The sequence below is a fragment of the Echinicola pacifica DSM 19836 genome (genome assembly GCF_000373245.1).
Classification (GTDB): Bacteria; Bacteroidota; Bacteroidia; order Cytophagales; family Cyclobacteriaceae; genus Echinicola; species Echinicola pacifica.
Genome location: NZ_KB890740.1, coordinates 57,672 through 115,342, shown reverse-complemented (window position 1 = coordinate 115,342; position 57,671 = coordinate 57,672). Strand labels below are relative to the sequence as shown.

At 43.3% G+C, this 57,671-nt stretch carries 37 protein-coding genes (2 of these 37 cut by a window edge); 22 read left to right on the top strand and 15 right to left on the bottom strand.

Annotation, left to right across the window (positions count from 1 at the left end):
• The 6 genes from B050_RS0109190 to B050_RS0109165 form a co-directional block, all read right to left on the bottom strand.
• A protein-coding gene (locus B050_RS0109190; protein ID WP_018473623.1) for a murein hydrolase activator EnvC family protein crosses the window boundary here: on the bottom strand, positions 1-881 show its 5' portion. It extends 370 nt beyond the left edge of the window; only the first 881 of its 1,251 coding nucleotides appear in the window; the start codon lies at positions 879-881; its stop codon lies beyond the left edge, outside the window.
• A 2-nt stretch (positions 882-883) separates the two neighbouring features.
• The gene (locus B050_RS0109185) at positions 884-1,621 is read right to left on the bottom strand and encodes a DUF4292 domain-containing protein (RefSeq protein WP_018473622.1); all 738 of its coding nucleotides are present in this window, start codon (positions 1,619-1,621) and stop codon (positions 884-886) included.
• Positions 1,614-3,344 (bottom strand): tetratricopeptide repeat protein, encoded by a 1,731-nt coding sequence (locus B050_RS0109180; protein WP_018473621.1) that lies wholly within the window; start codon positions 3,342-3,344, stop codon positions 1,614-1,616. Before B050_RS0109180 ends, B050_RS0109185 begins: the two co-directional genes overlap by 8 nt.
• 117 nt (positions 3,345-3,461) lie before the next feature.
• A complete protein-coding gene (gene dut, locus B050_RS0109175; RefSeq protein ID WP_018473620.1) occupies positions 3,462-3,896 on the bottom strand; it encodes a dUTP diphosphatase in 435 nt (144 codons plus the stop codon).
• 118 nt (positions 3,897-4,014) lie between these two features.
• The gene (locus B050_RS0109170; RefSeq protein WP_018473619.1) at positions 4,015-5,529 is read right to left on the bottom strand and encodes an oligosaccharide flippase family protein; all 1,515 of its coding nucleotides are present in this window, start codon (positions 5,527-5,529) and stop codon (positions 4,015-4,017) included.
• Positions 5,530-5,546: 17 nt separating this feature from the next.
• Positions 5,547-6,332, bottom strand: coding sequence for an enoyl-CoA hydratase/isomerase family protein (locus tag B050_RS0109165; protein WP_018473618.1), 786 nt, complete (start codon positions 6,330-6,332; stop codon positions 5,547-5,549).
• 728 nt (positions 6,333-7,060) lie between these two features.
• Between B050_RS0109165 and B050_RS0109160 the strand changes: the two genes are divergently transcribed.
• Positions 7,061-8,524, top strand: coding sequence for an NADP-dependent isocitrate dehydrogenase (locus B050_RS0109160; RefSeq protein WP_018473617.1), 1,464 nt, complete (start codon positions 7,061-7,063; stop codon positions 8,522-8,524).
• A gap of 363 nt (positions 8,525-8,887) precedes the next feature.
• On the opposite strand, the gene typA is transcribed toward B050_RS0109160, so the two are convergent.
• Complete coding sequence (gene typA, locus B050_RS0109155; protein WP_018473616.1) at positions 8,888-10,699, bottom strand: translational GTPase TypA; 1,812 nt, start codon at positions 10,697-10,699, stop codon at positions 8,888-8,890.
• 767 nt (positions 10,700-11,466) lie between these two features.
• On the opposite strand from typA, the gene B050_RS0109150 reads away from it, so the two are divergent.
• From B050_RS0109150 to B050_RS0109135, 4 genes are all read left to right on the top strand, one after another.
• Positions 11,467-11,679 carry a hypothetical protein gene (locus B050_RS0109150; RefSeq protein ID WP_018473615.1) on the top strand — a complete coding sequence of 71 codons (213 nt, stop codon included), beginning with the start codon at positions 11,467-11,469 and terminating at the stop codon, positions 11,677-11,679.
• Between the two features lie 268 nt (positions 11,680-11,947).
• Positions 11,948-13,318: a histidine--tRNA ligase gene (gene hisS, locus B050_RS0109145; protein WP_018473614.1), complete on the top strand. Its 1,371-nt coding sequence runs from the start codon at positions 11,948-11,950 to the stop codon at positions 13,316-13,318.
• Between the two features lie 28 nt (positions 13,319-13,346).
• On the top strand, positions 13,347-13,682 hold the full coding sequence (locus B050_RS0109140; RefSeq protein WP_018473613.1) for a YbaB/EbfC family nucleoid-associated protein: 336 nt from the start codon (positions 13,347-13,349) through the stop codon (positions 13,680-13,682).
• Entirely contained in the window at positions 13,679-14,692 is a 1,014-nt protein-coding gene (locus B050_RS0109135) for a glycosyltransferase family 2 protein (RefSeq protein WP_018473612.1), read from the top strand. The genes B050_RS0109140 and B050_RS0109135 overlap by 4 nt, the downstream gene beginning before the upstream one ends.
• On the opposite strand, the gene B050_RS0109130 is transcribed toward B050_RS0109135, so the two are convergent.
• On the bottom strand, positions 14,689-14,907 hold the full coding sequence (locus tag B050_RS0109130) for a PspC domain-containing protein (protein WP_018473611.1): 219 nt from the start codon (positions 14,905-14,907) through the stop codon (positions 14,689-14,691). The genes B050_RS0109135 and B050_RS0109130 overlap by 4 nt on opposite strands.
• Before the next feature lie 77 nt (positions 14,908-14,984).
• Between B050_RS0109130 and B050_RS0109125 the strand changes: the two genes are divergently transcribed.
• The 4 genes from B050_RS0109125 (at position 14,985) to B050_RS0109105 (ending at position 20,056) form a co-directional block, all read left to right on the top strand.
• The gene (locus B050_RS0109125) at positions 14,985-16,790 is read left to right on the top strand and encodes a TPR end-of-group domain-containing protein (protein WP_229802485.1); all 1,806 of its coding nucleotides are present in this window, start codon (positions 14,985-14,987) and stop codon (positions 16,788-16,790) included.
• 484 nt (positions 16,791-17,274) lie between these two features.
• Positions 17,275-18,255 carry an isoaspartyl peptidase/L-asparaginase family protein gene (locus B050_RS0109115; RefSeq protein WP_018473608.1) on the top strand — a complete coding sequence of 327 codons (981 nt, stop codon included), beginning with the start codon at positions 17,275-17,277 and terminating at the stop codon, positions 18,253-18,255.
• 7 nt (positions 18,256-18,262) lie between these two features.
• Positions 18,263-19,000: a copper homeostasis protein CutC gene (locus B050_RS0109110; RefSeq protein ID WP_018473607.1), complete on the top strand. Its 738-nt coding sequence runs from the start codon at positions 18,263-18,265 to the stop codon at positions 18,998-19,000.
• Between the two features lie 594 nt (positions 19,001-19,594).
• Positions 19,595-20,056 (top strand): CBS domain-containing protein, encoded by a 462-nt coding sequence (locus tag B050_RS0109105; RefSeq protein ID WP_026235759.1) that lies wholly within the window; start codon positions 19,595-19,597, stop codon positions 20,054-20,056.
• A gap of 67 nt (positions 20,057-20,123) precedes the next feature.
• On the opposite strand, the gene B050_RS0109100 is transcribed toward B050_RS0109105, so the two are convergent.
• On the bottom strand, positions 20,124-20,894 hold the full coding sequence (locus B050_RS0109100) for a YdcF family protein (protein ID WP_018473605.1): 771 nt from the start codon (positions 20,892-20,894) through the stop codon (positions 20,124-20,126).
• Positions 20,895-21,168: 274 nt separating this feature from the next.
• Between B050_RS0109100 and B050_RS0109095 the strand changes: the two genes are divergently transcribed.
• The 6 genes from B050_RS0109095 (at position 21,169) to B050_RS0109065 (ending at position 32,232) form a co-directional block, all read left to right on the top strand.
• Positions 21,169-24,375 carry a UvrD-helicase domain-containing protein gene (locus B050_RS0109095; protein ID WP_018473604.1) on the top strand — a complete coding sequence of 1,069 codons (3,207 nt, stop codon included), beginning with the start codon at positions 21,169-21,171 and terminating at the stop codon, positions 24,373-24,375.
• Position 24,376: 1 nt separating this feature from the next.
• A complete protein-coding gene (locus B050_RS0109090; protein ID WP_018473603.1) occupies positions 24,377-27,235 on the top strand; it encodes a PD-(D/E)XK nuclease family protein in 2,859 nt (952 codons plus the stop codon).
• A 1,288-nt stretch (positions 27,236-28,523) separates the two neighbouring features.
• Positions 28,524-29,612 (top strand): response regulator, encoded by a 1,089-nt coding sequence (locus B050_RS23670; protein ID WP_240473667.1) that lies wholly within the window; start codon positions 28,524-28,526, stop codon positions 29,610-29,612.
• Between the two features lie 70 nt (positions 29,613-29,682).
• Positions 29,683-30,480: an MlaE family ABC transporter permease gene (locus tag B050_RS0109075; protein WP_018473600.1), complete on the top strand. Its 798-nt coding sequence runs from the start codon at positions 29,683-29,685 to the stop codon at positions 30,478-30,480.
• A gap of 7 nt (positions 30,481-30,487) precedes the next feature.
• Positions 30,488-31,237 carry an ABC transporter ATP-binding protein gene (locus B050_RS0109070; RefSeq protein WP_018473599.1) on the top strand — a complete coding sequence of 250 codons (750 nt, stop codon included), beginning with the start codon at positions 30,488-30,490 and terminating at the stop codon, positions 31,235-31,237.
• On the top strand, positions 31,237-32,232 hold the full coding sequence (locus tag B050_RS0109065; protein ID WP_018473598.1) for an MlaD family protein: 996 nt from the start codon (positions 31,237-31,239) through the stop codon (positions 32,230-32,232). Before B050_RS0109070 ends, B050_RS0109065 begins: the two co-directional genes overlap by 1 nt.
• Before the next feature lie 434 nt (positions 32,233-32,666).
• Here B050_RS0109065 and B050_RS0109060 read toward each other — a convergent pair whose 3' ends face one another.
• Entirely contained in the window at positions 32,667-33,713 is a 1,047-nt protein-coding gene (locus B050_RS0109060; RefSeq protein WP_026235758.1) for an endonuclease/exonuclease/phosphatase family protein, read from the bottom strand.
• Between the two features lie 165 nt (positions 33,714-33,878).
• Between B050_RS0109060 and acnA the strand changes: the two genes are divergently transcribed.
• Positions 33,879-36,656: an aconitate hydratase AcnA gene (acnA, locus tag B050_RS0109055; protein WP_018473596.1), complete on the top strand. Its 2,778-nt coding sequence runs from the start codon at positions 33,879-33,881 to the stop codon at positions 36,654-36,656.
• 129 nt (positions 36,657-36,785) lie between these two features.
• Here acnA and B050_RS0109050 read toward each other — a convergent pair whose 3' ends face one another.
• Positions 36,786-39,650: a TIM-barrel domain-containing protein gene (locus B050_RS0109050; RefSeq protein ID WP_018473595.1), complete on the bottom strand. Its 2,865-nt coding sequence runs from the start codon at positions 39,648-39,650 to the stop codon at positions 36,786-36,788.
• Between the two features lie 608 nt (positions 39,651-40,258).
• On the opposite strand from B050_RS0109050, the gene pgi reads away from it, so the two are divergent.
• Complete coding sequence (gene pgi / locus B050_RS0109040) at positions 40,259-41,908, top strand: glucose-6-phosphate isomerase (RefSeq protein ID WP_018473593.1); 1,650 nt, start codon at positions 40,259-40,261, stop codon at positions 41,906-41,908.
• A 122-nt stretch (positions 41,909-42,030) separates the two neighbouring features.
• Here the strand turns inward: pgi and proB are convergent, their stop codons facing one another.
• Positions 42,031-43,116, bottom strand: a complete 1,086-nt coding sequence (gene proB, locus B050_RS0109035) for a glutamate 5-kinase (RefSeq protein ID WP_018473592.1) — start codon at positions 43,114-43,116, stop codon at positions 42,031-42,033.
• 359 nt (positions 43,117-43,475) lie between these two features.
• Here proB and B050_RS0109025 point away from each other — a divergent pair, with 359 nt between their 5' ends.
• On the top strand, positions 43,476-44,828 hold the full coding sequence (locus B050_RS0109025) for an alanine/glycine:cation symporter family protein (protein ID WP_018473590.1): 1,353 nt from the start codon (positions 43,476-43,478) through the stop codon (positions 44,826-44,828).
• Positions 44,825-45,925 carry a glycerate kinase family protein gene (locus B050_RS0109020; RefSeq protein ID WP_018473589.1) on the top strand — a complete coding sequence of 367 codons (1,101 nt, stop codon included), beginning with the start codon at positions 44,825-44,827 and terminating at the stop codon, positions 45,923-45,925. Before B050_RS0109025 ends, B050_RS0109020 begins: the two co-directional genes overlap by 4 nt.
• A 41-nt stretch (positions 45,926-45,966) precedes the next feature.
• Here the strand turns inward: B050_RS0109020 and B050_RS0109015 are convergent, their stop codons facing one another.
• The 3 genes from B050_RS0109015 to B050_RS0109000 all read right to left on the bottom strand — a co-directional run bounded on the left by B050_RS0109015 (position 45,967) and on the right by B050_RS0109000 (position 50,022).
• Positions 45,967-46,986 carry a pirin family protein gene (locus B050_RS0109015; RefSeq protein WP_018473588.1) on the bottom strand — a complete coding sequence of 340 codons (1,020 nt, stop codon included), beginning with the start codon at positions 46,984-46,986 and terminating at the stop codon, positions 45,967-45,969.
• 485 nt (positions 46,987-47,471) lie between these two features.
• Complete coding sequence (locus tag B050_RS0109005) at positions 47,472-48,881, bottom strand: amidohydrolase family protein (protein WP_018473586.1); 1,410 nt, start codon at positions 48,879-48,881, stop codon at positions 47,472-47,474.
• Between the two features lie 151 nt (positions 48,882-49,032).
• On the bottom strand, positions 49,033-50,022 hold the full coding sequence (locus B050_RS0109000; RefSeq protein ID WP_018473585.1) for an NAD(P)H-quinone oxidoreductase: 990 nt from the start codon (positions 50,020-50,022) through the stop codon (positions 49,033-49,035).
• Between the two features lie 465 nt (positions 50,023-50,487).
• Between B050_RS0109000 and B050_RS0108995 the strand changes: the two genes are divergently transcribed.
• The 3 genes from B050_RS0108995 to B050_RS0108980 all read left to right on the top strand — a co-directional run.
• Positions 50,488-52,728, top strand: a complete 2,241-nt coding sequence (locus B050_RS0108995) for a sodium-translocating pyrophosphatase (RefSeq protein WP_026235757.1) — start codon at positions 50,488-50,490, stop codon at positions 52,726-52,728.
• Positions 52,729-53,347: 619 nt separating this feature from the next.
• Positions 53,348-56,542 carry a SusC/RagA family TonB-linked outer membrane protein gene (locus tag B050_RS0108985; protein ID WP_018473582.1) on the top strand — a complete coding sequence of 1,065 codons (3,195 nt, stop codon included), beginning with the start codon at positions 53,348-53,350 and terminating at the stop codon, positions 56,540-56,542.
• A 12-nt stretch (positions 56,543-56,554) separates the two neighbouring features.
• A protein-coding gene (locus B050_RS0108980) for a SusD/RagB family nutrient-binding outer membrane lipoprotein (RefSeq protein ID WP_018473581.1) crosses the window boundary here: on the top strand, positions 56,555-57,671 show its 5' portion. The gene runs 281 nt beyond the window's last position; only the first 1,117 of its 1,398 coding nucleotides appear in the window; it begins with the start codon at positions 56,555-56,557; the stop codon falls past the right edge of the window.

Genomic DNA, 57,671 nt, shown 5'->3' with positions numbered 1-57,671 from the left:
ACAGGCCAAGGAAGTTTCCCCTGATTATTAGCAAATGAACTTGATAATGCCGCCGCTTCTGGGGTCATCGGCATTGAGCTGCCCTTGGTTTTGGTGGTCGTGGTATTGGCTTTTTTGGCCTCTGCCTCCGCCCGTTTGATTTCGTCTTCAATTACTTTGCGGATCAATCGGTTCAGCTCTTCCTGCTGTTTTTTAGTCTCGGCAATGTCCTTTTTAAGCTCCTCTTCCTTCTCGGTCAATGAGTTTACTATGGTTTGCTGCTCTCTTTTCAGGAGGTCTAATTCCTTTTTCTGATTTTGCTCCTCCTGAAGGGCACTTTGCTTTTCAGCTTTCTTTTGCTCTTGCTTAGCCTGCTCTGCCTCCAGATCGGCTGTTACCTTTTGGATCTGAGCTACTTGCTTTTCTCTCGCTTCGCTATACTGTTTTAAATACCTAAGACGCATATATAGTTCCCGAAATGTCGAAGAACTGAAAATAAACGTCAGGACATTCACCCCACTGTTGAGCTTTGCAGAGACATAAATCATGTCTGCATATTCCTCCTTGAGGGTGTTGAGATCATTTTCCAGAGAACTTATAAGGTTTCCCGTTTCCTTGATTTCCCGGTTGAGCAGGGCGACTTCATTATTGAGCGTTTGGATATAAGAAACTCGTGTTTGCAGTTGCTTGTTCACCGCATTTAGCTCTCCAATGGTATTCTTCTTACGAGCGGAAGTTTTCTTTAAAATTGCATCAAACTCCTGCAGTCGCTGTAATACCGCCTCCTTTTCCTTCTCCAATTGCGTCCGGGACTTGGCTGTTTGGGCAAGCAATGACTGAGGGACCAGCGTAGTGGTGAAGCCGATCAGCATAAGCAGTAAAACAGCAATGCGGTAGGTCATAATTAGAAATTATAAGGGAAAGTAAGGGGTGTATTCTGCGGCTCTACTTTGTTGAACTCCAGATTAATTAAGGTGTTCTGCAATTCTCCCGCATTCTCCATCGCAAAGGTAATCAGGATTTTGTAGGCGTAAGGCTGTCCCTCCAAATCCTCAAATTCAGGATAGGTGGCAGTCAGCTTTCCCTTATGAAATCGCGAGCCGGTTTCTAGTTTATTTACTTTTCCATGCTGGACCCCCACCACAGATTCATACAGGATCCCATCCCTGCGTTGGGAAAGCTCAAAGGTCTTGCCCACACGGAGCAGGCGATCTCTGTAGCTAACGCCATAGGGAACATTGGCAAATAGAATATTCTGAAATAAGTCTAAGGAGAGCTTCAGACCATAAGTATTCTGAAACTGATCGAAGGTTAAATTTACATCCTGCCCATTGATTCGGTCTTTGATCTTGATCTCTTCACGAGTGATCAGGCCTCTTGCGGCTTCTATGCCCAGGCCTGGACTGATGCTAAACCATATTACACTGTCTTTCTTTGCCCTGAGGGTCATAGAACCCCTGGTGGTCTTACCATTATCTTCCTCCATTACCAGCCGGGCCTTGGCTTGCAGGTAATCGAACTCAAAATAATTTGGGCTAAATTCCTTCATCGCCTCATCGGCTGAATATAAAGTGGGCCTCTTGGCACAGCCCGCCAAGGTGATAGCCACTAAAAATATAAATATGCTAAGACCCTTATTCATAATATTTTTGATCCTTTATTTTTTGGGATAGCTTGTCTGATGTCTCGGATTTGCTGCTGGCTTCTTTCCAGTAATCCATCGCTTTTTGCTTTTGGCCTAGCTTATAGAGTATATCCCCGTAATGCTCGAGCATCACCCCACTAGGCTCCTTCTCCTCCTCCAAAGCCTTCTTCATAAATTTCTCGGCCTTCTGGTATTCCTCTTTTTGGAATAAAACCCAAGCATGGGTGTCCAGGTAGGTAGCATTATTGGGATAGCGCTGGACCAGCTTGCTGGACATTTCCAGCGCTTTGCTCAGATCCTTCTTTTCCAACGATAAAAAGTAGGCATAATTGTTCAAAACATGCTCATCATCTGGAGTGCTTTCTAATACCTTATCATAAGCATCATAGGCTTTTTGCTGCTCATTCATAGCATGATAAGTGTCTCCTAGCTGGCCTAAAACCATGAGGTCAAGCTGTTTGTTCAGGCCATTGTTTAGCTCCAAGCTTTTATTGAGAGAGCTGACAGCAGCCTCATTCTTTTTTAAGGCTAGCTTGGCCGTTCCATCAAAAAACCAGAATTCAGGCTTGTCTCCAAACTCCTCTGTGCCTATGACGGTGTATTTTTCGATCTCTCCAAAGTCTTCTCCTCCCTCAAACATCAGGCTGATCACCACCTGTAAGACCCTTGCGTCTTGTGGATTGATTTGGATGGATTTCTGATAATATCCCAGAGCTTCTGCATTTTGCTGGGCTTGCATGGCCCTGTCGCCGAGTACGGTATAGATTTCTGCGTCTTTTGGATTGGTGCGGACCATGATAGCGCCCAAGCTGTCGAGCATCGATTCTCGCTCCACCGTTTTTAAATCCTTCTGCATGATATCCGTGAAGGTTTCCGCTTTAACGAGACCTTCTAAATCCGGATTATTAAAAGCCTCGAATAAATAAGTATTGGCTTCTTTAAAATTTTCCTTTTTCTTCAAAAGGGTATAAGCTGCCAATTGCAATTTTGGCTGATTGGGATATTCCGCCAGAGAGCTGCTTACGGTCTCCAGGGCCTGGTCCACTCGGTTATTATTATATAGCATCTCCACTAGGGCTAGTACATAGCGGGAATTGCCAGGGTTGGCTTCGGCGAGTTTTTCACCTTCCTCTATAGCTGCATTTAGGTTGTTTTGACGCAGGTATATTCTTTGTTTTTGAACGGAGAGTTGCTCCATCACCCCATAGTATTCCTCCGCCTGATCGAGAGCCACCATGGCCTTGTCAAACTGCTGGGTACCTAGATAAAGGGAGGCCAATTCCAGTATATATTGCTGGTTGTCCTCCGAGCTGTTGATGAGCTCCTGTAGGATCTCGGCTGCTTTCTCGGGCTGATTTTGCTTGGTATAGACCTCTGCTACTAATAAGTGGTAATACTTGTTTTGGGGATCAGATTCTATCGCCTGCTGCCCGTATTTCAGGGCATTATCATTTTGATTGGCTCGCGTGAGGAGCTCTGCAAGTTTAAAATTGATAGCGCCTTCTTCAGGGGCTAGTTCATACGCTTTCGAAAAGTATAAGTAGGCCTTTTTATAGTCCTCCAGCATCATATACTTTTCGCCATCTATAAATAGCCGTGTGGCCTGATCCTTTTTTTCCTTTTCTTTTTTATTTCCATTTAAGATCGACAGCTGTGCCTGGGCAGGGTAGGACAGCATCGTGGCTATGGAGAAAAATAATATGATATGTTTTATTTGCATAATGTACTCGTGAATTTGACCTTATCAGGTATTTATAAATAGTAACCTGACAAAACGTACAAACTTAAGGCCTTTTTCGTTCATTTACCAAAAGGGTGTTTGGTAAAATTATTTTTGTTAAGACTTACCTGTACTCCCAAATCCACCCGCTCCTCTGGCGGTTTCTGAAACCACAGCGGTTTCATCCCATCTGATCTGCTCATGCTTAGCCACGACCATCTGAGCTATCCTCTCTCCATCCTGGATCTCAAAAGCCTCATTGGACAGGTTTACCAGTAATACCTTGATCTCTCCCCTATAATCAGAATCAATGGTACCTGGAGAATTGAGGACGGTAAGGCCATGCTTATAGGCCAAGCCACTTCTAGGTCGTATCTGGGCCTCATAGCCCTCAGGTAACTCCATAAATAGCCCAGTGCCGATCAAGGTCCGCTCCAATGGCTGTAAAACCACTGACTCATCGATATTTGCTCGCAAATCAAGACCTGCAGAAAATGAGGTTTGGTATTCGGGTAAGCTGTGCTTGGACTGGTTTATGACTTTTACCTGCATAGTGTTTTCTTTATTCGAAATAAATTAAGTTTCAAAGATAGGGGGTTAATTTTATATCAGAGAATCTTGCTGCATAAAATATGCCTTTCGGAAGGGGATAAACCGTGGTGCTAAAACCTTATTTTGTAATTCTATTTTTGAGCTGCTTGATTTCGTCTTTTTCCAATAGCATTATTAAGCCTAGGAATACTAGCAATAGAGCATTGCGCAGCATAAAGGTAAGTATCCCTGACTCTAAGAAAATATAAAATCCCAAATAGGAAAAGCCAAAGGCTATGACCAAGTAAAACAGATCTCTAGAAGTCTTATAAGGAATAGGATAATTTTTTTGACCTAAAACATAACATATAACAGACATCACGGAATAAGTAGCTAGTGTGCTCATCGCAGCGCCTCGGAAGCCCCATATTGGTACCAGGCCCAGGATCACTAAAACCGTGATGATGGCGCCGATAAGGGTGATATAAAAGCTGTATTTGGTATTATCGGTGATTTTGAACCAAATGCTAAGATTAAAATACACGCCTAACATCAGGTATCCCATCAGCAGCATGGGGACGATATCGAGGCCTTCCTGATAGCCTTTGTTTCCCAAAATGAAAGTGGAGATGAGGTCAAGGTTTACTGCTACCAGAATCATAAGACTGCAGCAGAAAATGATGAACCAATGCATCACCTTGGCGTAAAGCTGAGGACTGTCTTTACTTTCGCTCTGCGCAAAGAAGAAGGGTTCAGCCGCATATTTGAACGCCTGAATAATCAGGTTCATGAAAATAGCGAGTTTAAAATTGGCGCCGAATATCCCTGCCGCTTCCCTTGCTGATAGTCCCGGGTAGAAGTCCTCTGGAAGGATATACTCGAATAGGAACCTGGAAAAAACCTCATTGGTCACACCCGCAAGTCCCATAAATAATAATGGCAGGGCATAATGCCACATGGGCCCCAGGATGCTTTTGTCAAATTGCCAGGTGAACCTTCCCGATAGAAAAAATAAGATGGGAAGAATAGCCGCATTCGCAATTAGATTGGACAGCAGTATATAATCTACACCCCAATCGGGATGATAAAATGACTGGACAAAGGGCAGGAGGCCAGACAAATAATCGCCTTCGTAAATATGGAAACATACCACGATGAAGAATATATTGAAGCCCACATTGAGTAGTATATTTAGTAATTTCGTTAGGGCAAATTGCAGTGATTTATTTTCCACGCGGAGCTTAGCATAAGGAATCGCCAGGATCGCATCAATGGTGAGGATTAAGGCGGTCCATTGAAAGAGGTGCGCCTTTCCGGGATAGTCCATCCAGACACTCATGCTCTCTGCGCTAAGGAATAATAAGGCTCCTAGCGAAAGTGAGGTGGTGAGGATGAGGGATTGGACGTTATTATATACTTTTTGGGGATCGAGGCCTTTGCCAGTGGCATATCGGAAAAAGGTGGTCTCCATCCCATAGGTGAAAATCACATTAAAAAAGGCAATAAAGGCATAAATAGCCGTAAATGAACCTAGGTCTTCTTTGGTAAGGTAAGTGATATAAAAGGGAAGGAGCAGGAAGTTTATTACTCGACCCAAAATACTGCTGATCCCATAAATGGCGGTTTGCCCCGCAAGCTGCTTGAGTTTACTCATGGATCAGTATAGAGGGCTTATTCGCCCTTAAAATTGGGTTTTCTTTTTTCAAGAAAAGCAGAGGTTCCCTCATTATAATCCTCGGATTTCACGCATCTAGCAAAGCTATTGGCCTCGATAAGGTAACCATTTTCATCATTGCTATAGACCGCATTGACGCAGTCCACGATCATGCCCAGTGCCAAAGGGGCCTTGCTCATGATTTTTTGCAGGATTTCTTCCGCTTTTTGGATGGCTTCTTCTTTATTACTGGTCACATGATTTACCAGGCCGAGTGATTTGGCTTCTTCAGCGCCGATCATATCGCCGGTCATGAGCAGTTCATTGGCCTTACTTCTGCCAATAAGCATGGTGAGCCGCTGCGTGCCCCCATAGCCAGGGATGATCCCGAGGTTTACCTCCGGTTGCCCAAACTTAGCGTTGGCCGAGGCAATGCGCATATGACAGGCCATTGCGAGTTCGCAGCCACCACCCAAAGCAAAGCCATTCACAACTGCTATGACAGGCTTATGGCAGGACTCGATCAAGCCGAAAACTTCCTGACCATTTTCTGAAAACTTCCTGGCATTCAACTCATTGAGCTCTGCGATTTCGGAGATATCCGCCCCCGCAACGAAGGCTTTCTCGCCAGAACCCGTGATGATGACGCCACGAATAGACTTATTATCAGTGACTTCATTGAAGATGTTTTTAAGCTCCTCCAATGTATCAAAGTTCACCGCGTTTAGCTTCGATTCCCTATTGATCGTGAGGTATAAAATACCATTTTTATTTTCAGAAAGAATATTGGTGGATTCAGCCATGCTCTAAAACCTATGTTTGAATTCAAATATACAAGGTGAGGTAGCAAAGACAAAGCATTACCGCTAAAAATGAATATAAGAGGTAGTTTATCCCTGATAGTGACTTGATTAATAATACTGGCAATGTCCATTTTTATGGCTCTAACCTGATACGCTCCGGTTTCCAGGCTATGTCAAAAAGAACCTTCTATTTAGAAGCTTTTAAGGTATAGCAAGGAAAGACCGGGCTAGGGAACCCTATTCTGGGGAGCCAATACTAATACGAGGTAGGAGCAAATAAGAAGCGGCAAGATTAGCTGATTTTATTGAATGGATAATATGAATAGCGGTCTTGCCAATCCCCTCCCGTGAATGCATGTGAAGGGGCTGAATATAAGTGGTTTTAAGAAGTGTTTATTTGGAACGAAGTGTGGAAATATACTAGTCCAGATAAGCAGTATAAGTAAGCCAGGGAGGTATGGGAGCGGGGGGAAGGCCAGGAGGAAATGTGTGAAAGGGAATAGATAGGCCAGTTGTTCTCCCAAAGTATTTGATCTCTATGCTGCCGAAGAGGGGGAGCTAAGGAAAAAAATGCGATCTTTGGGGAGGTTCATTTTTACCCTACAAACCTAAATGTGTCCAGCTGCCAGATAATAATGAAATAGTGTGAACTGAATCGCCCATGTCCCACAAAATTTTATATTTTTGTAGCACATGAAGAAACTGTAAAAACTTTAATAAAATACTTTATGTCATCCAAAAGAAAAATAACCGTAGCCTACGGAGATGGTATAGGTCCTGAAATCATGAAGGCCACCCTCAACATCCTGGAAGCTGCCGGTGCGCAAATCGAGCCAGAAGTGATCGAAATTGGCGAGCAAGTATATCTCAAAGGCATCAGCTCAGGAATTGAGCCTCGAGCATGGGATTCCTTGAGAGAGACTAAAGTCTTTTTGAAATCGCCAATCACCACCCCTCAGGGCGGAGGCTTCAAGAGCTTAAATGTAACCACTCGTAAGACTTTGGGCTTATATGCAAATGTGCGTCCTTGTAAGGCTTACTCTCCATACATACGAACTCACTTTCCGAAAACAGATATGGTCATCATTCGTGAAAACGAGGAAGACCTCTATGCAGGAATTGAGCATCGCCAGACTGATGACGTGTATCAGTGCTTGAAATTGATCTCAAGACCTGGTTCTGAAAAAATCATCCGTTATGCCTTTGAGTATGCAAAGAAGTACAACCGTAAGAAGGTGACTTGCATGACCAAGGACAATATTATGAAATTGGCCGATGGCCTGTTTCACAGTGTCTTCAATGAGGTGGCTAAGGAATATCCGGATATCGAGGCGGATCATAAGATCATCGATATCGGTACAGCCTTGATCGCCGATAAGCCGGAGATGTTTGATGTCATCGTTACTCTAAATCTATATGGAGACATCATCTCAGATGTGGCGGCACAGATTACTGGTTCAGTGGGTCTTGGAGGATCTTCTAATGTGGGTGAGGAAGTGGCCATGTTTGAAGCCATTCATGGCTCTGCCCCGGATATTTCAGGTCAAAATATCGCTAACCCTTCTGGGCTGCTGAATGGCGCCATCATGATGCTGGTGCATATTGGACAGCCTGAAGTAGCAGAAAAAATCTCTAATGCCTGGATGAAAACCCTGGAAGATGGGATCCATACAGGGGATATCTACCAGGAAGGAATCTCCTCTCAGCTGGTAGGTACTCAGGAGTTTGCCCAAGCAGTAATCGATAGGATAGGCTTGAAGCCCGAAAAAATGACCCCTGCCGAGTTCCAAAAAGGCGACGGATCAGATGATAATATGGGTGCAATAAAACTGACCAAGAGAAAGCCTTCTAAGAAAGAGCTTATCGGCCTGGATGTATTTATTGACTGGAAAGAAAGTAATAATGATGCCAATGTGATCGGTGATAGACTACGTGCGGTGGATGCCGGTGGAGTGAATATGCAGCTGATTACTAACCGCGGTGTAAAAGTGTATCCTGATGGAATGAAAGAAACATTCTGCTCAGACCACTGGAGAGTGCGGTTTTTCAATGCCGACCAATCTGTCATTACTCATGCGCAAATCTTGGATGTGATGAAGCAGGTTCAGGATCTTGGTTTTGACTTTATCAAAACAGAAAACCTTTATACTTTCGATGGCGAAAGAGGATTCTCATTGGCCCAGGGTGAATAAGACTTAGTTTAAAGAATATAGAATTAATAAAAAAGGGTGCTCTAGGGCACCTTTTTTTATGGAATTAAATGGGATAAGCAGCTTGCTTTGTGACTGTGGATTTCAGAGAGCTCCTAGCTGAGGAGGGTTTTTCCTAAGAGGAAGATGAGCGGATCAGTGGCAGAGGGGTTCGGCTAGTATCAGTTATTTTAGGAATCTAAAGCTGGATGCTATAAAAAATAGAAGTGTAAGGATTTCATGCTGCCTCGGTATTGGGCTGGAGGAGAGGCTAGGTTGGTTCAGGGCAGAATGTTGATAATTTAAAAAAAAGGCTCCCTTGAAGAAATTCAAGGGAGCCTTTTAAATATAGTCTAGCAATCAGTATTAGTTACTGATGTCCTTTTTTGCCATTCTGTTTCTTTCTCCTTCGTCGAGGAAGATTTTACGCATTCTCATGCTTTTAGGAGTGATTTCAAGATATTCATCCTTTTGGATGTATTCCATACTTTCCTCAAGAGAGAATTTCTTTGCAGGGGCGATTTTAGCGTTATCATCTGAACCAGACGCACGCATGTTGGTAAGTTTTTTACCTTTCTGCACGTTTACCACGATATCATTGTCACGAGAGTGCTCGCCGATTACCTGGCCACCGTATATTTCTTGTCCTGGATCAACGAAGAATACTCCACGATCCTGAAGTTTATCAATAGCGTAACCTGTAGTAGGACCAGACTCCATAGAAATGATGGAACCGTTGATTCTGCCAGGGATAGTTCCTTTGAAGGCTTCGTACTTGATGAAACGGTGATTCATGATCGCCTCTCCTTGAGTGGCAGTCAATACATTATTTCTAAGTCCGATCAATCCTCTGGAAGGAATTTGGAATTCAAGGTGTTGAAGATCGCCTTTAGGCTCCATGATCAAAAGTTCACCTTTACGTTGGGTGGCCAATTCGATTACCTTACCGGCAGTCTCTTCTGGTACATCCACTACCAATGATTCGATAGGCTCTTGCTTCACGCCATCTACTTCCTTATAAATTACCTGAGGCTGACCTACTTGTAATTCATAACCTTCTCTTCTCATGGTTTCGATCAACACAGACAAGTGAAGAATACCACGGCCATAAACCAGGAATTTATCTTCATTATCGGTTGGTTCCACTCGCAAGGCGAGGTTTTTCTCCATTTCTTTGAACAAGCGATCTCTTAGGTGACGGGAAGTCACGAATTTACCTTCTCTACCAAAGAACGGGGAGTTATTGATCGTGAAGAGCATATTCATCGTAGGCTCATCGATCGAAATACGAGGTAGTGGTTCAGGATTGTCAGCATCAGCGACAGTATCGCCAATTTCGAATCCTTCGATACCAGTGATCGCACAGATGTCTCCAGCGATAACCTCTTCTACTTTATTTTTTCCTAATCCTTCAAAGACATGCAGTTCTTTGATCCTCATTTTCTTGATAGATCCATCTGCTTTGCAAAGAGCCACCTGAGTGTTCTCTTTAAGTGTGCCTCTTTTAAGTCTGCCAATAGCAATTCTACCTACGAAATTGGAGAAATCCAATGAGGTGATTTGCATCTGGGCGGTACCTTCTTCGATTTTTGGAGCAGGGATATGTTCCAGGATCGTATCTAATAAAGGAAGGATAGAGTCGGTAGGGTTTTTCCAGTCAGATCCCATCCAGTTGTTTTTGGCGGAACCATACATGGTTACAAAGTCCAATTGCTCTTCTGTAGCATCCAAGTTGAACATCAAGTCAAAAACGGCTTCATGTACCTCGTCAGGACGACAGTTAGGCTTATCTACTTTGTTTACTACTACAATAGGCGTAAGGCCTAAAGCCAGGGCTTTGCCCAATACAAATCGCGTCTGAGGCATCGGACCTTCAAAAGCATCGACCAATAGGATAACCCCATCGGCCATCTTCAATACACGCTCCACTTCACCGCCAAAGTCGGCGTGACCAGGAGTATCAATAATATTGATCTTGGTGTCTTTATATCTTACGGACACGTTTTTGGAAAGAATGGTAATACCTCTCTCTCTTTCCAAGTCGTTATTGTCCAGGATAAGGTCGTCAAATTGCTGGTTTTCACGGAAAATCTTTGAGGCGTGGATGATTTTATCCACCAAAGTGGTCTTGCCGTGGTCAACGTGCGCGATAATCGCGATGTTACGAATATTCTGCATGATAAGGATTAATTAAGTTGCAAAAGTACAAAGAAAATTTGGTTATCTTGTTAAGCCTAAATAAACTTTAAAGCCATCTGCTAAAAAAAAAATTATTTTTTGCTTCATATAAGTTTTTATAGCCTTTTTCAATACAAGCCAAATGGTAAATATTTATGGATAAATAAATAATTTACCAGTACCTAGGCTAAATTTACCTAGGTTTTTAGAATTTTTCAAGCGCAATAAGCTACATTTTATAGGTACTTCCTTTTTTTCTGTTTTTCGCCCCTTTTATCCAAATCCATCATTCTGATCTCCTCCTGCAGCCAGCTAGCTTTTGCGGATTAGCCATTCCTTATAGATAGTAACTCTTCCTGACCCCTACTTTTCCCTATTCAGTAGCTATTAAATGCGCGATAAATACTAATTCTACCGGGGAAATGGAGTGCGGTATCCTGTAATTTCAGGCGTAAAGCCATATTTCTGTCCTCCTGCCTCGGTGGAACCGATAGTTTTGGTATTATTTTTGGTAATATATGAGGTGTAAAGGAGGTGAGTTGAGAAAAGTATTTTTAGTAAATTAACTTATTATTGAGCCTGACTTCATAGTGGAAATTCCATAAAAAATTGGGTTTGATAATAATTCACTATATTTGTGAAATACAATAAAATTATTTCGAAATACATTTTACAAGAGATGAATGTCGTGTATGACGAAAGGTGACACTTTAGTGTAATAAATGCTAAAAAGAAAGTTTTATAGTATTTACCTAAACCAATGTACCATGAAATATTTAATTAAGATCGAGATCAATGATGTGGAGTTTCAGATTCATACTGAAGCGTCAAATGAAAGAGAAGCCAGGGAAAACGTGTGGGAAATCATCCGAACAAAGACCACCATGAAGTCCATCGAAACTATTGCGAGTCCTAAGTCTGAAGGAAATTCCTTAGGTAAGAAACTTGCTGAGGGGATCAGAAGTGCTTTGATGTTATAATTTTCACCCCCAAGCCAAGGATAATTTGGAGAAAACCTACTATAAAAGAATACTCCTTTCAAAGAAAAGAGAGCAAATGAAAACCGTCCTATGGCGGTTTTTTTCATTTTTAGGAGCCTTGCTTTTCGCCCCCGGCGCGAAAAAAATATAAAACCGCTAGTCAAAATACCAGTTAATACGCCTGGGAGATATTTCTGATAGGGCTATCCTCAACAAACCCTTCGCTAATTCATGCATATTTTATACCTTTGGGCAAAAATTTTGATTAATGAGCATCCAAAAACCATCGCTACCAAAAGGAACTCGTGACTTTGGCCCCAGCCAAATGGCGCGCAGGAATTATATTTTAGATACTATTAAAGATACTTTTAGGCTTTTTGGCTATCAGCAGCTGGAGACTCCATCGATGGAGAACCTCTCAGTACTTACAGGCAAGTATGGAGATGAGGGGGATCAATTATTGTATAAGATCCTCAATAGTGGGGATTACCTAAAGAAGGTAAATGCCACTGATCTGGATGCGGGGACAGCAGCGATGCTCCCAAAAATCGCCGAGAAAGGCCTTCGATATGACCTTACTGTGCCTTTTGCTAGGTATGTGGTGATGAATAGGAATGAGATTACTTATCCCTTTAAGCGATTTCAGATTCAGCCAGTATGGCGGGCAGACCGCCCTCAGAAGGGCCGTTATCGGGAGTTTTATCAGTGTGATGCCGATGTGGTGGGCACGGACAGCCTGATCTGTGAGGTGGAGATCCTCCTTATGATCAGAAGGGTATTTGCCCATCTGAAGCTCACTGATTATGATATCAAGATCAATAACAGAAAAATACTAACAGGACTATCCGAAGTGATCGGGGAGCCGGGTAAAGAAGGACAACTCTGTGTGGCCATCGATAAGCTGGATAAGATCGGCTGGGAAAAGGTCCAGGAAGAACTGCTACAGCGGGGATTTGCTCAGCCTTCTATCGACAAACTGGAGCCTGTAATTTCTCAAAAAGGCTCCAATGCTGATAAATTGGAGTTTCTTAAGGGATTTCTAGCTTCTAGCGAAGAAGGAACCAAGGGCGTAAGAGAATTGGAGGAGGTATTTGCATTATTGGCTGAATACGGTGAAGATGAGGCTCATGTGGAGCTGGATTTGGTCCTGGCCCGAGGGCTTTCTTATTATACAGGCGCCATCTTTGAGGTGAAAGTAAACAAGGTGTCCATAGGATCCGTAAGTGGGGGAGGTCGTTATGATAATCTGACAGGCGTATTTGGCCTGGAAGGGGTGTCGGGTGTAGGATTTTCTTTTGGGGTGGATCGAATCTATGATGTGCTGGAAGAATTATCACTATTCCCGGCGGATCAGGAGCGATCCACAGAAGTGATGATTGGATATTTTGATGAGAAAGGTAAAAAATACGGGCTGAAAGTGCTCAATGCGCTGCGACAGGCTGGTCTTTCCTCGGAGATCTATCCTGATGAGGTCAAGGTGAAGAAGCAATTCCACTACGCTGATAAGAAAAACATCCCTTTTGTAATAATGATTGGGGATGAGGAAATAGATCAAAATAAAGTAACCTTAAAAAACCTGCATACTGGCGATCAGTCTATGTATGATCTGGCGGAAGCCATCACATTAATAAAGGCGTAATCTAGTTTGGACACTAAAAGAAGAAAGTATGTTTGATTTTATGAATATGATGAATAAGGTGAAGGAAGCCCAGGCCAAGGTGAAAGAAAAGCAGGCTGAGCTCGTTCATCTTACTGCCGAAGGGGAATCAGGAGCAGGAATGGTGAAGGTAATCGTCAATGGACATCGTAAGATGCTGGACATCCAGATCGATGAAAGTCTGCTGAAACCTGAAGATAGAGATATGGTCAAAGACCTGATCGTGGCAGCAGCCAATAAGGCCTATGAAAATGTGGAGCAGCAGATCCAGGAAGAAATGAAAAAAGCCACTGAGGGGATGATGCCTAATATTCCAGGTATGGATCTCGGCAAAATGTTTGGATGAGAAAGGCCGCAATAGTCATTTTGAATTATAATGGGAAGGAAATGCTCAGGCAGTTCCTTCCTACTTTATTGACTGAGAGTTTTTTTGAAATTATCATTGCTGATAATCACAGCTCGGATGATTCTATTGATTTTTTGGCCAGGCATTACCCTGATTTACAGGTCCTGGCACTTTCCCAAAACTATGGGTATAGCAAGGGCTATAACGAGGCTTTGGCGAGGCTCCAAGGTGCTTACGAGTATTTTGTATTGCTCAATTCTGATGTAAAAGTCAGTCCATTATGGGATAGATCCCTTGTGGATTTTCTGGATGCTCATCCAGACCATGTGGCCGTACAGCCAAAAATCCTTTCTTTTCAAAACCCGAACCAGTATGATTATGCTGGAGCTGGAGGAGGTTTTATTGACCAGTTGGGCTATCCTTATTGCCGTGGGAGGATCCTCGATGAGATAGAGGAGGACCGGGGCCAGTATGATGATACGCTGGAAGTATCCTGGACTTCGGGAGCATGTTTTGCTCTTAGAGCAGAGGCTTTCTTTGAGGAGCAGGGCTTTGACGATGAGTTTTTTGCACATATGGAGGAGATCGATCTCTGCTGGCGATGGACGATGGCCGGCTGGAAGCTTGGCTACCTCGGAAAGGTCAGCGTGTACCATCTGGGTGGGGGGACCTTGTCCCGCACGAGTTCATTCAAGACTTACCTCAATATGCGAAATAACCTGCTGATGCTATATAAAAACCTGCATAGCTCCCGTTTTCTGCTGTTATTTGTGCTAAGAATGGGTATGGACAGCTTTGCCGGACTGTACCTGGCGCTGACCGGCAAAGGAGATCAGACCAAAGCAGTGCTGAAAGGGTACAGGGATTTCTTCAAAATGAAATCGAAGATAAAAAAGTCAAAGTATTTGGCATCAAAATTGCCTTCCCAAGCCGAAAATAGACGGTCTTATATCAATTCAATTGTTATAAAATACTATTTGGCAGGAAAGAAAAGATACCAGGAACTCTAATCAAATAAAATTGGATTATTGCTCTTTCTGAAATATTTCCGGATTTTCATCATCATTGCCATGGTGACATAGACTATAATAGGAGAACCCATCGTGATAAATGAGGTATATATAAAGAATAAACGAATACTGTCAATGGGGAAGTTTAGTTTTTCCCCAAGTTTGGAGCATACACCAAACGCACGGTCTTCGAAGAATATCTTAAGCTTTTCCATAATTCGACTTTAAATAATTGTCCAAAAGTAATCAAAATATAATGAATTTTCTAATAAATAACCTCATGCCTGATTATATGATTAGAAAGATAGCGGTGGTAGTAATGATTTGCATTTCAGCGATTTGGATGTCATGCAGCAGCCGTTCTCTAACTCAAGGAGATGCCATGAGCGAAATTACCGTGGACAAACAACCTCTAAGGATGCACAATGATTCTGTGCGATTCAAATTACGTGCCACCATTCCCGCAGGAACCATCACCGAGGAGAGGTTTTACCTCATCTTGCCCGAGTTTCAGTATGGCGAAGGTGCCCTCCCGCTGGAGGAAATTAAAATAACTCATGAGGACCTATCTGCACCTGGCCAGACGGCGCAGGTTATCCGCACTTTATCCTTCCCCTATCTGGAAGGGATGGATCGCGGAGAACTACAGGTGAAGGGACTCCTTCAGGAATCCACTTCTGGCAATTCAGTCTCTACACCCAATATCAGCCTAGCCAAAGGGATAGTCTCCACTCCCGAACTTACTCGTGTGGGACAGTTTGCCGTTGGGGAGAATATTCCCGATGTGGGGGCATATATGAGCTATGAAGAAGACTTCCTTAACCTGGCCGCTAGAGAATTAAGTTATTATTTCGCTAAAAATTCTTCCTATGCTCAGGGATCCAGCAAAAATGCTCGACTGGAAGATGAGCTAAATCAGATCATCGCCAAGGGACAAAAAATCCAACAGGTAAGCATCTCTGGGATGTGCTCTCCAGATGAGGAAGACTTTGCGACACTCAGCAATGACCGAGCCCATCAGGTGGAAGTATGGTTGGTAAATTACCTAAGTGAAAACGGATACAAAGGGGATCCTAATGCAGTAAATATAAAAATAGTGGACCCTAAGCAGGATTGGTTGCTCTTTAGGCACCTGCTGCGCACCTTTGAGAATATTGATATGAAGGAGCGTGATAAGTATTTCGATATTATATATTCCGAGGACAGCTATGAAGGCAAGATAAACCGCATGAAGCTACTTCCTTCTTATACTATATTGTCCAGGGAGAAATTTGCCGATATGCAGATGGCTCGAGTGACTGTGATGCTGGAGCAAGATAGAAGTAGTGATCCGGAAATTAGCGGCTTAGCCCATTCTTATATAAATGGCACCGCCAAGGGAGATGAGCTTACTGAGGCAGAACTTGCCCGGGCAGCGGAGCTAAATCCAGGCTTGAAAGAAAGACAAATTTTATATGAGGCAATGCTATCCTTACATGGTTCAGCATTGGCCTATAATAATCTTGGCGTGGTCTACCTCAATCAGGCGCATAGGATGAATCGAATAAGTGATAAGAATCAAAAGGTAAATGAGGCCATGAGGATGTTCCGTATGTCCTACGAAATCAATGAAAGTGCCTACGCCCGTCATAATATGGGCCAGGCCTACCTTATGTGGGGTGATTATGATGCCGCTTACCTGGAGATTTCAGAGGCCAATTCCCTGTCCAAAGACCAAGCTTTGCTAAATGCCATCAATGAGGGCAAAAGGGGAGCTCTGGATATCCTAAGGGGAGATTATAAACTAGCCACTTTGCGCCTTTCCAAGGCTCCGGCCACCGAGGTGAACTTATTTAATAAGGGCTTAGCATTCTATCTGGCGGAGGAATATGCGGAGGCTGCTATTGCTTTTGAGCAGAGCGCCTTAGCCAATATGAATTATGGCTATGCTTTTTACGGTCTCGCACTCGTGGCAGCGAATAATCATGATGAAGAGCGATTGTTTGAAAACCTAAAAAAGGCCATCAATCGTAGCCCTTATTTGAAAAATAGGGCGGCCACTGACCTGGAATTTAGAGATTACTTCAAAGATCCTGCATTTATAGAAGCCATCCTTTAAGGAAGAGCTTATTAGCGTAAAAACGATCCTGCTCCACTTTGGAGCAGGATTTTTTGCTACCCAAGCCTCGATTATTTCTTCCTCGCTTTTAATAGATATATAGCTTATTGATAAATGAAAGGTGTTCTTGGTGACTTCCTTTTCTTAACGGAAATACAGAAGTTTAAAGAAAATCTTCTGAAAAAAATATTGCTATATCCGTTTAGTTTAGTGAAAAAATGCATTAATTCAGAGATCAAAATATTTTTTCTCTTTAAAATTTTCTATTTTTCGAGATCAAGATGGGCCTTATTCATAAAATAGGAGCATCTCATGATGGTATCACCCAGGAATTTAAATTTTACCGAATCGTAGCCCTTGCCTAAATAAGTAATTAAATTGGTTAGAGGGTAGGGGATCATTCATGGCTTATATAAATCCTATAGGAATCGGAGGCTAGAAGAATCACAGAGAAATAATAATTAGAGAAAAAAATATAGAGGGTATGTCTGATAGAAGAGAATTTTTAAAGAAATCAATATTGTCATCTGCACTGGTCATTCCAGGAGCTTTAGGGACAAGTTTAGAGGGATTTGCAAAAACCAAAAAGGAAGCACAAAAGCCCTTGATCTTATCGACCTGGAACCATGGGATGGCCGCCAATGACAAGGCCTGGGAAGTGCTGGAGAGCACCGGAAATATTGTGGATGCGGTGGAGCAAGGAGTGAAGGTCACTGAGTCAGACTTGAGCAATTTGTCTGTAGGCCTGCAAGGTCTTCCTGATCGTGAAGGGATTGTTACCTTGGATGCTTCTATTATGAAAGGTGATGGTTCTTGTGGATCTGTGTGCTTTGTGCGTCAGGTAAAACATCCGATTACGCTTGCGCGAAAGGTGATGGAAGACACTCCCCATGTGATGCTGGCAGGAGAAGGAGCCAGGCAGTTTGCTATTCAAGAGGGGTTCCCAATCGAGAAAGAAGAACTGAGCCCAAAGGCTGCCAAAGCCTATGAAAACTGGAAGGTAAAATCGGAATACAAGCCCATTATAAATATAGAAAACCACGATACCATCGGGATGATTGGGATTGACGAAAATGGAAATATGGCTGGCTCCTGTACCACAAGTGGGCTGTCGTATAAGATGCACGGTAGAGTAGGAGACAGCCCGATCATCGGTGCGGGACTGTATGTGGACAATGAAGTGGGGGCAGCCACAGCTACTGGCTTAGGCGAATCCATCATCAAGATATGTGGAAGCTTCCTGATAGTGGAGCTGATGAGACAAGGCTGGAGCCCTCAGGAAGCATGTGAAGAAGCGGTCAAAAGACTGATAAGTAAAAATAAAGGCATAGAAAATATCCAGGCAGGATTTCTGGCATTGAATAAGGATGGGGAGTATGGAGCATATGCCGTACATCCTGGGTTCAATTTTGCCAGACATCAGCGGGGTGACCAATCCTTGATCGACTCGAAAAGTAAATTTTAAATAAACTATGGGGAAACTGTTAGTAGAGGCTCCAGTATTTACTGTTGAAGCCGCAATAAAGGCCGCGGAGTATGGGATAAACAGACTCGAATTGTGCGCCGATTTCCTCGAAGGTGGAGAGACGCCAAGTGCAGGAATCTTGAGTTTTCTGAAGGAAAAGCTGAGCATTCCCATCTTTGTGATGATTAGACCTAGAGGTGGTGATTTTGTTTATTCCTCGGAGGAAATCGAGGTGATGAAGCAAGATATCAAAATCCTCAAAAGCCTAGGCGCTGATGGATTTGTCTTTGGTGTACTTACCCCTCGTGGTGAGGTCAACCTCGGTGCCTGCGAGCAGCTCGTGGAGATGGCTGATGGACTTCCATGTACTTTCCATAGAGCTATTGACGCCTCCAGAAACCTGGAAAAGTCCCTCGAGGCCATCATTGAATGTGGCTTTCGAAGAGTCCTTACCTCAGGTGGCAAAAACACCGTGAAAGAGGGCCTGAGCAATATTCAGAATTTGATTAATCTAGCCAATAACCGCATTATTGTGATGCCCGGTGGAGCGATGAAAACTGACTTTATAGCCCCCTTATCAGCATCAGGACAGCTTAAAGAAATCCATATGAGCTGTAAGGAGTGGAGACCATCAGCAAGTAAGTTTTGGAATGAGGGTCTGGAGCTAAGCGCCGTCCCTGAATTCCAAAAGAAGGTGTTGACCGTAAGTCAGGCTGAGGTGGATAAAGTAAAAGAACACCTTTAGTGAATATATAGTACGCTTTATATAGATCTCCAGTGCCCCAAATTCCAATTCTACGTTGCCTAGGAATTACTTATCCTGGCTGCGAAGGAGGAAAGAGCAGGCACTGGAAATTTTTTTGTGCCATATGAGGGGCCATATGGCAAAGCATATTTTGACTGTGAATAAGAAATAGAGGCGCTTTTTGGTACCTTTTATAAGTTGGAGCTAGGTGAAATATTAGCTTTTAGTATAATACCTCCTTCACTGCTCCTTATAATAGTATGCTCCTATTATGAGTTTGACCTCTTTTCCTATCATTACCTCAGCGCATTTGAGCAGAAAAAGAGGGGCGGTCCGGATGGGATTTTACAGATAATAGTGTAGGCACTGCCCAATGAAAAATTACTAATTAGAAGGAGAGAAAATTAGAATCTTTGCACTGACGAAGGCTATTCAATTCGAAATCAAAATTAAATCACCAAATAGAAGTGAGGTGAAGGGGGTATTTCCAATAGGTATTGCTGTTGAATTTTTATATTATGCTAAGAAAATTTGTAAATGGATTAATAAATAGTATATTATTAATCTTGTTATTAACTAAAACCCAAAAAAATCATGGTAAAAAGTTTTCAAGGTGTTCGCTTAGCTGATCCAAAATCACAACGGTCACAACCTATTTTAGTGCAGGATCATATGACCACAAAGCTGACCACCTTTCACCCTGATGATACCATAGATAGTGTCATCTTAGTATTGAACCAAAAGAAAATTTCTGGAGCGCCAGTCCTCGATGATGCTGGAAATTTGGTAGGTATAATCTCAGAAGTAGATTGCCTGAAGGAGATCATCCGAGGAAAGTATAATAATACACCCAGAATCGCCGGCAGAGTTAGAGAGCATATGTCCAAGGAGGTATTTACTATGGATCCGGAAGTTTCTATTTTTGATGCGGCACATGAATTTTTAAAGCTTAAGATCAGACGTTTCCCTGTCATGAAAAATGGCCGTCTCGTAGGTCAGATTAGCTTAAGTGATATCATTCGGGCAGTGCCTGATCTTAAATCTTCCACCTGGTAAAATCCAGGTCGTATTCATCATCTTATTATCTATCAACTGGTCTCGATTCTCTCGTGACCAGCTGATTTTAGATATACCCCATCAGTCGATAGACAGTGATTCCTATCCATTCCTTAAAGAGCTTATGCCAGATTACGATGGAATCAGGATCGGGAACGAAGCCATTTAAAAAATTCAATCCGGAATCTGTAGCGTAATAGTCCACGGGGAAAATGGTCGTTTCGAGTCCAGCTTTATCAAAACAGGCCTTTGCACGCTTCATGTGAAAAGCTGAGGTAATTAATAACAAACCTGACTTAGAGTCAATGTCTTCGGCCTCAAGAGTAGATTTGGTCAAAGTGGCATTTTGATAAGTGTTTTGTGCCGCTGTTTCCAGGATAATATCCTCTTTTTTTACTCCACTAAATATCATCACATCCGAAAGAAGTTTCGCCTCTGTATTGGTATTGGCAGGGTTTAAGCCTTGACCGCCGGTCACCAGTATTTTTTTAATCTTGCCCAAATGGTAAAGCTGAATGGCATGTGTCACCCGATCGGCACCTTTATTAAAAAACGTCCTATCATAAGCAGTCTTATTTAAATTGGTCACCCCAGTGAGCACGATGCCCACCTCATATTGAGCCAATTGGTCCATCGGTGTAAAGTCAGGCTCCCAGCTTTTCATCACCTGATTGGACAGGTATTGGTTAGAGAAGAGATAGAGCACAGTAAATGTCGTCCACAGCAGCCGTTTTCTAAGCTCAGCTTTTTTGACGTATAGAGCCAATCCCAAGCCAATAAATACCCAGGTGAGTGGCATGGCGAGGAAAGTCAGGAGTTTTGCAAGAATAAAGAACATGGCTTGGAATTGGGGGTAAGGGTATGAATCATGATTCTTTACAAATATAGTGTTAGTTGTTAATTTGGCTAGGTCGCTAACCTTAACTTTTAGTAGCGATTATCTCTCCCATTTGATTATTTTTAGAATTGCAATAAGTAGGCATTGGAGAAGGACCTGAGAACAATCGCTAGGTCATAATTTCCTTGGAAAGAATAAATGTGACAGTTAGGGTCACAGATTTTTATATCAGCAAAAAATCAACTTGTTTTGTCACTACACGAAAATTCTAAAGATGGATCATAAACCTTTTATTATATATAAGTCATCAGCAGGATCTGGGAAAACCTATACGCTTACCCTCGAGTACCTTAAATTGGCCTTGGCGCAGCCTAGGTCTTTTAAGGGGATTCTAGCAGTAACTTTTACCAATAAGGCTACCCAAGAGATGAAGGATCGGATACTTTCTGTTTTGGAGAGGTTAAGTGAGGAAGTCCGCCCCGAGGAGTTTTTGGATCAGCAACTATTAGAGCACCTGGACTGTGGGCCTGAGCTGCTAAAGCAAAAGGCTGCTGAGGTACTTTCTGCTATTTTGCATGATTACGCAAATTTTTCCGTCACCACCATCGATAGCTTTTTTCAAAAAGTGGTGCGCTCCTTTGCGCGGGAGATAGACCTTCAGGCAAAATTCGATATTGCCTTGGATCAGCAAGCAGTCTTAGAGAGAGTGATTGACCGAGTGGTGGATTTGGTGTTGGAAGATCCCTTCCTGCATCAATGGCTGGTGAATTATGCTTTGACTCAGATTCAGGATGGTAAGTCGTGGGACATTAGGCATGGCATAGGAACCCTGGGCAAGGAACTGTTTTCAGAGAATTTTAAGCGATATCAGCAGCCGATCAGGGAATTTCTCTCCAGTAAGGAGAATATCAAAATGCTTCATGAATATATCATTAAGTCAAAGAAGGATATGATCAGCCATGCAAAGGAGCTAGGCTCCCTAGCGAATGAAATAGCAGGTAGGTTTGGGTTGGGTTGGGCAGATTTTAAGGGAGGAGCCGGAGGAATAGGTAGGAAATTTAAGGATCTAGGTGATGATAAACAGCCTTTCCCCACTCTTACCCAAATCCAAAAGGAAAATATTCATCTGGAGGAAGTGTTTTATACCAAAACGAGTAAAAATAAAGAGGCGATAATCGCGGCCTATCATGCAGGATTGAGCGAGATTATTCATCAATTGCCCGCTGCCGAAGAGCAGTGGAATACCCTGATGATTATCTCTAAGAATATCTTCGCCTTTGGAGTATTTAGAAACTTGATGGAGGAGCTGCGAAATGTGAAGGATGAGGAAAATATTTTATTGATCTCTGATGCCAATGACTTCCTGAAGGAAATAACCAGTGAAAATGATGCCCCATTTATCTACGAGAAAGTAGGTAACCAATATCAACATTACCTAATAGATGAATTTCAGGATACCTCAGGTTTCCAATGGGACAGTTTTAAGCCCCTTTTAGAAAATTCACTGGCTTCTAATCGCCGGAACCTTGTGGTGGGAGATGTGAAACAGTCCATTTATCGCTGGCGTGGAGGGGATATGAAATTGCTACTGGAGAGAGTGGAGACGGAGCTTGGCGAGGAGCGAGTGGAGTCAAAGACCCTTGCCACCAACTATAGGAGCCTTCCCCGGATTATTAATTTTAACAATGCGCTGTTTGAGGCCTTCCCAAAGCTATTGCAGGAATTATATCTCCAGGATCAGGAATTGCCCAGTCCTGAGGTATTGACCAAAGCCTATGTGGATGCTAAGCAGGAGATTCCTTCTGGTAAACTGAAACAGGAATTTGCAGGTAAGGTGAAGATGGAGTTTCTGGAAAATGAGGAGGTCGACTATTCAGAGCAAGTATTAGAAAGACTTCCAACGATGGTGATGGAGCTGCAATCCAAAGGCTACCAAGCTAGAGATATTGCTTTTCTGGTGAGGAAAAAGGATCACGGCGCTCGGATAGCGGACACCTTGATGGCTTATAAGCCTCTGCCTGAGGAAAGCCATTTTTGCTTCGATGTGGTGTCAAATGAATCCATGTTTCTGACTAAAGCCTCTTCTGTAAGAGCGCTGGTGGCAGGAATGCAATACCTGGCAGATCCCACCGACCCTGTGCCGTTTGAGACCATGTGGTTTTATTATGCCAGCCTTCATGGTTATGCTATAAACCATCCGCTTTTCTCCAAAACAGAGAAGCCTGATTGGTTAAATCAAAAGATTCTGGAGTTTAAGGATAAGATGCTATACCTAGGGCAACTACCTCTGATGGAGCTGACAGAAGAGTTGATTCAGGTATTGGAATTAATGGAGGTCGGAACGGAAAAAGCCTATATCGCGGGTTTCCAAGAGTCTGTTTATGATTATATCACTAATAATCGCGCCGACCTTACGGGTTTTCTGAAGTGGTGGGAGGACAATAGCCTTAAGCGATCCGTAAAAATCCCGGAAGGCCATAATGCGATGAATATTCTTACGATTCATAAGTCCAAAGGCCTGCAGTTTAAGGTGGTTCTGATGCCGTTTTTAGAGTGGAAAATTGTGGACTTCAAAAGCAATTATATTTGGGCCCCTTATCAGGACTTAAGCAATTCCATAGATTTGGTGCTGCCATTAAGCTTGGATAAAAGCCTGGGGAATTCACTTTTTAAGCCTATGCTAGAGGAAGAGGTGGAATTGGCCTATCTGGATACGCTAAATATGATCTATGTGGCCATGACCCGGGCGGAGGAGGTTCTTTGGTCAGTCAGCCCCTTAAATCGCCTCAAAAATGGTTTGGCGACAAAAAACCTGGAAGGCGCCCTCTATGATTTAGTCAAAAAAGGCCGTCTAAATCATTTAGATGAAGAAAATACTTTATTTGACCCTGATTCAAATGTATTCGAATGGGGTGAATGGCCAGCGGATAAACCAGTGGAAGAGGAAAGTGTGGCCAAGGGGATGGAGATATCTTATCACCATCGGACCTGGTCTGAAATTCTAGAAATAAAGAAATATGCCGCTGATTTCAGCCCTGAGGGCTTGGCGCAGCGGGAGAGGCGAAGTTTTGGCCTTTTGATCCATGAGATTTTAGAAAAATCCGTCAATAAAGAACAGGCTTTAGAATGGCTTCGGGATTTCTATTTTGAAGGTCGACTGGATCAGCAGGAATTGGTAGTGGTAGAGGAGCAGATGATGATATTATTTGATCAGCCAGCCTTCAAGGATTGGTTTGATGGGACAGGTAAGGTGCTTTCTGAGCCTGGAATTATCCTGCCTGGAGGTATTCAGAGACGGCCAGATAAGGTCATTATAAAAGATAAGGAAGCGATCGTGATTGATTTTAAAACCGGCGAGGAGCAATCTCGCTATCATAGGCAGGTGAAAGATTATATGCTGCTGGTGGGAAGTCTGGTATCTAGACCTGTGAGGGGATATTTATGTTATTTGGAAACGGCAAAAATTGTGGAGGTAAAATAGTATGGAAAGTTTTTTGAAAGAAAGTGCTGCCCACCTGCTAGGCAGGCAACTGGATCTTAGTAAAGTCAAAGTGGTACTTCCAAACCGTCGTGCAGGCCTATTCTTTACCCAGCATTTGGGAAGGTTGGTGACAGAGGCCAGCTGGATGCCCAAGGTGATGACTGTGGAAGACCTCTTTTATGAGCAAGCTGGTAGCAGACCCACGGATCAGTTGACACTCATTTTCGAATTATATAAGGTATATAGTAACCTCAGGCCCAATCCTGAAAGTTTTGACCGATTCTATTATTGGGGCGAAATGATCCTTCGGGATTTCAATGACCTGGACCAGTTCCTGGCTGATCCTAAGAAGCTCTACCTCCTTGTCAGCCAGATTAAGGAAATAGAAAGTGACCTGAGTTATTTGACCGACAGTCAAGTTCAGTTAATCAAACAATTTTGGAAGTCTTTTGAGTTTGAGACTCATGGACATCAGGAGCGGTTTAAGGATTATTGGGAGATCTTATTTTCCGTTTATAGTAAATTTAGAAAGGCGATTTCTGATGAGGGGCTGGCTTATTCTGGGATGATTTACCGTCAGGTGGTGGAAGATTTGGCTGCAATGCCTAAGCCCGAGGATCATTATATTTTCATTGGGTTCAATGCCTTTACCGGGACAGAAGAAGCCTTGATTAAGCACTTTGTATCGAAGTATAAGGCCGAGATTTTATGGGATATGGATGCTTTCTATGTGGATAATCCTCAGTATGAAGCAGGGATGTTTTTCAGGGATTATCGTAGGGATAGTGTTTTAGGGCCTACATTTAGGGATTTACCCGAAAGAATAAATCATCAGGCCACCAAGATAAAGGTCTATCAGACGCCATTGAAGGTAAATCAGGCCAATATTATCTCCAAGGTTCTCGAGGCGATTCCTCTGGGAGAAGCCTTAGAAGAAACCGTGGTGATTTTACCTGATGAGCAATTGCTTTTTTCGGTGATGAGTCAGTTGCCGGATAATATAAATAAAGTGAACGTGACCATGGGCTATCCGGTGAGGAATGCGCCGATTTATGCTTTTTTGGAGGCAATTTTAGAATTGCAGCGCTATGTGAAGGTGGTGGATGAGGAGCTGCGGTTTTATCATGTTCCTATACGCGATTTACTTTCATCGGGATTTATCAAGGCGGGCAAGGAGGAGTTTATCAAGTCACTTCTGGACAATAGTCAACGAAAAAATCAAATCTATATCAGCCAAAAGGATCTGGTAGCTGGTGGAGAGCTGTTTGCTATGATCTTCCGAAAGCTTCAGACGGAGGAGCTGTTTGGCTATATGGAGGAATTGATGAAATATATGGCCAGGGAGCTGCAGGAGGACGCGCTTCAGAGAAGTTACCTGTACCAATGTCATAAGCAGCTGGTGCGATTAAAGGAGGTCTTTGGGGGGCAGCAGATGGTCACCGTGAGTTTAGATTTCTTTATCCGTTTATTTAGGCAGATTTTTAGGGAAGTCAAGCTTCCCTTTGAGGGTGAGCCACTGGCCGGATTGCAGGTAATGGGCGTGCTGGAGTCGAGAAATCTGGATTTTCGCCGAGTGATCATCGCCAATATGAATGAGGGGAATTTTCCTCCTGCCGCGGGCCTGAACTCTCTTATTCCCTATAATATCCGCAAAGCCTTCGGGCTGCCTGTACAGGAGCAAAATGACGGCATCTATGCCTATACCTTTTACCGGCTGCTGCATCGTGCGGAGGAGATTCATATGATCTATTCCACGGCAAGTGATGGTGGTAGGGTAGGGGAGATGTCCCGATATATCCGTCAGTTGACCACAGAGACTCCACTGATAATCGATGAGGAAGTGGTTTATGTGCCCGTTGACCTGTCCGAAACACCGAGTATCACGATTGAGAAAACGGATGAAATCTTGCGCTTGCTCGAAAACTATACGGTGAATGCTTCCGGAAACGCCAATAAGTCCTTATCGCCCTCCGCCTTATCGGTTTATCTGGATTGTAGGCTGAAATTTTATTTTAAATATATCGCCAAGATTAAGGAGAAGGATAAGGTGGAAGAGGAGGTTAGCCCTTCTGTATTTGGAAATTTAGCTCATTATAGCTTAGAGTATTTATATCAGGGATTCGTCAAACGTAAGCAGAGAAAGCTGATTCAGCCGGAGGATTTTAAGGCGCTTGAAGCCTTTATCGCCCCTTCCATAGAATTGGCTATCCGCGCATTTTATCATCTTGAAGATGACCAGAAGCTAGAGTTGACGGGCCAATTGGCCATAGTGAGGGATGTATTGCAGAAATATATCAAGCAGGTATTGAATTGGGACAAGGAGAATTCACCTTTTAGCCTGATATCTCTCGAAAAAGAGCATGACTATGCCGCAAATATTCCAGCTGAGGCTAATGGACAGCACTATATGCTCTCCCTGTCGGGAATTATCGATCGGGTGGATGAGCATTTGGGGACCGTAAGGCTGATCGATTATAAGTCAGGTCAGGATACCAAAAGCTTCCCTTCGATACATTCCCTATTCGATCGGGAGGACAAAAATAGAAATAAAGCGGCAATGCAGACCATGATTTATGGCTTGCTTTATCAGTCTGTTCACCCTCAGAATAGCCTCCCGCTGAAGCCCGCCATATTCAATTTTAAGGAGATCTTTAAAGACACTTTCTCACCTTATCTATCCCTAAAAGAAGGAAGAAGTCTAATTGATAATGTGGATGATTACCGTGTATATCACGAGGGATTTCTAAGTGAATTGTCTGGATTATTAAGTAACCTTATGGACAGAGAGCAGGCCTTTGACCAAACAGAAGACCTGAAGAAGTGCGAATATTGTCCCTATCGGGAGATCTGTGGCAGGTAATTGTTTATAGATTTTGCCCCTCTGGGGCAATCTTATTATTGGTAAAAAGCCAAGAATAAAAGGTGAAGATGTACAGTCTTCACCTTTCGTTTTCCTGCCAATTATTGAACATTGGCTTATGTTTTTTTGGAAGGAGGCCTCATGCCATTGCTTCTAAATCCACTTTAAATTCCTGAATTTCTATCGTATTTCCACTTACTTTTTGCTGACCTGGAGGGAGGTCTATCCTTTGATTTCCTATATAGGAGAATATTTTTATCTCCCAATTCATCCCAAATTAGCCCTAATTAATAAGCTATGGAAGAGGATTTGGGATAGCAAAGGAGGGCAGATATCATCTGCGCCATACCGAGCCCGATATACAAGAGACAGAGGAATCAATAATCCAATACTTGGACAAATCGGTCATTTGTGACTTATGAGTGCAAGGCTAATTTCACTGCCTTATCTTCCTCTTCCCAGGCCTTATTTTGGGTATTTAGCTTAAGCAGATGTACGAGGCTTTTTACCTTTACCGCTAGGGGATATGGGAGCTTTTATAGGCTTATAATTGATTCCAATTGCTCCTACTTCCAGGACTGTAGTGAGCTGGGGAGTAGGGAAAGACGCCAATAATAAGGGTAGAAGTGGGACGATTACCAGGAGGATTTAGTCCTGGATGCTAAAAGTCATCCGTCTCTTTAAGGGGAGAAATTGGTTTCCGGATGTTCGGGGATTGGGCCTTATTATTCAGGTAATATCTTTCGTGGCATAGGGAAAGAGGCAGGAAGTAGGGGCTTGCGCTTAGGGTGGAAGAGGGGAAAAGGAAGACTAGAATGAGAAAGAAGTTAGCACATTATTATAAGCTCAAATGGCCTGTTTTGGTAGGTTTATACAGTCAAATTAGGGGCTTTTATGGACGCGTGAAAGTGGCGCTTTTAGTGATTAAAAGGGAGTGTGGACCAGTCATAGTAATCAGATATCCCTCAGTATATACCGAATATAGTATGGTTTTGGTTTTATGTCAAGAATGTAAGTTATGATTTATATAGTTTAAGGTAATTAGTTGGTATATAGAATTATATGAAAAGTTTAGTTGTGTCTAATATAGTTTCGGCTAAACTTTTTAGTCTTGACTAAAACAGTATAAATATTGGATATGGAAAAAATATATAAGAATTCCGAGATTATTTTATATCTTGGAATACTAGCTATATAACCAATGAAGTCAAGTATAAAAATTGCACTTGTGTACATCTTGATTGGAGGAGGATGGGTTGCATTTTCTTCTTTATACTTTGATACCTTAATGGAACAATTAGGCTTGATGTCAGTTGTACAGTTTGAGGTGATCAAGGCGATTCTTTTTGTGGTTCTTTCCGGGGTGCTGATTTACTTTCTAGTGGATCGATCGATTCGTCAGGACCGGATGGTGTGGAGTAAGTACTCGGTCGTCTATGATCATATTCCTATATGCATGTGGATCATCGAAAAAGGCTCGGGTCAATTTGTATCCTCCAACCTTGCGACGAAGAGGATTTTCGGTGGCGACTCGCTATTTGATGACCCCACCAAATTCCTTCAAAAAATGGGGATATCTGATGAGGAGTCACAGCGTATATTTTCGGGTCATCTGGTGAGCTTAAAAGAACATCAGATAATTGACCAAAACGGTCAAACGAGGTTGATGGATATTTATACTGTACCTTTCGAAATGGAGGAGCAGCAGCGGGTGATGGTGACAGCGGTGGACAATACCGGCTTGAGGTTAAGCTTGCTGGAAAAGGAGAAATTGAATAAGTCACTTAAATGGCAAAATGAGCGTTTGAAAAAATATTCATTTATGAACTCGCATAATCTGCGCAGACCGCTTTCTAATATATTAGGAATCGTAACTTTGTTGAAGGAGAATGGCATTGATACGGAGTATGTGGATTTACTTCAGAGGTCATCAGAGGAACTGGATGAGGAGGTTAAAAATATGAATGAAATATTAGCGGAAGAAATGGTGAAAAATGAGAATACTTCTCAGGACTCAAAATCTGAGTCTAAGACAATATTGATAGTGGATGATGATAAGGTACAGCACTTGATCAACCGTCGACTTTTATTGGGGACTGATCCTAGTTTGAATTTAGTGTTCTTTTCGAATCCCATTGATGCCTGGGAATGGCTGATGGATAATGGGATAGACTTGCTTTTATTGGATATCAATATGCCTGAGATGAAGGGCTGGGATTTTTTGGATAAGATGATAGAGAAAGGGTTGGAGGTAGAAGTAAAAATGTTGTCATCCAGTATAGATCCCAGGGATGAAGAGCGCAGTAAGGAATATGAAATGGTTACGGGATTTTTGGTAAAGCCACTTAAAAAAGATTCTTTGGCAGGTATTTTGTAAACCAAAATTCAACTAATAATAAAGTCTAATCAATTGAAATTTGTTAGCTTCGCACAATCAATAATTATTTATGGCTAATCAATCAGGTAATAGAGCGAATTTTATAAGCCCAAAAATTGATAAGATGATGCTAGGTCTGGCGGATGCTTTTGCATTTGTCAAGCGTTTTTTCATCGAGGTGTGGATTCCTCCATACGAATTTAAGGAAGTAATTCGACAGTGTTATAAGATAGGGTATAACTCCCTTCCGCTAATTTCACTCACAGGGTTTATCGTAGGAATAGTATTTACCAATCAGTCTCGACCATCGCTTTCGGAGTTTGGGGCGACCTCATGGTTGCCAGCATTGATTTCCATTGCGATCGTGAGAGCCATGGGGCCTTTGGTGACCGCATTGATTGCGGCCGGCAAGGTGGGCTCCAGTATTGGTGCAGAGATCGGCTCCATGAAAGTGACGGAGCAGATCGATGCCATGGAGGTATCAGCGACCAATCCCTTTAAATTTTTGGTCGTCACTAGAGTCTTGGCGACCACCTTCATGATTCCAATACTGGTGATGTACACCGATTTTGTGGCCCTTATGGGAGCCTTCTTATCCGTGACCTCCATAGAAAATGTGAGTTTTACCACCTACTTTGTTCAGGTGTTTGACTCCATTTCGTTTTTGGATATATTTTCTTCCATACTTAAGTCCTTAGTTTTTGGTTTTACAATAGGTATTGTGGGATGTTATAAAGGCTATAATTCTTCCAAAGGAACCGAAGGTGTCGGCAAAGCTGCCAACGCATCGGTGGTTTTGGCGATGTTTTTGATATTCATTGAGGAGTTATTGGCTTTGCAGATTGTTAACTTTATTCGACTGTCTTAAACATATTATGAGAGAAAAGGTAGTAGAAGTTAGAAACCTGAAAAAATCATTCGGTGATCTGGATGTGTTGATGGGAGTGGATCTTGATCTTTATAAGGGGGAAAATGTGGTAGTACTAGGTAAATCTGGTACTGGCAAGTCCGTGTTGATCAAAATCATGGTGGGCCTCCTTACCCAGGATGAAGGTACCATGCAGGTGCTCGGCAAGGAAGTGTCTAAGCTAAGCCCTCGCGATCTCAATGCACTCCGCTTACAAATCGGTTTTAGTTTTCAGGCCAGTGCGCTATACGATAGTATGACGGTGCGTGAGAATCTTGAGTTTCCTCTGGTGAGGAATATCAAAGGCCTTAGCCGAAAAGAAATAGACAAGCAGGTGGAAGAAACTCTGGATGCGGTTGGGTTGCTCCAAACCATCAATCAGATGCCCTCCGAACTGTCGGGTGGACAACGTAAAAGAATTGGTATTGCAAGGACCTTGATCCTGAAGCCCGAGATCATGCTTTACGATGAACCCACAGCAGGCTTGGATCCCATCACCTGCAGTGATATCAACAACCTGATCAATGAGGTAAGGGAGAATTATAATACCTCTTCCATTATCATTACCCATGATCTGACCTGTGCCAAAGATACAGGGGATAGAGTGGCTGTCCTTTTGGATGGCCAATTTGGGGCTGAAGGAAAATTCGAAGAAGTTTTTCAGATGCCCGAAGACCAAAGAGTAAAATCATTTTATGACTATAATTTCATTACCTGATGAAAAACGATAATAAAAAATCTGTAATCGTTGGCATTTTTGTCCTTGTGGGCATTATTATCGCCGTACTGGGTATTCTTACCCTAGGAGCTCAACAAAAGGTTTTTGTGAAAAGCTTTAAGCTATCTGCCGTATTCGATGATGTCCAGGGACTTCAAGCGGGAAACAACGTCTGGTTTTCTGGTGTGAAGATCGGTACCGTATCCGCTATCCGTTTCTATGGACAATCTCAAGTGGAGATAGAATTGAATGTCGATGTGGAAGCCAGGGAGTATATCCGCAAGGACTCCAAAGCCACCATTAGTTCTGATGGGCTTATAGGTAACCGGATTATCGTCATCTATGGCGGCACCACTCAGGCTCCTGCTATTGAAAATGGAGATCGTCTGCTGGCGGTGATGCCATTGGATACCGACAATATGATGGAAACACTTCAGGAGAATAACCAAAACTTGGTTTCTATTACGAATGACCTTAAAGTCCTTACCGGCAAAATTGCCAAAGGTGAAGGTATCGTAGGAGCCGTGTTGACGGATACCCTGCTTGCTCAAAATTTCAAAAATACAGTGGCCAGCTTAGAGCAAACAGCAGCTCATGGTCAGAAAATGGCGAGAGACCTAGGCACATTTACCGCCAGCCTCAATCGTGAAGGTACCATGATGTACGAACTTGCAAATGATACCACCATCTTCTCCAGTCTTAAAGCCACTGCCAGCGAATTGCAAAATACCAGCGAGGAAGCTTCCTCCGCTGCTCAGAATTTTAATGCCGCTAGCGGCAAGCTGACCGATAAGGATAATGCGCTAGGAATGTTATTAAATGATGAGGAGTTTGCCCAGTATATTAAGGAAACACTGAAGAACGCAGAAACGACCTCCGAACTTCTTAATGATAACCTGGAAGCGCTGGAATATGCCTGGATCATGAGAAAAGCCCATAAGCGTAAAGATAAAGCAGAAGCCAAAGAAGCTGAAGAAGCCGCCAAAGGCAACTGATAGATTTATATCTACTTCCAATATTTATTGAAATCCCTATTGCTGCCCTTCGGGCGGTGATAGGGATTTTTTTGTTATAGAATTACCACCGAGTTTTACGCACTCGGCCCAAAGTAATGATGCAGGACGATTGAAGTGGCCTTTTATTCAGTTGGTGTTTTTTTTAGCATGATTGAGATGATATTTATGATAATACCATTGATTCCCTCCTAATAGAGCCAAAAGTCATAAGGGATGATCTCAAATGATTTGTTGATTCTACTTCGCTAAGCTTAGGGGGCTATTCATGTCATTGAATAGCCATGCCGAATGGGCCTTGCAGCCACTGGTTTTTGGGCTCTTTTAAGGCCTGCACCTATCCTTTGATACAAATCACACCGCAATTAAATAGAAGGCTCAAAACGGTTCCTAAATACCCTTTGGCTGAATGGCGTTTAGAAGTTGATGCCTTGAACGATTTTTTCTTCGGCTTCTTCTTTTTCTTCTGCGCTAGCTTCCAGCTTTTCGTTATGAGTTGCAGGATTGATGACTAAAGCGATACTGATAGGAAAGTGGTCAGAGCCGATGGAGTTATGGACCTTGATTTTTTTGACCCTAAAGTGACTGCTCACAAAGAAGTGATCCAAGGGCCACCTCATAAAGGGGTATTTGGCATGAAAAGTATTATACATCCCCCGACCACGTCTAGGGTCACCCATGCCGCTGATCTTGAGAAACAGTTCTGTCGTATAGCTCCAAGCGACATCATTGAGATCTCCCATAATGATGCTCGGGATATTCTCTTCTTTTACACGCTTACCAACCATCAATATTTCAGCGTCCCTTTCGGTGCTATGGGTATTTTCTCCAGGCACTGGGGGAGTAGGGTGTATAGCGTGCAGACGAACGGTCTGACCCTGCACCGTAATATCTGCCGCAATGCTAGGTACCTCTTCATTGATAAGATAGTTGATCTCTACATTTTGAAGCTCTAACTTTGAGTATAAAAGCATGCCATAGGTATTGTCTATTGGCAGCTCCACCTGATAGGGATATTCCGATTTGAATACCTCAATTTCCTCTTTCCATCGCTGGTCAGTTTCTACCAATACAAAAATATCCGACTGTTCTTTTTCCAGCAATTGCCTGGCTTTATCGTACTGATCATTGTATTGATATACATTGGCTACCAAAAGTTCTATAGATTCTTCCTCTTGTTTTTTGGCAGAAATTACCATTTTTGGGTAGAAAGGAGAATAGGGGATAATCTGTTTTATGAGCCATGCCCATAGCAAAAATAAGGCAAAAACTATCCCAAAATCCACTTGTGATAGCGTTTGGTAACCTTCAGTCAGCCAGATTACTATCAATGCTGATATCAAGATCAACTTCTGGAACCTTGGATAATCAAAAACTCTAAAAGTCCAGTAGTCTTTTTTCACCACTGGCATGAGAGTTGCGACAATCATAAATATTGAAAATGCATATAAGGCTATTTTCATGAAAAGGTCATTTATTCCTAAGTTCTGTAGATCATGATCCGACCTTCGAATCGGTAAATCAGGACACAATTTAAGGCAAAAAAACTTATATTAATGAATCATACTGTTTTTTAAACAGTTAATATTTTGTAACCATTTTTATCACTATATAAAACCATATTACATATGTCTTTAGATCCATATCAAATCAAGAAGAAAATAGAAACAGCCAGTGGTCCCCAAAACTTCTGGAGTTTGCAGGCATTACAAGAGCAAGGTCATAAGATTAAGCAACTTCCTTTTTCGATTCGGATACTTTTAGAAAATGCTTTACGCAATTACGATAATTTTGCGATAACAAAAGAACATATAGAAACCCTTTTGGGCTGGAAGCCCGAAGCTTCCGATAAGGACATTCCCTATAAGCCCGCTCGTGTACTGATGCAGGATTTTACAGGGGTGCCCGCAGTAGTGGACATCGCTTCCCTTCGAGCTGAGGCTGTCCGCAAAGGAAAAGACCCCCAAAAAATCAACCCCTTAATCCCCGTCGATCTGGTGGTGGATCACTCTGTACAGGTAGATTATTTTGGTACTAATTATTCCTATAAGAGAAATGTTGATGTGGAATATGAACGGAATGGCGAGCGCTATGAATTTCTGAAATGGGCTCAAAAGTCTTTCGACAATTTTTCCGTGGTCCCTCCAGGAATGGGGATATGCCATCAAGTTAACTTAGAGTACCTAGCCAAAGGGGTGATCGAAAGAGACGGCAATGTCTTTCCTGATACCCTGGTGGGGACCGACTCCCATACGCCTATGGTCAATGGAATCGGCGTAGTCGGCTGGGGAGTGGGAGGTATCGAGGCCGAGGCCGCTATCCTTGGCCAGCCTATTTACTTTATCATGCCTCAGGTGGTCGGCCTAAAACTTACTGGTAAACTTCCTCTAGGTACCACCGCCACTGATATGGTACTTACCATCACCGAGCTCCTGCGTAATCATGGGGTGGTAGGAAAATTCGTGGAGGTCTTTGGCCCGGGCCTTGACACCCTTACGGTGCCCGATCGCGCCACTATTTCCAATATGTCGCCGGAGTTTGGCTGTACCGTGACTTATTTCCCGATAGATGATCGCACGCTGGACTATATGGACCAGACCAACCGACCTAAGGACCAAATCAAAATGGTGAAAGAATACGCCAAAGCGAATATGCTGTGGCGTAAAGATGAGGATGCGATCACGTATAGCAGTGTGGTAGAACTCGATCTGGGCACCGTGGAGCCTACTGTTTCTGGTCCTAAGAGACCTCAAGACAAGATTCTAGTAAGAAATTTCAAGGAGAAATTTGGTGCGTTACTACAGGAAGTGCATGGCAGGGAGTATATCGCCATGGAAGATCGAGATAAGTTAAGATGGTATAGCGAAGGGGGAGGGCAGCCCCTGGCAGAGCCAGGCAAGATGCCTGAAGATGTAGAAATCGCCTCCAAAACCAAAAATGGCCTCAAAACGGTGGAGGTTAAGATCAACAATGAAGAATTTGCTTTATCTGACGGCAGTATTGTGATTGCCGCCATTACCTCATGTACCAATACTTCCAATCCGAGTGTGATGATCGGCGCTGGACTGGTGGCACAAAAAGCCCGTGAAAGAGGTATTGACGTGAAGCCTTGGGTAAAGACCTCCCTTGCTCCCGGCTCCAAGGTGGTGACCGACTACCTGGAATCCGCTGGATTATTGGAGGATTTGGAAGCCTTACATTTCCACGTCGTAGGATATGGCTGCACCTCATGTATCGGAAATTCGGGTCCTCTGCCAAGACATATCGCCGAAGCGGTGGAGAAAAACGACCTTGTGGTGGCTTCCGTGCTTTCTGGCAACAGGAATTTTGAGGCGAGGGTGCACCCTCAGGTCAAAATGAATTACCTCATGTCCCCGATGCTGGTCGTGGCCTATGCGCTGGCGGGCAGAGTGGATGTGGATCTGAATAATGAGCCGCTGGGTTTTGACCCTAACCTGGAGCCGGTATATTTAAAAGATATCTGGCCTTCCAATGATGAGATTTTTGAGGTGATGGGTCGAGTGCTTAGTCCGGGAGATTTTGAGAAAAATTATGGGGAGATTTTTGAGGGAAATGAGCAGTGGAAAAACCTCCAGGCTCCCAGTGATAGGGTTTACCAATGGTCGGACGAATCTACTTATATAAAAGAGGCGCCATTCTTCCAGGGCATTTCTGAGGAGGTGCCCGAGCCCCAGGATATCCAAAATGGTCGCGTTTTGCTGAAACTCGGTGATTCGATCACCACCGATCATATTTCTCCTGCAGGTGCCTTTGCCGAATCCTCACCAGCAGGCCAGTATTTGGTAGGTAGAGGAGTGGTTCGAAAGGATTTCAACTCCTACGGATCCAGACGAGGTAATGATGAGGTGATGGTTCGAGGTACTTTCGCCAATGTCCGAATCAAAAACCAACTTACGGGCAAGGAAGGTGGCTATACCACGCATATTCCTTCGGGTGAAGAAATGTCAGTTTATGATGCTTCCCAAAAATACCAGCAGGACAAAACTCCTTTGATAGTCCTAGCAGGCAAGGAGTATGGTAGTGGATCTTCCCGCGATTGGGCCGCAAAGGGCACCACGCTGCTAGGTATCAAAGCGGTCATTGCGGAAAGTTATGAAAGAATTCACCGCTCCAACTTAGTCGGTATGGGAGTCTTGCCGCTGCAATATGCAGAGGGCCAAACTTCCCAATCACTAGGCCTGGATGGCAAGGAAAGTATTTCTATAACAGGCATCAGCGATGGGCTGAGTCCACTCAAGCGACTTAAGGTAACCGCCATCAAAGATCAAGGTGCGGAGGTAAATTTTGAAGTGATTTGCCGCCTGGATTCAGAGGTGGAAGTAGCCTATTTCAAGAATGGTGGTATTCTCCATTATGTTCTGAGACAGTTCCTCAACCAGGACTGATCTACCTATAAATCAAAAATTAGAAAGGGCTTTATGACTTCATAAAGCCCTTTTCTATGCTTAAAACCCAAAATTGACTCAATTTTAATAAGTTTGAATCCTGTTTAACTCCTGTGGTAGTGTCTATTATTAGTTGGATAGCTTTATGATAATTTCTTTGCCTTCATATTTAATGATTTTTGCCTGTTCCGATTCCTTATCCAGCTCCAGGGCTGTAGCGGAGTTTTTATTGGCGAGGGTAATTATGAATGTTCTTGATTTCAACATTCCCTCAAATTCCCCTTTTCGCTCACCGATCACCAGTGTTTTCTCCGCATCATTATAGAGGAGATTTATGGTCGAATAAAATCCATTCTCATAATTATAATTGATTCCTTCATCTTCATAGAGTTCAAACTTCCCGTTCTGACCAGGGTAAATCCAGAGGTGAAGGGGATCTGCTGGTTTTTCGGAAGTATAGCTGATCTCCGGGCCAAAAGGAATTATGCTTCCTGCCTTAACGTAGATTGGGATTTTGTCATAGGGAGCAGCGACTTCAATGGTTTTACCGCCTTCTATTTTCTCCCCAGTGAGTAGGTCATACCAGAGGGTATGGTCAGGGAAAAAGACCTCTCTTGAGCGGGCCTTGTATTGATATATGGGATTGATCATTAGGGAAGGCCCAAACATAAATTGGTCTTTTATACTCTTGGCCTCTTTATCCTCAAAATCCATCATCAAAGGCCGCATCAGGGTATAATCATCATGATGTATTTTTCCCGTCAGGGAATAAAGATAAGGCATGAGGCGGTATCTTAGTTTATTATAGAATACGATGGACTTATAGGCTGGATGCTCATCCGGAGCGATATTAAATACCTCTCTATAAGGATATTGACCATGGGAGCGATATAAGGGGCTGAAAGTGCCATACTGGTACCAGCGTGTGTTGAGCTCGCGCCATTCCTCCAAATCATCCCCTTGGGGATCGGGGCGGTCATATTTATTTTCCACAAAGAATCCTCCGATATCGGTGGTCCAATAAGGGAGTCCCGATAGGGCAAAGTTAAGACCAGCGGGTATCTGCTGTTCTAATTCGTCAAATCTAGCCGCAATATCTCCGCTCCAGGTGGCTGCGCCATAGCGCTGGATACCAGGAAAGCCAGATCGGGTGAGGATAAAGACACGGTCTTGGTTGTTTTGCTTCCGTTGTCCTTCATAGATGCCTTTGGCATTGACTAGGGAGTAAGCATTAAAGTATTCCTCGGAGGTGCCTAGAGCGTTGGGACTCATGAGCGTTTTGCGATGATCGATGGAGGAGTTGGAGTGAATGTCTGGCTCTGTAGCGTCCAGCCACCAAGCGTCTATCCCTTTTTGGTAGAGCTTATCATTGATTTGCTTCCAAAACAATTCCCTGGCGCCAGGAGCAAAGGCATCATAAAAGGTGCTGATATAGCCTTGGCCAATCCAATCTTTCTGTCGATTTTTGATATTCTGCTGGTATAGCCAGCCCTTGGATTCGAACTGCTCATAGTGGTCGATACCTTCATAGAATTTTGGCCATACGGAGATCATGAGCTGGGCATGGTATTCTTCATGGACTTTCCGGACCATAGCTGCGGGATCCGGGAAGCGCTCAGGGTCAAAATCATGCGATCCCCATTCTGCTTCCGGCCAATAGGACCAGTCTTGGACGATATTGTCCAAGGGGATTCCTCTTTTTCGGTACTCCGCCACGGTATTTAGGAGCTCCGCCTGGGTATGATAGCGTTCTCGACTTTGCCAAAAACCCATGGCCCATTTAGGCATCACCTGCGCTTTGCCCGTCAGGAGCCTATACCCATGGATACGCTCATCGATGCTTTTGCCATGGATGAAATAATAGTCCATCATTTGGCCCGCTTCGGACTGGAAGGCATAAGTCTGCTCCGTGTCATATGCGCTAGGCGCCAGGTACTTGATGCTAAAGAAGGATTGGGTGGATTCTGGAATCCATTCCATCTTGATGCTGGAGGGCTTGTCGGTATGGAGTTCCTGGCGGAATACTGCCGGGCCGGGATTCCAGCTTTCTCTCCATCGATCCAGGATTAGCTGGCCGTCGATCCATATTTTTATATAGCCTGAATAAGAAAGATAAAACTGGTGAAGCCCATTATGATTTGCCATTAGCTGTCCCGTCCAGGTGACAGCACCATCAGCCATATTGAAGTCGGCCGGGATTTTTTCCAAATCATCCAAAAAAGTATAGTCTATCTGTCCCTCATGCTGTTTTAAGCCTTGATTTGGCTGCTCCTTATTATTGGCATATACAGCGGTGAGGAAGCCCTCTTTTCCTAGTTGGTCAAATAAGCGGAGCTCAGAAAGTGGCAAAAGCTCCCGGGTATCGCCCACCTTGGTGATCGAATTGTTATCCCATAATATACTGTATTCACGACTTGAGGTCAAGAAAGGAACGGCGACCACACCATTATATTGGGTGAGATCTACCTGGTAACCCTTATAGTCGAATAGGCCTGTCTGCTGCTGACCTAGCCCGTATAAGCTTTCGTCCCTTGGGCTCTCAAAGCGCTGGGTAATGGTGAACAGCGGATGATTTTGATCAGCAGTAATGGGAAGAAAGGCCTTTCCACCTGGAGTTTCCTTCAATAATAGCTTTCCTGATTCATCCTTGAAGGCAATTCCCCCCGTGATTTTAGATACCCACGCTTGGCTTTTGCTGGTGATTAGACCTATAGAATCATTGGTTTCTCTTCTTTCCCAAGAGGGAGCCTTGGGCAGACTATCCTGAATCATGAGGCTTTGTACCTCGGGAATACTGTCGGTGGGGCTGGCGCTAATGCGAAAAATATCTTCGGAAATAACCTCTATGCGCAGGGTATGCGCTTCCATATTTTCAGAAGCAGGGATAGTTATTTGGATGCCATTACTATTTAATGGCATTTCTGTGGCTGGGGAGCTGCATCCCCAATAGGTCAATACCGCAAAAAGACTATAAAGCCGAGGTTTAATGTTCATGGATGAAACGATCAATTGGTTATTTGGAAGGATAAAAGTAGGAAAGCCTCTTCATGAGGACAGGCGTCAAATGTTTATAAAGGAGTACGGAAATGTTAACAGGCTAAGATTTTGCCTTTTTACACTGCTTTTGAAGCCTTTTTTTGGAAAAAAATGCCCTTGTCTAAGGTTTATAGTAAAGTATTTGAATCATCAGGCCTTGAGGGATTGGCGGGATTTCTTATATATAAATGACGAAAAGGCTATATGGATAAAGTGAAGATGCTGACTGAGGTTCATTAAGTCCGCATAATCCCACTATAGATAGAGTTGCCCAACTTCTGATGATCACCTTAAAGAAGGAGGGGTGTAGGGGCCCAGTATGTATTAATTTGGTTCTTAATAAAGAAGAAGGGCAGAATATTGTTCGGTCTGAAAAAGTGGCTATTGGGGCTAATTTAGGATAATAACATAAAGTTCATCCAATCCCTTCACAATTCGTTTTAAAGAGCCAATTTAAATCTTATTTTTGCTCTATTGAACCATTTATACCATTACAAAAAGTCTTTTAACCCACCTAATAGATAAGGTACAAGCCTGTATAAGGCCTAATAAACCAAACAAACAATATGAAAAACACCAATCCAACACAGACGGACGCCTGGAAGAAACTCTTAAGACTTGCTGAGAAAAAGAAGGATCAGACGATTAAGGCACTTTTTGAAGACAAATTGAGATTTGATAAATACTCTGCACGCTTTGAAGATATTTTGGTGGATTACTCCAAAAACAGAGTGGATGACGAGGTGATCCAGACTCTTTTTGAACTGGCTACTGAGACGGACTTGAAGGAAGCTATCGATTCGATGTTTTCTGGTGAGCATATCAATCAGACCGAGGATCGTGCCGTACTGCACACCGCTCTAAGGAACCGCAGCAATACCCCAGTGAAAGTGGAGGGGAAAGATGTGATGCCGGATGTGAATGCTGTATTGGCTCAGATGAAGGAATTTTCCGATAAGATAAACGCAGGAGACTGGAAAGGATATACGGGCAAGCCTATAAAATCTATGGTTAATATTGGTATCGGAGGAAGTGACCTGGGGCCAGTAATGGTAACTGAGGCGCTGAAGTCCTACCAAAATGAAAACCTTGAGATCTTTTTTGTGTCCAATGTGGATGGAACTCATATCGCAGAGACGCTGAAGAAGGTGGATCCTGAGACCACTTTGTTTTTTATTGCCTCCAAGACTTTCACTACTCAGGAGACGATGACTAATGCCCATTCGGCCAGATCATGGTTTCTGGAGCATGCCAAAGATGAAGCGGCAATTGCCAAGCATTTTGTGGCTCTATCTACCAATTCAGAAGCGGTGTCGGCCTTCGGTATTGACACCAAAAATATGTTTGCATTTTGGGATTGGGTTGGTGGAAGATACTCCTTATGGTCTGCCATTGGCCTTCCTATTGCCTGTACCATCGGTTTTGACAATTATGAGAAACTCCTTGAGGGAGCTCATGCCATGGACAAGCACTTCCAATCCGTTGACTTTGATTCCAATATTCCGGTGATCCTTGCTCTTATCGGTCTTTGGAATACCAATTTCCTTGGGGCCACCTCCGAGGCCATTCTTCCTTATGATCAGTATATGCACCGTTTTGCCGCTTATTTCCAACAAGGAAATATGGAGAGTAATGGAAAATATGTATCTCGAAATGGTGAGAAGGTGGACTATTCCACTGGTCCAATCATCTGGGGCGAGCCAGGAACAAATGGCCAGCATGCTTTTTACCAATTGATTCACCAAGGAACTCATCTTATCCCTTGTGACTTCATTGCGCCAGCTATTTCCCATAATCCTGTAGGAGATCACCACCCAATCCTGATGTCTAATTTCTTTGCCCAAACAGAAGCATTGATGAACGGAAAATCTTTGGATGAGGTAAAAGCTGAACTTGCCAAAGCCGGGAAATCTGAGGCTGAGATAGAGAAATTGGCCCCTCATAAAGTGTTTGAAGGCAATCGTCCTACCAATTCCATCCTCGTGAAGAAGGTCGATCCTTTTACATTAGGAGCCTTATTGGCAATGTACGAGCATAAAATTTTCACTCAAGGTGCCATTTGGAATATCTTTAGCTTTGACCAGTGGGGAGTGGAATTAGGCAAGGTGCTTGCCAAAAATATCCTTCCAGAACTCTCTGGTGATGATAAAGTAAGTACTCATGATGCCTCTACCAATGGCCTTATCAATAGCTATAAAGCCATGAGAAAAGGCTAAGGTTTTAACCTGAAAAAATAAAATCAAAAAGCCCAGACTATCCATCTGGGCTTTTTTAATATTAAATATTGACTTTTGTTTAATCGCATTAAATTAAAGTCAATTTATTGATTAATAGTTTATTATGAATGATGGATGTATAAATAATCATAATGGATGATAGGCTTTTGATTAGAAAGGCCGATTTTTTCGAAGGCTACTTTGGAGCCAAAAGCGGCTTTTCCTAAGCCAATTTTCTTTCCACTTTCAGTTACGATCCGTATGATTTCACCTTTGGAAAAATCCCCCCTGACCTCCAGCACACCGATGGGAAGGAGGGAGGTGATTTTATGAGATAAGAGTGCTTTTTCTGCTCCAGCATTGATGACCAGTTCCCCTTTGGAGGATTGGTCGGCGTGAGCCAGCCATTTTTTGGTGCTCTGCTTAGGACTGGATGGCTCAAAATAAGTGCATCTAAGGCTCCCATCGATGAAAGCAGGGATGACGTCCTCTTTCTTGCCATTGGCGATCGACACTCCTATTCCCAAGTCAGCCGTCTTTTTGGCCATATTCATCTTGGTAAGCATTCCCCCTCTACCAAAAGAACTTTTGGAGGAGGAGATATAGCTGGCCATGGAAGGGGTATTGGCGTCCACCTTCTCTATGAGTTCAGAATCAGGATCATTGGGATGTCCCCTAAAAATACCATCCACATTACTTAAGATCAACAATTGCTCGGCACTTAGCATAGCTGCCACCAGCCCTGCCAGCTCATCATTATCGGTAAACATCAGTTCGGATACGGAGACTGTGTCATTTTCATTGATGATTGGGACAATACCATTTTTTAGGAGTCCAGCTAAGCAGCCTTTGATATTCAGGAAATGCTTTCGGTCTCTGAAATCACTCTTGGTGACCATAATCTGGGCCATTTTGATACCTTGCTGCCAAAACATCTGCTTATAATGGTTGATAAGCTCCACCTGACCCACCGCAGCAAGAATTTGTTTCTGCACCACCGGGTCGGTTTTTTCATCCAATATCGTGGATTTCCTACCAAATGCCACTGCTCCAGAACTGATCAGCACCACTTGTTTGCCACTATTTTTGGCCATCGCCATTTGATTGGTAAGCGACTTCATCCTATCCACATCCGGACTTCCATCGGGCTGGGTCAGGACATTCGATCCAATTTTTATTACTAAGATTTGATCTTTATTATCTTTCATAAATGCAATTCCTAAAAGAATTCAAAAATAAGAAGTATTGTGTCATTTTGTGTATAGGAGCTTCCATAAAATATTTTTTGGGCAAGGGAATTAATCTCAAAAGCTATTCCTCCGGAGAGCTGACGAAGCGATTAAAGTACCTCCTTCCTAAAAGCGCTAGTCTGATTCCCTACAGCCACTATAAAGGAGGCTAATTTCTATTGGACGAACAAATAAGGTCTTCAGAAGGGAATAAACTGGCAAGAAAAAAGTGGTTTTAGCAGCTTTATCATTGCATATCTGTAAAAATGGTGGTATTATTCCATCTTGACATCAGTAAAGACATCAGGATAGCACTGCTATTATAGTTTAAAAGGAATATGGGAGAATTGATTATCGATTTTAGTAATTGGATATGGGGCTGGCCGCTGCTGGTATTGTTATTAGGAGGGGGAACGGGCTTGTTTTTTTATTCCGGACTAATTCCTTTTCGAGGTTTTATTCATGCCATGAAGGTGGTGGGAGGAAAGTACGACGATCCAAATGCCAGTGGGGATATCACCTCATTTCAGGCGCTGACCTCTGCCATTGCCGCCACGGTGGGCTTGGGTAATATTAGCGGTGTGGCCTTGGCGATAGGTATGGGAGGCCCTGGCGCTATCTTTTGGATGTGGGTTTCTGCATTTGTAGGTATGGCCACTAAGTTTTTCACCTGTAGCCTGGCCATTATGTACCGGGGCAAGGACAGTTCTGGCCATATTCAAGGTGGTCCCATGTATGTGATTGAGGAGGGAATGGGCGTTAAATTTCGTTTTTTGTCCATTATTTTCTGTTCAGCAGGCATCATGGGGCTGCTAGCGATATTTCAAGCCAACCAGTTGACGGACGTTGTGCGGATCGTCCTATTGAAACCAATAGGCTTAGACTATGGTGCGCCGACCCGCTGGGCACTTGGGATCACCATGATGCTTATGGTGGCAGTGGTGATTTTGGGAGGAATCAAGAGAATAGCATTGGTAGCGTCCAGGCTGGTGCCATTTATGGTTTCCTTATACTTTATTAGTGTGCTTATTATTTTATTCAAAAACAGCACTGAGATTTTACCTTCTCTTAGTTTTATCATTGAAGATGCCTTCACTGGCCAGGCGGCCATGGGTGGGGCTGTTGGCAGTGTGATTATTATGGGTGCTAGGCGGGCTGCATTTAGTAATGAGGCCGGTATAGGTACCGCTCCCATGGTGCATGGAGCCTCCAAAAATGAGGAGCCGATCCGCGAAGGGCTGATCGCAATGCTGGGGCCCTTTGTCGATACGATCATCGTCTGTACCCTGACCGCGCTGACCATCATGGTGACCGGGGTGTGGCAATCAGGCGAGAAAGACGGGGTGCTGATGACCTTGTCGGCCTTCGAAATTGGCATTCCAGGTTTAGGGAAGTACTTCCTGATGGCCGCGGTGATGGTTTTTGCCCTTTCCACCATGTTTACCTATAGTTATTATGGTCACAAATGCTTCAATTACCTTTTTGGGGCGGATAAGGCGGATTATTATAATTATTTCTACCTGATCACCATCGTGGCTGGAGCCGTGGCTTCCCTTACCGTGGTGATGAGTTTTGTGGATGGAATGTATGCGATTATGGCCTTTCCTACCATGATTTCAGCTATCTACCTGGCTCCAAAAGTCAAGGCCGCCACCAAGGATTACTTCGAAAGAATGAAAAATATGGAATGATGAAATGGCTGCTGGCACCAAATGCTTTTAAGGGAACATTGTCTGCCACTCAAGTAGCTGACCTGATAGCAGGATGCCTTCCCTCAGGTATCCAAGCCACCAAAATGCCCGTGGCAGATGGGGGCGATGGCACTTCCAGCTTATTAGCAAAAGTGATGAATCTGCAGGAACTCCCTGCTCATGGCCTTAATGCCATAGGGAAGGTGAGCAAGGGAATGATCTATCTAAACCACCAGGAGGACACTGCCTATATCGATATCAGTGACCTGAGTGGTGTCGCGGGCTTACCGGATTTTCAGGTAAACGCCTCCTGGACCAGCTCTTATGGCACTGGATTGCAGATCCAGAAAGCGATTAGTAGGGGGGTGAGTAAGGTGGTTCTTGGCCTCGGAGGCAGTGCCACGGTGGATTTGGGGACGGGAATTTTGCGCGCTTTAGGGTATTTATTTTTGGATAAGAAGGGCAGGGAAATCCCTGTTTACAGCCCTGGTTTTTTGCAGAAAGTAGCTTTCATCCAGCGACCCATCAAGAAGTATAAGCTGCAGTTTACCTGCTTATGTGATGTCAATTCCATTTTTTTTGGCTCCAAAGGAGCAATTCCTGTTTTTGGCCCGCAGAAGGGATTGCATGGCGAAGCATTACGAGATCATGAGATAGCAGCAGAGCGGGTATTTAACTTATTGAAACAAAAAAGTCCTACCTTATATGATAGGCAGGGTTTTGGGGCTGCAGGAGGTATTGCCTTAGGCTTGAGTGCATTTTTTCCTACCACAATTGAGATGGGTTCAGATTATTTCTTTAAACAGACACAGATGGAAACCCTTATTCAGCAGGCGGACCTGGTGTTGACGGGTGAGGGAAGATTTGACCGGCAGTCGGCGGCAGGAAAGGCCAGTCACCAGCTTTTGCTATTGGCCAAAAAATATGGAAAGAAATCAATTTTGATCAGTGGAGGATCAAAGGAAGAGGGGATTCAGGCGGGTTTTGATCAAGTGATTTCCTTGCCTGACCTGGAGTCTGATCAACTGGATAGGGAGGATGAAGCGGCGTATAACTTAAAAATGGCACTTCGTGAGTTTTTTGATCTTGGCACATAATAATAAAAAAACTCCCCAGCCTAGGCCAGGGAGCTTGAATATCAACCTTTTACTTCTTCTCGACCATCTGCATGGAGAGCAAAACGCCCTTTTTCTTTGGCATGGGTGGACTCATAAGTTTCCCAAGGCCAACCGCCAAACTGAGTTTTCTGAAACTCCTGCATCGCTTCATTGATTTCCTGCTTGGTATTCATTACAAACGGCCCGTGCTGCACCACTGGCTCAGCGATAGGCTTACCTTGTAAGAATAATAGTTCTGCAGGCTGATCTCCATTCTGAAATTGGATTTCCTTCTCAGACCATAAGTCCAGTGAATGCCCCTCAGGTATTTCAAATCCCTCAGTGGTAAGTTGAGATCCATTATAGAAATACAAGGTTCTATTGATCCCTTCACCGGTCGCAGGAAGAGTCCAGGTGGCATTGGCTTCCATCTTGATGGTCCATATAGCCACCTCATTAGTAGGGTCTGCCGCCCAGGAGTCAGGATTAGGAGCAGGTGCTTTCGCATCCGCATACTGTCCAGCGATGACTTTTATCGCTGTTTTATTACCCTTCTCATCTGAATAGCTATAAATAGGAATGTCCTCTGACCATAGCATTTTGAAGTGTGCCGGCACATTCTTATTGGCTTTTGGAAGGTTTAGCCAAAGCTGGAAGAGCAATAATGGATTTCGCTCCTGTTGGTTTAACAAAGGAAACATCTCACTATGCATCACTCCCTTGCCCGCAGTCATCCACTGCGCATCACCTTTGCCAAATCGACCTGCCGCTCCCAAAGAATCAGCGTGATCCGCAAACCCTTCTTCTACCAAGGTGACCGTTTCGAAGCCCTTATGAGGGTGAGCTGGAAATCCCGGGACCTTAGACCCATGATACATCCTCCAGCCGTCTTTTAAGGTGAAGTCTTGCCCAATAGCTCGACCTGCCAATGAGGCATTGGGCCCCAGTTCTGCCGTTCCCGCAGGGAAATCGTCCTTATGATATGCGCAAAATAGAAAGGGATCCTGAGTTTGCCACTGAAATCCCAACTGTCTGATTTTTTTTACTGCTGTGTCTTTCATCTTGTCCTCCTAAGACTTTTATGTGTCCGCTTCATCACAAACCCCAAACCGCTTGGCCTTTGTAATGCTTTGGTTAAATGTATGTGAATTTAATGTATATACATACAATATTATAAAAAGGTTTCATTTCGAACCAAAAAAAGTTTAGCCCTACCTATTATTATGATGATCTAAAAGGGATATGCCCATGATCTAATCCTTCTTTGTTTTCCTAGATATCGGATAAGGACATTCACTCTTTTTGGGAGTATTATCGGGTGTATTAGCTCGATATGGAGGTATTAATTACCTTCGTGATCGATCCTCAACTTTGGCCTGTAAGGCCCATCAAAAAAATAGCTTCCTATGGCAAACCTTATTTACGGAGTAAGCAAGGTGAGCTTAAGCCAAGTTACCAGGCCTGAACCCACCTTAATAGAGAGAGATTTTTGATTTAAGAGACTAAATGGCCTCGGTAAACCAATATTAATGAGATATTTTTGACTTTACTGAATTTTGGCTTCATCGTATCGATTGTCGATTTCTTTCAGTCGTCTGTCAATTTCCTGGCGGCTAAGCCATTCTCCTTTGACCATAACTCCTTCAGGCTGCTCCATATTTTTAATATTGTCCAGCGGGTTTTGGTTCAATAAAATAAGGTCAGCGCTGGCTCCAACTTTTATTTCTCCAAATTCATTTTCAGCATCAAAGAATTTAGCTGGGTTTAAGGTGCCGGTTTGAAGGATTTCCAAGGGGCTCAGGCCTGCGGCGGCCATGGCCTGCATCTCATGTTGGATGGAGAATCCCGGTACGTTGAAAACCTGAGGAGCATCTGAGCCCAGCAGCAGGCCGTAGCCATTCTTTTGTAGCTGAAGAAGGATCTTTTTGCGCAGTTCTATAAATTGCTCCCACTGGCTGGGCTTATAGGTTTCATTGCCCACCAAATTCCGCTTATTAGTAACCCAATTTTCTATGAGCTCCGGTGCTATGTATTTCATCTCAGGCTCTCTGGCGAGAGATTCTGCTGAGGATGGGGAAAACCAACGGGTAAAGAGACTTTGGGTGGGGACCACCCAGACCTCATTTTCCTTACTCAAAGCGACCAGATCTGGGAGTAGGCTGGTGTCCGCTTTCATGGTGAAGTTATATCCAAAGAAGCCATTCTGGCTGGAGTTTACCTCCTCCTTTTCGGGAACTAAGCCTTCCAGAAAGCCATCCATATGGTCAATGCTAGCATATTTACTGTGTAAGGCATGACGTATACCCACCAGTGTGGACACATGTCCGGCAAAGGGGATATTGACCTCATTGGCCGTGGTGACGATCTGGTCAAATACATGCAGTCTAAGTCCTGGATGAAGCTTGAGGAAGTCATAGCCTTCTTTTTGGTAAGCCTTGACCTGCTCGATCGCTTCCTCAGGGGTGGTCACCGTATTTCCATTGAGAGAGGGGCTGGAGGTGTAAATTCTAGGTCCGAGCATCTCGCCCTGCTTCACTTTTTCCCGCAGCTCCAGGTGGAGAGGGTGTCCCAGCATACCTCGTACTGTGGTGATGCCATTGGATAGGTACAAAAATAAGATTTCCTCCATCTGAGGGTCATTCCATATTACTGAAGGAAGGTGAGCATGCATCTCCGCTATCCCTGGCAGCAAGAATTTACCTTCGCCATTGATTATTTCTGCTTCCTGGATCACCTCGCTCTCATCCTCAGACTCCCTCAATATCTGCTGTATTCGCCCTGAGTCTATCACCACATGCCCACGGCTAATGCTGCCATCCCGCACATCAATGATGTTTACATGAGTGATGACCTTGGTGGTGATTGGGATCGTGCTGGTTTTTTGGCTGGACTGATTACATGAACTAGCGAAAAACGGCATCACTATTATTAGCAAAAGGGAGGCAAAAGTTTTCATAGGCTATCTTTAGGGAAAAGTTAAATATACTAGTTATGAATTGTTTTTTTAGTGCAAATAGCTTGATTCTTAGATAGAACGGATAGTCGTTTATTTTCGAACAAAATATTTGACTAAGGGTCAATCCTTGGCCGTAATTCCATCATTATGATCATACCTCTACTGAATTGATTAATAGAATTTTGCCAATATGAGTAGAACTTTCCATCAGATGGTGAGCCTCTGCGGCCTGGGATAGTGGAAATGATTGGTGGATGATGGGTCTAATTTTCTCTGGAAAGTGTGGCCATATTTCTGATTGCAGGCTGCGAGCAATTTTCGCTTTATAGGCGATGGACTGGCTTCGTAAGGTGGATCCGGTGATGGTAAGTCTTTTGGCCATGATCTTCCATAGGTCTACCTCTGCATTTTTGCCCTTCATGGCATTGATATTTACCAGACGACCAAAATCCCTAAGAATCCGGACATTTTTGGCGGTATAGTCGCCACCGACCATATCCAGAATAATATCGACCCCTTTTTTATCTGTAAATTCCTTGATGGTATTCTCAAAGTCGTATTGATTATAGTTGATCGCCAGTTTGGCACCCAAAGCGGTGCAGAAATCGCATTTCTCATCGGTGCCAGCGGTGATGATTACCTTACCACCTAGGGCATTGATCATCTGAATGGCGGCCACGCCTATGCCGCTGGTGCCTCCATGAACCAATACGGTCTCTCCTTTTCCGAACTGGCCGATATCGAAGACATTATTCCATACGGTAAAGAAGGTTTCGGGAAGGGAGGCGGCTTCTATGAGGGACACTCCTTCGGGGATAATGAGGCATTGGGAGCTTGGGGCGCATACGTATTCGGCATATCCGCCGCCAGAAATAAGCGCGCAGACCTCGTCTCCTAGTTCAAACTGCCTCACCTCAGCTCCCAAGGCGCTGATGGTCCCTGAGACTTCCAGACCCGGAATATCGGCGGGAGCATCCGCCGGGGCAGGGTATAGACCTTGTCGCTGCGCAATATCGGGTCTATTGACGCCTGCAGCGGCGACTTTTATAAGTACCTCCCCTGCTTTAGGTTTGGGGATGGGGCGGTCGTGAACTTCTAGTACATCGGGATTCCCGGCTTCTGTGATAATTACAGCTTTCATAGTGGACAGGTTAAAAATTGATCCTGGTAAATATACAAGAGCCATGCCTAAGAAGATAAAAGTCGGTACTAATTCTGATTGGTGATCCTTAAAATTATCAGGGGAGGAGAGTCGGTTTGGTAGGATCTGCTATGTAGGTAATAAATCTAATTTTCTGCCTAAATTCCCTTAATACCTACCTTTTGGAGGTGAAAATCACCAAAATCGTCTGCAAACGATTGCAAAAAGTTAAAAAATTCCAGAAACTGCTGATTTTCAAGGAAACAGGTTAAAAATTTATGATCTATTATTTATAGTGGTAATTCATTATAATTATTTAGAATAAACTTGGTAATTATTGCTATTTCCTAAAATATAAAATTGTGATAGGGCTCACGGATGGGGTAGATGTTGGTTGTTTCATTAATTAATAATAATATATTTGCTCAGATAGCACTTGTTTAAAAAAACCACTTACACATTACTATGGAGAACTTAATTTACGCTGTTCCGGCACTAGGTATTTTGGGCTTAATTGTCATGGCCATCAAATCATCCTGGGTAATCAAACAGCCAGCAGGCACCGAATCTATGCAGGAGTTGGCAGGGCATATAGCCCGAGGGGCGATGGCCTTTTTGAAGGCAGAGTGGAAGGTTCTATTTTATTTTGTGGTGATTGCAGGCCTCTTGCTTGCATGGTCCGGGACTTTAGTTGAGAATTCTAGTCCAGTGATTGCGGGTTCCTTTGTATTGGGAGCATTTTTATCGGCATTTGCGGGGTATATAGGCATGAATATAGCCACAAAGGCCAATGTCCGCACCACAGAAGCCGCCAAAACCAGTTTATCGAAAGCCTTAAAGGTGAGTTTTACCGGAGGCACGGTGATGGGATTAGGGGTTGCTGGATTGGCGGTCTTAGGAATGGGCACCTTATTCATTGTTTTTTATCACGCCTTTGTATTGTCCACTGGCGGGGAGGTCAATGGCGTGGATATGGAAAGAGCCCTGGAGATTTTAGCAGGATTTTCCTTAGGTGCGGAGTCCATCGCATTATTTGCCCGTGTGGGCGGAGGTATATACACCAAAGCGGCGGATGTAGGTGCTGATTTGGTGGGAAAGGTAGAAGCGGGAATTCCCGAAGATGACGTCAGAAACCCTGCCACCATAGCCGATAATGTTGGCGACAATGTAGGAGATGTGGCCGGTATGGGTGCTGATTTATTCGGCTCGTATGTTGCCACGATTTTGGCTTCCATGGTATTAGGAAGGGAAATCATCTCCAATGACTCCATGGGAGGAATAGCGCCGGTGGTGCTGCCCATGGTTATCGCCGGTCTTGGAATCGTCTTCTCCATCATCGGTACTTTATTTGTGAAAATCTCCAATGAAAATGACAGCGTCCAGGCAGCCTTAAATAAGGGCAATTGGATATCAATGCTGCTGACATTGATATCTTCCTATTTTGTAATAGATATAATGTTGCCGGAAGGCAGCTTAGTAATGATGCGTGACAACTCTCCGGAATTTACCAAAATGGGAGTTTTTGGGGCAGTGGTGATCGGCCTGGTAGTCGGCGGGCTGATGAGTATCATCACGGAATATTATACGGCTATGGGTCGCAGACCTGTCAATAGCATTATTAGGCAGTCGTCCACGGGGCATGCCACCAATATCATTGGGGGATTGGCCGTGGGGATGGAGTCCACTGTATTGCCGATCTTGGTATTGGCAGCGGGGATCTATACTTCCTTTCTCAGTGCAGGATTATATGGTGTGGCCATAGCTGCCGCCGGGATGATGGCGACCACCGCCATGCAGCTAGCGATTGATGCTTTTGGTCCGATAGCGGATAATGCCGGAGGTATTGCCGAGATGGCTGGATGTGAGAAGGAGGTAAGGGAAAGAACAGACATCCTTGATGCAGTCGGGAATACCACGGCCGCCACAGGAAAGGGCTTTGCCATCGCCTCTGCCGCACTTACCGCTCTCGCCTTATTTGCTGCTTATGTAGGGATTGCGGGCATTCATTCCATTGATATCTATAAAGCCGACGTGCTGGCGGGACTCTTCGTAGGGGCCATGATTCCATTTATCTTTTCGTCACTCGCCATCGCTGCGGTGGGCCGGGCCGCTATGGATATGGTCAATGAAGTAAGAAGACAGTTTAAGGAAATCCCCGGAATCATGGAGTATAAGGCCAAGCCTGAATATGACAAATGCGTGGAAATCTCCACCAAGGCCTCCATCAGAGAGATGATAGCCCCTGGAGCCATCGCCTTGATCGTACCGATTGTGGTGGGTTTTGCTTTTGGGCCAGAGGTGCTGGGTGGAGTATTGGCAGGGGTGACCGTGTCGGGCGTACTGATGGGGATCTTCCAAAACAATGCCGGAGGCGCTTGGGATAATGCTAAGAAGTCCTTCGAAAAAGGAGTGGAGATTAATGGAAAAATGGAGTATAAGGGCTCAGAACCGCATAAAGCGTCTGTCACAGGAGATACTGTAGGGGATCCATTTAAGGATACTTCCGGACCATCAATGAATATATTGATTAAGCTTACCTCCATTGTGGCACTGATTATCGCTCCACATATCGCGGAGGGGCCGGCGCATTCGGCAGCAGAAAAGGAGGCTATTCAAGTTCCTGATCAGGCATTGACGGCAAATGACGATATAGAGGTGCTGGAGATCAAGGCAGAGGAGATCGTGGAGGTACAGATCCAGCAATAAAGAGTTTATAGACTGACTTTTTTTTTATAATTATAGCCCTGGGGAAACTTTAGGGCTATTTTTATGAGCTTTTTTTTATTGGCAGCCCACTCGGTACTGACTGATGCTGTACGGAGAATGCTTAGGGAAGTTAGGCTTAGAGCTGTGAGTCGGCCTTCAGTCAGTCTGATTAGAAGCATGCATTCAGCTGAAGGGATTTGTCAGAGGAGGCATAAAGTGCGTTTAGTAAGCAATGAAATGGTGGGAGAAAGGGAAGTTTATTGGTCTAGTTTGATTTTGTGTTTTTTGCATACTAAGTAAAATATGCCTAAAAATCTCACTTATAAATTGATAGATGACATTGGTTTTAATTTTATAGGTTGTCATTTGAAGTCTTTTTTGAGGTGAATAAGGTATTTTCTGTAAAAATGCCTAAAATTGCAATTATGAAAATTCGAAGGTAGTAATATTATCAAATTTTTATTTTAGGGTTTGTTTCTTAATAAAAAATTCACAAAATTTAAATAGTATGTTTTGAATATTTTTGTTATGAACCGAATAATAGAATTTAAGTTTGGAATTTTTACTTATTCAAAATGAAATATTGATTTAATAAATATTAATCCTAAAACAAGCTAAGATGAAGCAAAGCTTTACAAGAATGATTTTACTATTAGCTGTGTTTTTTGCGCTAGGCGAAGTGATGGCGCAGGGAAGCAGGGTAAGTGGTAAAGTCAGTACACAGTCAGAGGGCAGTCCATTGCCAGGGGTGAGTGTATTGGTTCAGGGAACCAGCAACGGCACCGTCACAGATTTGGATGGTAACTATTCACTGGACACCGGTGAGGGGAAAGTGTTAGTATTCAGTTATCTTGGGTACGTTACAGAGACCATAGAGATCAGCAATCGCAGTCAGATCAATATCACGATGGAGGAAGACATTTCCGAGATGGGTGAATTTGTGGTTACGGCCTTAGGGATTACAAGAGATGAAAAATCAATTGGTTATGCCACTCAGCAAGTAGATGGAGAAAACCTTACCTATGCAAAGGAGCAGAATGTATTGGGCTCATTGGCGGGTAAAGTTGCTGGAGTTCAAGTAGAAGGAGCATCAGGAGCCAGTATGGGTGGAACTCAGAAAATAAAAATCAGAGGTGTGAATTCAATTTCTGGAGCTAGCCAACCTTTGATAGTAATTGATGGTACTCCCATTTCAAATTCTAATTTTTCAGGTGATGATGGTACAGATTATGGAAATTTAGGCCAGGATGTAAATGCAGAGGATATTGAGACCATAAATGTACTTAAAGGTCCCGCAGCATCTGCACTATATGGGATACGAGGTCAATATGGAGTAGTAATGATCACTACTAAGAAAGGGAAAAAAGGCTCTGATGTTCAAGTACAATTGAATTCATCTGTGTCTGTAGAAAGTGTTTTTAACCTAATGCCTTATCAAAATCAATATGGCGGAGGCTCTAGTCAAACATGGCGTACGCTTCCTAACGGGGACAAATATGTTGATATGCAGGTAGATGAGAGTTGGGGTCCTAAAATGGACGGAACACTAGTACGCCATGTGCAAAGTTTTTATCCTCAAGATCCAGAATACGGGCAGCTTGCACCATTTGTGGCTCATCCTGATAATATAAAGGATTATTATGAAACTGGATCTACGGTAAATAATGGCGTTACTATTACTGGTGGTGGCGGCAATTCTAATTATAGAATTAGTTTAAATGACACCCGAATTCAAGGAGTTGAGCCAAACACCATGTTGAAGCGTAATAATGTTGGAGTAAGTTTAGGAGTAGATATGACTTCTAAATTACGAATATCGAGTAATATTAATTATGCGATGAATAGTGGAAGAAGACCTGGGCAAGGGTCGGAAGATGGATCCAGGTATTTAGGGCAATGGTTTCAGAGAAGTTTGGACATGGAGAGGCTCAAAAATTATAAATATGATGATGGGAGTTTTTTCCACTGGAATTTAAGAAGGCCAAGTTCTTCCACTGGGGAGTTAGCGAGTTTTTCACCATTATATTGGGCAAATCCTTACTTTATTGCCAATGAAAATTATAGTGAAGATAATCGTGATAGACTTTTTGGAGATGTAGGGCTTACTTATCAAGTATTACCTGGGTTAAAAGTGAGTGGATTTGTAAGGACTGATACCTATACTCAGAATATCGATTCAAGAGCTGCGTTTGGAGGCAGAGGTGTTCCTGGCTATTCTATTGGAAAATATCAAAATAGAGAAATGAATTACGAGCTACTCGCTCAATATTCTAAAACGTGGGAAGCATTTTCCCTTAATGCGAATTTGGGTTCAAATTTCTATGATAGAAACTATACCTATTTATCCATGGCTACGGTAGGAGGATTATCTTCTCCCGGGTTTTACAATATTAATGGTTCCATAGATAGACCTTCTACCACTAATTATGAGTTGAATAAGCAAATTAAAAGTGCTTATGGAATGGTCTCATTAGGGTATAAAGGAACCTATTTCCTTGATGCATCATTGAGAAACGATAACTCCTCCACACTTCCAGAGGCTAATAATTCCTACTGGTACCCTTCTATTTCTGGTAGTTTTGTTTTCAGTGAATTGACAGACTGGAAAGTCCTTTCTTTAGGTAAGTTAAGAATGAGTTATGCGCAGGCTGGATCCGATCTATCTCCATATGGCACCACCTCATTTTATAATGTAGGAACTGTATATACGGGAGAAAACGGTCCCGTAAATACCTTAGCTGTCCCAGATAATTTGAACAATCCTAACTTAGAGCCATCTTTTGCTCATTCCTACGAGGCAGGTTTTGATCTGAATTTTTTTGAAGGCAGATTAGGTGTAGCATTTACTTACTATCAACAGATCAATAAAAATCAAATTTTGAATCTTGACCTGTCGGGAGCAAGTGGATATGGTTCAGCAACGATTAATGCTGGTGAAATTCGTAATAAGGGCTATGAAATGGCCATTAATGGAACAGCTATTAAAAACTCTAAGTTAACTTGGGATATCGCATTTAATATTAGCAGAAACCGTAATGAAGTAGTAGAGCTTTATCCAGGGATAGATGTATATCAATATGGAAGTACTACTTATTCTTCCACTACAAGTTATCTAAACTCCTATGAAGGTAAGCCATTTGGAAGCTTGGTAGGCCAAGCCTATCAGCGAGATGAGGCGACAGGTAAAATTTTATTGGGAGGAAATAATATCCCTTTATATACAGATGCAACCTACGATTTCGGTACAGTGTTGCCTGATTTTAATGGTGGATTACAGAATGTGGTTAGAGTGGGTAAGTTTGAAATTTCAGCTATGATTGATTTCCAAGTAGGAGGTCAATTTTTTAGCCGGTCAAAAATGCTAGCGGTAAGAACAGGTTTAGATCCGCTCACGGTGGAGACTAATGATAAAGGCTTCAACGTAAGAGATGATGTCGCTTCTGGTGGTGGAGTAAGAGTGGAAGGAATTTCAAGTGAAACAGGAGAGGAAGTAATTGCTTATGTAAATCCACAAACCTATTATGGGACTGTAGGCAGGAGAATCTATGAAGATTGGTTATATGATGCATCCTATGTAAGGTTTAAGGAATTCCGAATAGGTTATAATTTTACTAAAGATGTGCTAGGAAACTTTCCTGTAGAGAATATAAATGTGGCGATAATGGGTAAGAATTTAGGAATGATCTTCCAAAATGCACCCAAAGGCATTAATCCTGCAGAAATTTCTGTGGGAAGCCAATCAATAGGTTGGTATGAGTCTGGCCAATTACCATCGGTAAGGTCTTTAGGGTTTAATCTAAACGTCACCTTTTAAAGAGTAAAATCCATGAAGAAATCAATCATAATATTTTCGATAGCTATTTTATCCAGTGCTTGTAATAACTTTGATGAGGACATCAATATTAATCCAAATGCTCCTAGTCAAGCTTCTGGCACTCAACTAATAGCCAATGCAATGACTTCATTGCCAGGCTTAAGTTCTACCACCTCTGGAGAATTTATGTCCCAATATCTTTCTGAAACTCAATATGTAAACGCCTCCCTTTATCCCCAAAGTAGCACCAGCTTCTATTGGTTATATCAAGGGCCATTAATGAATTTAGAGGCCGTTTTGGAATCAGACGATCTAAGTGGAAATGAAGGCCCTGTGGCCAATCAACTTGCCGTGGCTAAGATCCTTAAGTCATATTATATGTGGCACACCACGGATAGATGGGGAGATGTTCCTTATACCGAAGCGCTTCAAGGGGCCGATAATTTTACACCCGCATATGATACGCAAGAATCCATATATACTAATTTATTCGCAGTCCTAAAAGAAGCAAAAGATCAGGTGGTTCCTGGTACTATCAGTAATGATATTATTTATAATGGAGATATGGATAAATGGGTAAAGCTAGGTAATACCATTAGAATGCTGATGGCTTTAAGATTATCCGAAGTTAATCCAACACTTGGTCAGCAGGAGTTTACAGCTGCCATGCAAGATGGAGTGCTTGCTTCTAATGACGATAATTTAGTTTTTAAACATTTGCAGGATGGAAATTTCCAAAACTATTGGTACGGTCAGATAGACCTCCAAGGAAGAGAATGGTGGGCTCTTAGTACGACCTTAGTGAATAAGATGAAGCCTTATGCTGATCCTAGATTGCCTATATATGGCAATCCAAACCGGACTGATGGCGAATATACAGGGCTTGTCTTTGGAGATACTGAAGACTATGATACCGAAAAGTATTCATTATTAGGCTCTGCTATTCATGAACAAGATTCACCCGTTTATTTAGTTACTTATGCTCAAACTCTTTTCGCTATGGCTGAAGCTGCCAAAATAGGATGGGTTACTGGGGGTGATGCTGAGGCTGAAAATTATTATAATTTGGCAATAGAAAATTCGATGAACCAGTGGGGAGCCGATATTTCGACACTTGCTTCATTTATGG

Bases quoted from the DNA above. Each gene is read 5' to 3' on its own strand.
- B050_RS0109185 (WP_018473622.1), bottom strand. From the start codon at position 1,621: ATGAATAAGGGTCTTAGCATATTTATATTTTTAGTGGCTATCACCTTG.
- B050_RS0109180 (WP_018473621.1), bottom strand. From the start codon at position 3,344: ATGCAAATAAAACATATCATATTATTTTTCTCCATAGCCACGATGCTG.
- dut (WP_018473620.1), bottom strand. From the start codon at position 3,896: ATGCAGGTAAAAGTCATAAACCAGTCCAAGCACAGCTTACCCGAATAC.
- B050_RS0109170 (WP_018473619.1), bottom strand. From the start codon at position 5,529: ATGAGTAAACTCAAGCAGCTTGCGGGGCAAACCGCCATTTATGGGATC.
- B050_RS0109165 (WP_018473618.1), bottom strand. From the start codon at position 6,332: ATGGCTGAATCCACCAATATTCTTTCTGAAAATAAAAATGGTATTTTA.
- B050_RS0109160 (WP_018473617.1), top strand. From the start codon at position 7,061: ATGTCATCCAAAAGAAAAATAACCGTAGCCTACGGAGATGGTATAGGT.
- typA (WP_018473616.1), bottom strand. From the start codon at position 10,699: ATGCAGAATATTCGTAACATCGCGATTATCGCGCACGTTGACCACGGC.
- B050_RS0109150 (WP_018473615.1), top strand. From the start codon at position 11,467: ATGAAATATTTAATTAAGATCGAGATCAATGATGTGGAGTTTCAGATT.
- hisS (WP_018473614.1), top strand. From the start codon at position 11,948: ATGAGCATCCAAAAACCATCGCTACCAAAAGGAACTCGTGACTTTGGC.
- B050_RS0109140 (WP_018473613.1), top strand. From the start codon at position 13,347: ATGTTTGATTTTATGAATATGATGAATAAGGTGAAGGAAGCCCAGGCC.
- B050_RS0109135 (WP_018473612.1), top strand. From the start codon at position 13,679: ATGAGAAAGGCCGCAATAGTCATTTTGAATTATAATGGGAAGGAAATG.
- B050_RS0109130 (WP_018473611.1), bottom strand. From the start codon at position 14,907: ATGGAAAAGCTTAAGATATTCTTCGAAGACCGTGCGTTTGGTGTATGC.
- B050_RS0109125 (WP_229802485.1), top strand. From the start codon at position 14,985: ATGATTAGAAAGATAGCGGTGGTAGTAATGATTTGCATTTCAGCGATT.
- B050_RS0109115 (WP_018473608.1), top strand. From the start codon at position 17,275: ATGTCTGATAGAAGAGAATTTTTAAAGAAATCAATATTGTCATCTGCA.
- B050_RS0109110 (WP_018473607.1), top strand. From the start codon at position 18,263: ATGGGGAAACTGTTAGTAGAGGCTCCAGTATTTACTGTTGAAGCCGCA.
- B050_RS0109105 (WP_026235759.1), top strand. From the start codon at position 19,595: ATGGTAAAAAGTTTTCAAGGTGTTCGCTTAGCTGATCCAAAATCACAA.
- B050_RS0109100 (WP_018473605.1), bottom strand. From the start codon at position 20,894: ATGTTCTTTATTCTTGCAAAACTCCTGACTTTCCTCGCCATGCCACTC.
- B050_RS0109095 (WP_018473604.1), top strand. From the start codon at position 21,169: ATGGATCATAAACCTTTTATTATATATAAGTCATCAGCAGGATCTGGG.
- B050_RS0109090 (WP_018473603.1), top strand. From the start codon at position 24,377: ATGGAAAGTTTTTTGAAAGAAAGTGCTGCCCACCTGCTAGGCAGGCAA.
- B050_RS23670 (WP_240473667.1), top strand. From the start codon at position 28,524: ATGGAACAATTAGGCTTGATGTCAGTTGTACAGTTTGAGGTGATCAAG.
- B050_RS0109075 (WP_018473600.1), top strand. From the start codon at position 29,683: ATGGCTAATCAATCAGGTAATAGAGCGAATTTTATAAGCCCAAAAATT.
- B050_RS0109070 (WP_018473599.1), top strand. From the start codon at position 30,488: ATGAGAGAAAAGGTAGTAGAAGTTAGAAACCTGAAAAAATCATTCGGT.
- B050_RS0109065 (WP_018473598.1), top strand. From the start codon at position 31,237: ATGAAAAACGATAATAAAAAATCTGTAATCGTTGGCATTTTTGTCCTT.
- B050_RS0109060 (WP_026235758.1), bottom strand. From the start codon at position 33,713: ATGAAAATAGCCTTATATGCATTTTCAATATTTATGATTGTCGCAACT.
- acnA (WP_018473596.1), top strand. From the start codon at position 33,879: ATGTCTTTAGATCCATATCAAATCAAGAAGAAAATAGAAACAGCCAGT.
- B050_RS0109050 (WP_018473595.1), bottom strand. From the start codon at position 39,650: ATGAACATTAAACCTCGGCTTTATAGTCTTTTTGCGGTATTGACCTAT.
- pgi (WP_018473593.1), top strand. From the start codon at position 40,259: ATGAAAAACACCAATCCAACACAGACGGACGCCTGGAAGAAACTCTTA.
- proB (WP_018473592.1), bottom strand. From the start codon at position 43,116: ATGAAAGATAATAAAGATCAAATCTTAGTAATAAAAATTGGATCGAAT.
- B050_RS0109025 (WP_018473590.1), top strand. From the start codon at position 43,476: ATGGGAGAATTGATTATCGATTTTAGTAATTGGATATGGGGCTGGCCG.
- B050_RS0109020 (WP_018473589.1), top strand. From the start codon at position 44,825: ATGATGAAATGGCTGCTGGCACCAAATGCTTTTAAGGGAACATTGTCT.
- B050_RS0109015 (WP_018473588.1), bottom strand. From the start codon at position 46,986: ATGAAAGACACAGCAGTAAAAAAAATCAGACAGTTGGGATTTCAGTGG.
- B050_RS0109005 (WP_018473586.1), bottom strand. From the start codon at position 48,881: ATGAAAACTTTTGCCTCCCTTTTGCTAATAATAGTGATGCCGTTTTTC.
- B050_RS0109000 (WP_018473585.1), bottom strand. From the start codon at position 50,022: ATGAAAGCTGTAATTATCACAGAAGCCGGGAATCCCGATGTACTAGAA.
- B050_RS0108995 (WP_026235757.1), top strand. From the start codon at position 50,488: ATGGAGAACTTAATTTACGCTGTTCCGGCACTAGGTATTTTGGGCTTA.
- B050_RS0108985 (WP_018473582.1), top strand. From the start codon at position 53,348: ATGAAGCAAAGCTTTACAAGAATGATTTTACTATTAGCTGTGTTTTTT.